52 protein-coding genes are annotated in these 57,137 nt (G+C 52.6%); 28 read left to right on the top strand and 24 right to left on the bottom strand.

The window, feature by feature from the left end; all coding sequences use genetic code 11:
• A partial coding sequence (gene kdgT / locus KQJ19_RS08600) for a 2-keto-3-deoxygluconate transporter (RefSeq protein WP_216403547.1) occupies nt 1-850 on the top strand: 850 nt, incomplete at its 5' end.
• Nucleotides 851-891: 41 nt separating this feature from the next.
• On the opposite strand, the gene KQJ19_RS08595 is transcribed toward kdgT, so the two are convergent.
• Nucleotides 892-1,788, bottom strand: coding sequence for a dihydrodipicolinate synthase family protein (locus KQJ19_RS08595; protein ID WP_016155205.1), 897 nt, complete (start codon nt 1,786-1,788; stop codon nt 892-894).
• A 152-nt stretch (nt 1,789-1,940) separates the two neighbouring features.
• On the opposite strand from KQJ19_RS08595, the gene yiiM reads away from it, so the two are divergent.
• The 4 genes from yiiM to KQJ19_RS08575 all read left to right on the top strand — a co-directional run bounded on the left by yiiM (nt 1,941) and on the right by KQJ19_RS08575 (nt 5,896).
• Complete coding sequence (gene yiiM, locus KQJ19_RS08590) at nt 1,941-2,615, top strand: 6-hydroxyaminopurine reductase (RefSeq protein ID WP_047497551.1); 675 nt, start codon at nt 1,941-1,943, stop codon at nt 2,613-2,615.
• A 242-nt stretch (nt 2,616-2,857) separates the two neighbouring features.
• A complete protein-coding gene (locus tag KQJ19_RS08585) occupies nt 2,858-3,562 on the top strand; it encodes a GntR family transcriptional regulator (protein WP_019077919.1) in 705 nt (234 codons plus the stop codon).
• 8 nt (nt 3,563-3,570) lie between these two features.
• Nucleotides 3,571-4,527 carry a TIM barrel protein gene (locus KQJ19_RS08580; RefSeq protein WP_153689841.1) on the top strand — a complete coding sequence of 319 codons (957 nt, stop codon included), beginning with the start codon at nt 3,571-3,573 and terminating at the stop codon, nt 4,525-4,527.
• Between the two features lie 118 nt (nt 4,528-4,645).
• Nucleotides 4,646-5,896, top strand: coding sequence for an MFS transporter (locus KQJ19_RS08575; protein WP_029139693.1), 1,251 nt, complete (start codon nt 4,646-4,648; stop codon nt 5,894-5,896).
• Between the two features lie 40 nt (nt 5,897-5,936).
• Here KQJ19_RS08575 and cpxA read toward each other — a convergent pair whose 3' ends face one another.
• Both cpxA and cpxR read right to left on the bottom strand, forming a co-directional pair.
• Entirely contained in the window at nt 5,937-7,310 is a 1,374-nt protein-coding gene (cpxA, locus tag KQJ19_RS08570) for an envelope stress sensor histidine kinase CpxA (RefSeq protein WP_016155210.1), read from the bottom strand.
• The gene (gene cpxR / locus KQJ19_RS08565) at nt 7,307-8,005 is read right to left on the bottom strand and encodes an envelope stress response regulator transcription factor CpxR (RefSeq protein WP_006686193.1); all 699 of its coding nucleotides are present in this window, start codon (nt 8,003-8,005) and stop codon (nt 7,307-7,309) included. The genes cpxA and cpxR overlap by 4 nt, the downstream gene beginning before the upstream one ends.
• A 150-nt stretch (nt 8,006-8,155) precedes the next feature.
• On the opposite strand from cpxR, the gene cpxP reads away from it, so the two are divergent.
• The 6 genes from cpxP to KQJ19_RS08535 all read left to right on the top strand — a co-directional run bounded on the left by cpxP (nt 8,156) and on the right by KQJ19_RS08535 (nt 14,282).
• The gene (gene cpxP / locus KQJ19_RS08560) at nt 8,156-8,656 is read left to right on the top strand and encodes a cell-envelope stress modulator CpxP (protein ID WP_016155211.1); all 501 of its coding nucleotides are present in this window, start codon (nt 8,156-8,158) and stop codon (nt 8,654-8,656) included.
• A gap of 147 nt (nt 8,657-8,803) precedes the next feature.
• Nucleotides 8,804-9,706, top strand: coding sequence for a CDF family cation-efflux transporter FieF (fieF, locus tag KQJ19_RS08555; protein ID WP_016155246.1), 903 nt, complete (start codon nt 8,804-8,806; stop codon nt 9,704-9,706).
• Between the two features lie 185 nt (nt 9,707-9,891).
• Nucleotides 9,892-10,854, top strand: coding sequence for a 6-phosphofructokinase (pfkA, locus tag KQJ19_RS08550; RefSeq protein WP_003028778.1), 963 nt, complete (start codon nt 9,892-9,894; stop codon nt 10,852-10,854).
• A 206-nt stretch (nt 10,855-11,060) separates the two neighbouring features.
• Nucleotides 11,061-12,050, top strand: a complete 990-nt coding sequence (gene sbp, locus KQJ19_RS08545) for a sulfate/thiosulfate ABC transporter substrate-binding protein Sbp (RefSeq protein ID WP_047497565.1) — start codon at nt 11,061-11,063, stop codon at nt 12,048-12,050.
• A 104-nt stretch (nt 12,051-12,154) separates the two neighbouring features.
• Entirely contained in the window at nt 12,155-12,904 is a 750-nt protein-coding gene (locus KQJ19_RS08540) for a CDP-diacylglycerol diphosphatase (RefSeq protein WP_019077918.1), read from the top strand.
• 73 nt (nt 12,905-12,977) lie between these two features.
• Nucleotides 12,978-14,282 carry an SLC13 family permease gene (locus KQJ19_RS08535; protein WP_216403546.1) on the top strand — a complete coding sequence of 435 codons (1,305 nt, stop codon included), beginning with the start codon at nt 12,978-12,980 and terminating at the stop codon, nt 14,280-14,282.
• An 81-nt stretch (nt 14,283-14,363) separates the two neighbouring features.
• Here KQJ19_RS08535 and tpiA read toward each other — a convergent pair whose 3' ends face one another.
• Together tpiA and KQJ19_RS08525 are read right to left on the bottom strand one after the other, a co-directional pair.
• On the bottom strand, nt 14,364-15,131 hold the full coding sequence (gene tpiA / locus KQJ19_RS08530; RefSeq protein ID WP_003028783.1) for a triose-phosphate isomerase: 768 nt from the start codon (nt 15,129-15,131) through the stop codon (nt 14,364-14,366).
• Between the two features lie 111 nt (nt 15,132-15,242).
• Nucleotides 15,243-15,839, bottom strand: a complete 597-nt coding sequence (locus KQJ19_RS08525; RefSeq protein ID WP_049282363.1) for a YiiQ family protein — start codon at nt 15,837-15,839, stop codon at nt 15,243-15,245.
• A 100-nt stretch (nt 15,840-15,939) separates the two neighbouring features.
• On the opposite strand from KQJ19_RS08525, the gene KQJ19_RS08520 reads away from it, so the two are divergent.
• Nucleotides 15,940-16,371 (top strand): DUF805 domain-containing protein, encoded by a 432-nt coding sequence (locus tag KQJ19_RS08520; protein WP_016155251.1) that lies wholly within the window; start codon nt 15,940-15,942, stop codon nt 16,369-16,371.
• A gap of 38 nt (nt 16,372-16,409) precedes the next feature.
• On the opposite strand, the gene fpr is transcribed toward KQJ19_RS08520, so the two are convergent.
• The 4 genes from fpr to KQJ19_RS08500 form a co-directional block, all read right to left on the bottom strand.
• Complete coding sequence (fpr, locus tag KQJ19_RS08515; protein WP_016157907.1) at nt 16,410-17,156, bottom strand: ferredoxin--NADP(+) reductase; 747 nt, start codon at nt 17,154-17,156, stop codon at nt 16,410-16,412.
• A gap of 95 nt (nt 17,157-17,251) precedes the next feature.
• On the bottom strand, nt 17,252-18,262 hold the full coding sequence (glpX, locus tag KQJ19_RS08510) for a class II fructose-bisphosphatase (protein WP_216403545.1): 1,011 nt from the start codon (nt 18,260-18,262) through the stop codon (nt 17,252-17,254).
• 135 nt (nt 18,263-18,397) lie between these two features.
• Entirely contained in the window at nt 18,398-19,906 is a 1,509-nt protein-coding gene (glpK, locus tag KQJ19_RS08505) for a glycerol kinase GlpK (protein WP_016155254.1), read from the bottom strand.
• A 22-nt stretch (nt 19,907-19,928) separates the two neighbouring features.
• Nucleotides 19,929-20,774, bottom strand: a complete 846-nt coding sequence (locus KQJ19_RS08500; protein ID WP_016155255.1) for an MIP/aquaporin family protein — start codon at nt 20,772-20,774, stop codon at nt 19,929-19,931.
• A gap of 428 nt (nt 20,775-21,202) precedes the next feature.
• Here KQJ19_RS08500 and zapB point away from each other — a divergent pair, with 428 nt between their 5' ends.
• The 3 genes from zapB (at nt 21,203) to KQJ19_RS08485 (ending at nt 22,351) form a co-directional block, all read left to right on the top strand.
• The gene (zapB, locus tag KQJ19_RS08495) at nt 21,203-21,448 is read left to right on the top strand and encodes a septal ring assembly protein ZapB (protein WP_019077914.1); all 246 of its coding nucleotides are present in this window, start codon (nt 21,203-21,205) and stop codon (nt 21,446-21,448) included.
• A gap of 92 nt (nt 21,449-21,540) precedes the next feature.
• Nucleotides 21,541-21,918, top strand: coding sequence for a hypothetical protein (locus tag KQJ19_RS08490; RefSeq protein WP_253296332.1), 378 nt, complete (start codon nt 21,541-21,543; stop codon nt 21,916-21,918).
• Nucleotides 21,919-21,961: 43 nt separating this feature from the next.
• Nucleotides 21,962-22,351, top strand: a complete 390-nt coding sequence (locus KQJ19_RS08485) for a hypothetical protein (protein WP_103767175.1) — start codon at nt 21,962-21,964, stop codon at nt 22,349-22,351.
• 42 nt (nt 22,352-22,393) lie between these two features.
• On the opposite strand, the gene rraA is transcribed toward KQJ19_RS08485, so the two are convergent.
• From rraA to priA, 7 genes are all read right to left on the bottom strand, one after another.
• Nucleotides 22,394-22,879: a ribonuclease E activity regulator RraA gene (rraA, locus tag KQJ19_RS08480; protein ID WP_008787034.1), complete on the bottom strand. Its 486-nt coding sequence runs from the start codon at nt 22,877-22,879 to the stop codon at nt 22,394-22,396.
• A gap of 92 nt (nt 22,880-22,971) precedes the next feature.
• On the bottom strand, nt 22,972-23,901 hold the full coding sequence (gene menA, locus KQJ19_RS08475; RefSeq protein WP_016157915.1) for a 1,4-dihydroxy-2-naphthoate polyprenyltransferase: 930 nt from the start codon (nt 23,899-23,901) through the stop codon (nt 22,972-22,974).
• 67 nt (nt 23,902-23,968) lie between these two features.
• Nucleotides 23,969-25,300, bottom strand: coding sequence for an HslU--HslV peptidase ATPase subunit (hslU, locus tag KQJ19_RS08470; RefSeq protein WP_003028803.1), 1,332 nt, complete (start codon nt 25,298-25,300; stop codon nt 23,969-23,971).
• A 9-nt stretch (nt 25,301-25,309) separates the two neighbouring features.
• Nucleotides 25,310-25,840 carry an ATP-dependent protease subunit HslV gene (gene hslV, locus KQJ19_RS08465; protein WP_003028805.1) on the bottom strand — a complete coding sequence of 177 codons (531 nt, stop codon included), beginning with the start codon at nt 25,838-25,840 and terminating at the stop codon, nt 25,310-25,312.
• A gap of 91 nt (nt 25,841-25,931) precedes the next feature.
• Nucleotides 25,932-26,906: a cell division protein FtsN gene (gene ftsN, locus KQJ19_RS08460; RefSeq protein WP_072034024.1), complete on the bottom strand. Its 975-nt coding sequence runs from the start codon at nt 26,904-26,906 to the stop codon at nt 25,932-25,934.
• A gap of 93 nt (nt 26,907-26,999) precedes the next feature.
• Entirely contained in the window at nt 27,000-28,025 is a 1,026-nt protein-coding gene (cytR, locus tag KQJ19_RS08455; RefSeq protein ID WP_016157916.1) for a DNA-binding transcriptional regulator CytR, read from the bottom strand.
• A 156-nt stretch (nt 28,026-28,181) separates the two neighbouring features.
• Nucleotides 28,182-30,380 (bottom strand): primosomal protein N', encoded by a 2,199-nt coding sequence (gene priA / locus KQJ19_RS08450; RefSeq protein ID WP_216403544.1) that lies wholly within the window; start codon nt 30,378-30,380, stop codon nt 28,182-28,184.
• Nucleotides 30,381-30,637: 257 nt separating this feature from the next.
• Here priA and rpmE point away from each other — a divergent pair, with 257 nt between their 5' ends.
• The 3 genes from rpmE to KQJ19_RS08435 all read left to right on the top strand — a co-directional run bounded on the left by rpmE (nt 30,638) and on the right by KQJ19_RS08435 (nt 33,382).
• Nucleotides 30,638-30,850 carry a 50S ribosomal protein L31 gene (gene rpmE / locus KQJ19_RS08445; RefSeq protein ID WP_008787040.1) on the top strand — a complete coding sequence of 71 codons (213 nt, stop codon included), beginning with the start codon at nt 30,638-30,640 and terminating at the stop codon, nt 30,848-30,850.
• Nucleotides 30,851-31,189: 339 nt separating this feature from the next.
• Nucleotides 31,190-31,870 (top strand): oligogalacturonate-specific porin KdgM family protein, encoded by a 681-nt coding sequence (locus tag KQJ19_RS08440; RefSeq protein WP_047497584.1) that lies wholly within the window; start codon nt 31,190-31,192, stop codon nt 31,868-31,870.
• Between the two features lie 87 nt (nt 31,871-31,957).
• Nucleotides 31,958-33,382, top strand: coding sequence for a glycoside-pentoside-hexuronide (GPH):cation symporter (locus KQJ19_RS08435; RefSeq protein ID WP_047497587.1), 1,425 nt, complete (start codon nt 31,958-31,960; stop codon nt 33,380-33,382).
• Between the two features lie 53 nt (nt 33,383-33,435).
• Here KQJ19_RS08435 and metJ read toward each other — a convergent pair whose 3' ends face one another.
• Nucleotides 33,436-33,753: a met regulon transcriptional regulator MetJ gene (metJ, locus tag KQJ19_RS08430; RefSeq protein ID WP_003825168.1), complete on the bottom strand. Its 318-nt coding sequence runs from the start codon at nt 33,751-33,753 to the stop codon at nt 33,436-33,438.
• Between the two features lie 265 nt (nt 33,754-34,018).
• Between metJ and metB the strand changes: the two genes are divergently transcribed.
• Nucleotides 34,019-35,179, top strand: a complete 1,161-nt coding sequence (gene metB / locus KQJ19_RS08425; protein ID WP_003028818.1) for a cystathionine gamma-synthase — start codon at nt 34,019-34,021, stop codon at nt 35,177-35,179.
• 2 nt (nt 35,180-35,181) lie between these two features.
• Entirely contained in the window at nt 35,182-37,614 is a 2,433-nt protein-coding gene (gene metL / locus KQJ19_RS08420) for a bifunctional aspartate kinase/homoserine dehydrogenase II (protein WP_016155268.1), read from the top strand.
• On the opposite strand, the gene KQJ19_RS08415 is transcribed toward metL, so the two are convergent.
• Nucleotides 37,615-37,995, bottom strand: coding sequence for a carboxymuconolactone decarboxylase family protein (locus KQJ19_RS08415; protein ID WP_047497591.1), 381 nt, complete (start codon nt 37,993-37,995; stop codon nt 37,615-37,617).
• An 88-nt stretch (nt 37,996-38,083) separates the two neighbouring features.
• Here KQJ19_RS08415 and KQJ19_RS08410 point away from each other — a divergent pair, with 88 nt between their 5' ends.
• The 3 genes from KQJ19_RS08410 (at nt 38,084) to katG (ending at nt 42,386) form a co-directional block, all read left to right on the top strand.
• Nucleotides 38,084-38,992: a LysR family transcriptional regulator gene (locus KQJ19_RS08410; RefSeq protein WP_216403543.1), complete on the top strand. Its 909-nt coding sequence runs from the start codon at nt 38,084-38,086 to the stop codon at nt 38,990-38,992.
• Between the two features lie 157 nt (nt 38,993-39,149).
• On the top strand, nt 39,150-40,037 hold the full coding sequence (gene metF / locus KQJ19_RS08405; protein ID WP_016155273.1) for a methylenetetrahydrofolate reductase: 888 nt from the start codon (nt 39,150-39,152) through the stop codon (nt 40,035-40,037).
• Nucleotides 40,038-40,205: 168 nt separating this feature from the next.
• Nucleotides 40,206-42,386, top strand: coding sequence for a catalase/peroxidase HPI (gene katG, locus KQJ19_RS08400; RefSeq protein WP_016155274.1), 2,181 nt, complete (start codon nt 40,206-40,208; stop codon nt 42,384-42,386).
• 85 nt (nt 42,387-42,471) lie between these two features.
• Here the strand turns inward: katG and KQJ19_RS08395 are convergent, their stop codons facing one another.
• From KQJ19_RS08395 to ptsP, 3 genes are read right to left on the bottom strand one after another with little or no spacing between them, the layout of a single operon-like run.
• A complete protein-coding gene (locus KQJ19_RS08395) occupies nt 42,472-43,575 on the bottom strand; it encodes a glycerol dehydrogenase (RefSeq protein WP_216403542.1) in 1,104 nt (367 codons plus the stop codon).
• Nucleotides 43,576-43,587: 12 nt separating this feature from the next.
• Nucleotides 43,588-44,250 carry a fructose-6-phosphate aldolase gene (gene fsa / locus KQJ19_RS08390; RefSeq protein WP_016155276.1) on the bottom strand — a complete coding sequence of 221 codons (663 nt, stop codon included), beginning with the start codon at nt 44,248-44,250 and terminating at the stop codon, nt 43,588-43,590.
• A 15-nt stretch (nt 44,251-44,265) separates the two neighbouring features.
• Nucleotides 44,266-46,767: a phosphoenolpyruvate--protein phosphotransferase gene (gene ptsP, locus KQJ19_RS08385; protein WP_216403548.1), complete on the bottom strand. Its 2,502-nt coding sequence runs from the start codon at nt 46,765-46,767 to the stop codon at nt 44,266-44,268.
• Nucleotides 46,768-47,074: 307 nt separating this feature from the next.
• On the opposite strand from ptsP, the gene KQJ19_RS08380 reads away from it, so the two are divergent.
• The 5 genes from KQJ19_RS08380 to KQJ19_RS08360 all read left to right on the top strand — a co-directional run bounded on the left by KQJ19_RS08380 (nt 47,075) and on the right by KQJ19_RS08360 (nt 52,092).
• Nucleotides 47,075-48,154, top strand: coding sequence for a PTS fructose transporter subunit EIIC (locus tag KQJ19_RS08380; RefSeq protein ID WP_216403541.1), 1,080 nt, complete (start codon nt 47,075-47,077; stop codon nt 48,152-48,154).
• A 14-nt stretch (nt 48,155-48,168) separates the two neighbouring features.
• Nucleotides 48,169-48,489, top strand: coding sequence for a PTS fructose-like transporter subunit IIB (locus KQJ19_RS08375; protein WP_216403540.1), 321 nt, complete (start codon nt 48,169-48,171; stop codon nt 48,487-48,489).
• 103 nt (nt 48,490-48,592) lie between these two features.
• Nucleotides 48,593-50,890, top strand: a complete 2,298-nt coding sequence (locus KQJ19_RS08370) for a formate C-acetyltransferase (RefSeq protein ID WP_216403539.1) — start codon at nt 48,593-48,595, stop codon at nt 50,888-50,890.
• Nucleotides 50,856-51,734 carry a [formate-C-acetyltransferase]-activating enzyme gene (locus KQJ19_RS08365; RefSeq protein ID WP_200108521.1) on the top strand — a complete coding sequence of 293 codons (879 nt, stop codon included), beginning with the start codon at nt 50,856-50,858 and terminating at the stop codon, nt 51,732-51,734. The genes KQJ19_RS08370 and KQJ19_RS08365 overlap by 35 nt, the downstream gene beginning before the upstream one ends.
• 1 nt (nt 51,735) lies before the next feature.
• Nucleotides 51,736-52,092, top strand: a complete 357-nt coding sequence (locus tag KQJ19_RS08360; protein WP_016155282.1) for a PTS fructose-like transporter subunit IIB — start codon at nt 51,736-51,738, stop codon at nt 52,090-52,092.
• On the opposite strand, the gene KQJ19_RS08355 is transcribed toward KQJ19_RS08360, so the two are convergent.
• From KQJ19_RS08355 to ppc, 3 genes are all read right to left on the bottom strand, one after another.
• A complete protein-coding gene (locus tag KQJ19_RS08355) occupies nt 52,079-52,939 on the bottom strand; it encodes an AraC family transcriptional regulator (protein WP_032947284.1) in 861 nt (286 codons plus the stop codon). The two genes, KQJ19_RS08360 and KQJ19_RS08355, sit on opposite strands and share 14 nt — an antisense overlap.
• A gap of 86 nt (nt 52,940-53,025) precedes the next feature.
• A complete protein-coding gene (locus KQJ19_RS08350; protein ID WP_047497602.1) occupies nt 53,026-54,759 on the bottom strand; it encodes a phosphoethanolamine transferase CptA in 1,734 nt (577 codons plus the stop codon).
• 209 nt (nt 54,760-54,968) lie between these two features.
• A partial coding sequence (gene ppc / locus KQJ19_RS08345; RefSeq protein ID WP_216403538.1) for a phosphoenolpyruvate carboxylase occupies nt 54,969-57,137 on the bottom strand: 2,169 nt, incomplete at its 5' end.

Raw genomic sequence — 57,137 nt, 5'->3', positions numbered from 1 at the left:
CGGTACGGTGCCTATTCTGGCGGTCTGGTTCTTTTGTATGGGGGCGTCGATCAAGCTAAGCGCTACCGGTACCGTACTGCGTAAATCAGGCACGCTGGTCATAACCAAGATCCTGGTAGCGTGGGTGGTCGCGGCGATTGCTTCACGTATTCTGCCGGAACATGGTGTAGAAGTTGGTTTCTTCGCCGGGTTGTCTACGCTGGCGCTGGTGGCCGCCATGGATATGACCAACGGCGGGCTGTATGCCTCGATTATGCAGCAGTACGGCACCAAAGAAGAGGCCGGGGCGTTTGTCCTGATGTCGCTGGAGTCTGGCCCGCTGATGACTATGGTGATTCTGGGAACCGCCGGGATCGCTTCGTTTGAACCACACGTGTTTGTGGGGGCCGTATTACCGTTCCTGATTGGCTTTGCGCTGGGGAATCTGGACCCTGAGCTGCGGGAGTTCTTCAGCAAAGCGGTGCAGACATTGATTCCTTTCTTTGCCTTCGCGCTTGGTAACACCATTGATTTGAGCGTGATTGCGCAGACCGGTGTACTGGGTATTTTGCTGGGCGTGGCGGTAATTATCATTACCGGTATTCCATTGATTATCGCCGATAAACTGATTGGTGGCGGCGATGGCACAGCGGGGATTGCGGCCTCCAGCTCAGCCGGTGCGGCGGTCGCTACGCCAGTGCTGATTGCTGAAATGGTTCCGGCATTTAAACCGATGGCGCCGGCAGCAACTTCCCTTGTCGCCACGTCGGTGATTGTGACCTCCATTCTGGTGCCGATTATCACTTCCATCTGGTCGAAAAGAGTTAAAGCCAGGGCGGCGGAAATTGATATTCGTAGCGCCGTGAAGTAAGTCTCTTTTGCCGGATGGTCTGTTCCATCCGGCTTAACGATTTAGGCTTTGACGACAAATACCTCATCGATGGTCCGACACTCACCCTCGTTCAACTCTCCGCCGGCATTTCGTGACACGCCGGTGCAATAGCCAAACTTACGCGATACCACGGTTTTGATGGTGGTGACGAAATCTTCGCCGATGGCGTAGATGGACATGTAGGTGCCAATCTGGTCCTGAATGTCGCGAAGTGCTGTCAGGTCGCCCTGTTTAAATGCTTCCCGTGCGCTGACAAACAGTTCAGGCATGACGTTGTTTAATCCTGAAATCACCCCCGCGCCGCCTGCCAGCAGGTTAGGAATGTAGTATTCGTCATAGCCGGACAACACGGCAAAATCCTCCCGTACGGCGCGGGTGGTCTGGATCATACTGCGAGTATGGGACTGGCAGTCGACGGTATCTTTAATGCCTGCGAAGTTGGGGAACTCGGCGGCGAGGGTGGCAACCAGTTCGGGCGTTAAATCGCAACCAGTGCGCGCCGGAAAGTTATAGGCAAACCATTTACCGCTGAGCTTCTGCCCCAACTGACGGAAGTAGCTCAGCAGCTGTTTTGCCGTTTGCCCATAGTAGTAAGGCGGCAGGATCATCACGGCGTCGTAATCGGCGCGATACGCTTCCTGCGCCATCAACAGCACATCATTCTGGCAGGTGGATGAGACGTTGGCGACCATCTTCAGCGAGCTCATAGCGCGGGCCTCGCGGATCAGTAACAGCTTTTCTTCGAGCGTAAAGGAGGCAAATTCCCCGATGCTACCCATCAGCAAAATCACGTCGATTTTGGCCTCGGTAAGGCGTTTGAGATGCTGGCTCAGACCGTTAAGATCGATCTTGCCGTCATTATCCATTGGCGTAATGGAAGGACACCAGACGCCAGCAAATTGCGATTGACCAGTCACGTTGTTGACTCCTTATTTGAAATGATGTTTCAAAACCAGATTACATTGATAGCATGTGTCCCTAAGTTTCATGTGAACCGTGCTCTCATTTTGAGCGACTGGGGTAAAATAAATGTGGTGTAATGGGGGAAATTTATCGGGAGAGGGAACAGATGCGATATCCGGTCGATGTTTTTACAGGCAAGGTTCGGGACTACACGGGAAGCCGTCCCAGCGCGATTGCTAAGGTCCAGGTTGACGGCGAGCTGATGCTGACCGAACTGGGGCTGACGGGTGATGAACAGGCGGAAACGAAAATTCACGGTGGGCCGGATCGCGCGCTGTGCCACTATCCGCGTGAACACTATCAGCACTGGAGACAAGAGTTTCCGGAGCAGGCAGAGCGCTTTGTCGCGCCCGCGTTTGGCGAGAATCTCTCTACTGAGGGGCTAACGGAAGAGAATGTATTTATTGGCGACATTTTCCAGTGGGGAGATGCGCTGATTCAGGTCACGCAGCCGCGCTCGCCGTGCTTTAAGTTGAATTTCCATTTTGGCATCAGCGATATGGCCAGCCAGATGCAGGAGGCAGGCAAGACGGGCTGGTTGTGTAGCGTCATCGCTCCAGGCCAGGTGTCGGCGGACGCGCCTTTGATCCTGGCTTCACGCGTCAGCGACGTCAGCGTGCGGGAGGCGATTGCCATTGCCTGGCATATGCCGTTTGATGACTCACAATATCACCGTTTACTCTCGGCTGCCGGGTTATCGAAAAGCTGGACCAGAACGATGCAAAAGCGTCGTTTAAGCTGCAAGATCGAAGACAATTCCCGCCGTTTGTGGGGAAAATAAAGCCATTCTGGCCATGCAATTAAATCAGGTGGTAACACCTGATTTGCCTCTCTCGTGGTTCTTATCTCTGCATACTAATCTCTGCATACTAAAGCGGGTAAAAAAACCTGCCTGTCACGCCATGTTTTCAGTCCATTCTTGATACCTGGCCCACAAAAAGAAACTCTGTGTTGAAAAAAAACTTGAGTATTTCCTGCACTCAAATATCTTAGCTTTAAATTGGTTTAAACCAGATGAGCAAGATGAAAAAGAAAAACAATGTTGATGTGCTTAGAGAGCGCTTTGAAAGCTGGTTAAACGAGAATAATTTGCCAGCGGGCTCTAAATTGCCTTCGGAGAGAGAGTTATGTGAGTTGCTGGATGCGAAGCGCATGACTTTACGTCAGGTTCTGATTGAGCTTGAGATCGATGCGCGTATCTTCCGAAAGAACCGCAGTGGTTGGTTTATTTCATCGAAGCGATTTATTTATAATCCCAAATCACTTTCCAGCTTTAATGCTGAAGCCTGTGCTCAGGGGCGCAAGCCTTTTTGGGGTTATTTAACCAAAGAAACGATTGCGACGGTTCCGCACCATGTTGATGATGTTTTTCTCTCCTCCGGTGATCGCTATTTAGTTACCGGTTGGTGTGGTCTTGATTCGCATAAAGTGTTTTACCATGAGTCCTATATTGATGCTGATGTTGCGCCAGGATTCATTAACAAATTGGGCAATCAGTCTTTTGCCAGCGTCTGGGAAGATGCGTTTGGTCATGCTTTAAATATCAAAGAAATGATTTTTAAACCGGTCAATATGCCAGAAGTGGCCTGCAAAGAGTTGGGCGTTGCGCCTAATACTTATGGAATTTTAGTAGAAAAACATCGGGCTACCCGAGATAAAAAAGTGGTTCAGGTTGATTTTGAATACTGGCGACTTGAATCTGTGGAACTTGTTATTCGTGATGAATGAGAAAAATAATGGGAAAATGCAACCAAGAACTTCTCGCTGAACGTGCGAGAAATATACCACTGTACCTACATGCTTATGCCTTTCATCTGAATATGCGCTATGAGAGAGTCCTTCCGGGCGATCTTCTGGATATTGCGCATCAGCAACAATTAAAGGGAGTGAAAATACATGTTGAGGATGGTGAGTCCCAATCACTGCAGAAACTAAACGATCGGCAGTTGCACGATTTTAAAGAAAAGGCAAAAAAATATAACCTCGATGTACATATTGAAACGAGCGCATCGGACAAGGCGACATTGACGGATGCGATCCGTATTGCTGTGGCAACTGGCGCAACTTCAGTACGTTTCTACCCGCGCTATGAAGGACATCTCAACGATGTCATGGCAAAGATTGCCAATGATATTGCGTGGCTGTCTCAGTATGACGATTGCGGACTAAGCTTTACTATCGAACAGCATGAAGATCTGCAAGGCCATGAACTGGTGACGCTGGTTAATAATAGTGGAATGAAGAATCTCTCTATTCTGTTTGATTTTGGCAACATGATTAACGCCAATGAGCAGCCGCTTTCTGCGTTAGAAGTCATGTCCCCTCTAATCACTCAGGTGCATATCAAAGACGCAAAAATTATTAAAGAAGGTAAAGGCTGGGGGCATGAGGCTTGTCGTTCAGGATACGGTGATTTACCAATGGAAGAGATGCTTAAGGCATTATTACTTTTAGGTGAGGATAAACCGCAAGTAAATGCTTTTGGTCTGGAAGAGGAAGTTGAATATTATGCTCCGGCATTTCGTTTTGATGATGAAGGTGAGAATCCCTGGATCCCATGGCGCGATGCAAGCTATACGCCGCTGCCCGACAGTAACATGATTGATGCGCGACTGGCGCAGGAAAAAGAACATGCTCTTGCTCAAATAAAGTATATCCGTGATTTATGCGACAAGTTTACAAGTAATAAATAAACTTCTTTAAATATTATTAAATGCGAAAAGGGTTATGAAAATAACTCTCTTAATTTATTAACTGCATGATTTAATTTAAATATTTCTCTCAACAAGCAATGAGGGTTTAATTATGTTCATGAATAAATGGGCAAGGCTCTGTTTTTTAATTTTAGGCGGCGGCACAATATTCAAACTTTCAAGTATGAAAGACGTTTTCTATGTGCCAATGCAAAGTGACTGGGGTTTAACCAATACGCAAATTGGTTTAAGTTTTACCGTTTATACGATTGTTCAGACAACCGGGCTTTTTCTGTCGCTCTATATCGCAGACCGTTATTCCAAGAAAATATTATTACCATTTGGTCTGATCGGCGTTGGACTATGCGGTTTATATTTGGCGACGCTACCGTCATTTACCGGTTATCTTATTTGCTTTGCCGCAATGGCGTTCTTTGCCGATGTGGTTTATTGGCCGGTGTTATTGAAAGCTGTGCGTCTGCTAGGTACGCAAGAAGAACAAGGGCGCATGTTTGGCTTTTTAGAAGCCGGACGTGGCGTGGTGGATGTTATCGTCGCTTCTGGCGCTCTGTTTGTTTTCGTCCAGTTTGGTGAAGGTAAAGCGGGGATGCAGGCGGGTCTGTTGTTTTATACGCTAATTACGCTGGCTGCGGGCGTTCTCACTTACTTTATTGTCGATGATGACAAAGTGAAAGGCGGCGAGAAAACCAGTGCCAACATGGAAGTCTTAAAGGGTATCAAACATGTGTTGTCCTGCCCTAACGTTTGGCTGGCTTCTTTAGGGATTTTCTTTGTTTACGCCGCGTACTGTGGCCTGACTTACTTCATCCCATTCTTAAAAGATATCTACATGCTGCCGGTAGCGCTCGTCGGCGCGTACGGCATCATCAACCAGTATGCATTGAAAATGGTGGGAGGGCCGATTGGTGGGCTGCTGGCGGATAAGGTTGCTAAATCACCTACGGTTTACCTGAAGTGGACGTTTCTGATCTCTGCTGCTGCTATGGTTGTTTTTATGCTGTTGCCACATCAAACGATGAATGTGTATATCGGTATGGCGGCGACGCTAGGATTTGGGGCGATTATTTTCTCACAGCGCGCCATTTTCTTTGCACCAATGGATGAGATTGGTACCCCGCGTGAATATGCCGGTTCGGCGATGGCATTTGGCTGTATCATCGGTTATATGCCCGCCATGTTTGCGTATACGTTATACGGCTATTTACTGGATACCAATAGCGGCATCACGGGCTATAACTATGTTTTTAGCGTGATGATTGCGTTCAGCTTAATGGGCTTTATCTGTTCAACCATTCTGGTGAAGCGGATTAAAAAGCAAAAGCTAGCGGCTGCGACTGTGGCAGCATAATGTGAGAACTTCCCCGGTACGATGTTACCGGGGAAGCCTGTTAAGCGCGTTTATACAGCGGCAACCAAATTACCAGCCGCAAACCACCCAGCGGGCTGTCTTCGGCCTTCACCCAGCCACGATGCTGTTGGATTGCGGTTTCAACAATCGCCAGACCCAGACCTGTTCCGCCAGACTCGCGATCGCGCGCCTCATCGGTACGATAGAACGGACGGAAAATCTGTTCTCGGTCTTCAGGGCTAACGCCCGGGCCATCGTCGTCGACAGTGATGGTAATCCCATCGATATCCACCGCGAAGCCAACTTCAATCTGAGTGTGTGAATAACGCAGGGCGTTGCGCACAATGTTTTCCAGCGCGCTTTCCAGCGCATTTGGGTTGCCGTACAGCGGCCACGGGCCCGGCGGGAAATTCACCGTGAGTGATTTACCCATCTGCTCGGCTTCAAAGGCGGCGTTATCCAGCACTTCACCCCACAGCTGATTGGCTTTCACCGTTTCACTGACCAGCGCGTTTTTCTGCTGATTGCGTGACATCACCAGCAGGTCGTTGATCATGCTGTCCAGTCGATGCGCTTCTGTTTCAATACGCTCCAGCTCTTTGCTTTCACCGCTACGACGGCGCAGCAGCGCGGTGCCCAACTGCAGACGCGTCAACGGCGTTCTCAACTCGTGAGAGATGTCCGACAGCAGGCGTTGCTGCGAGGTCATCATTCGCTCCAACGCCGTCACCATCTGGTTAAAGCTGGCGCCTGCCGCCAGAAATTCCTGCGGACCGGCTTCCAGTTCCGGATGCTGACGCAGGTTGCCCTGGGCCACTTCATCTGCCGCGTTTTTCAACTTACGCGCCGGTTTCGCCAGGCTCCAGGCAAGCCAGAGCAGTAGCGGAGAGCTGACTAACATGGTGACAATCAGCAACAACAGCGGTCGGTCGAACAACAGATTGATAAAGTCAGATTGTGAGCTGCTGGCAGGTCGAATGAGATACAGCTGGTAGTTATCTTCGCCGTCTCTGACGGAGAAAGGCCCGACCATCTCAACGCGACCGTATTTTTTCTTTTGCGGATGGTCGGCGTTATCGGCCTGACCAATAAAGTTACGAATGATCTGCATTTCGTTGCGTTCTGCGCCGATCACGCGTCCTTCCGTCGTAACAAGCAATAACCGCTGTCCTGGCGGTGCCCACTTGTCTATCGCCCGAAACAAGCGACGCCACCACATCAAATCGTTGGGTGGATCGTTCGCCAGTTCAGCTTCAACGTGTTGCTCAATCATCAACCCCTGGCGCTGCTCGCTGTCCAGTAGCTCGGTCATCTGGCGTGAATCAAGCTTGGGTAACATCAGTACCAACATCAACACCAGTGCCAGCGTCAACCAGAAGATGGCAAAGATGCGTGCGGTTAAGCTCCCTATCATGAAGCGGAGACCATCAGGTAGCCGCGACCGCGCAGGGTTTTAAACCACGGGTGTCCGTCTTTACGTTCTGGCAGCTTACGACGCAGGTTCGAGATATGCATGTCGATCGCGCGATCGAAAGGCGTCAGGCGTTTGCCCAGCACTTCCTGGCTCAGGTGTTCACGCGAAACCACCTGACCGAGATGCTGTGCCAGCAAATAGAGCAGGGTGAATTCGGTGCCGGTTAACTCCAGGGTTTGCCCGTCAAAGCTGGCTTCCTGGCGACCCGGATTAAGGCTTAACGCATCCACTTCCAGAGTCGGCGAACCGTTGTCGCTGTTCTGCTGCTGTTCGCTCCAGTGTGAGCGACGCAAAATAGCGCGGATGCGCGCGACCAGTTCACGGTCGTTAAACGGTTTGGGTAAATAGTCGTCCGCGCCCAGCTCAAGGCCAAGTACGCGATCCAATTCGCTGCCGCGAGCGGTCAGCATGATTACGGGTGTCTGGTGTGTCTGACGAAGTGCTTTCAGCGTATCAATGCCATTTTTCTTCGGCATCATGACGTCGAGCAAAAGTAAATCGATGCTGTCATCCAGAAGCTCAAGCGCCTGTTCCCCATCATAGGCAACCAGCACATCGAAACCTTCCATTTCGAGCAACTCCTTTAACAGGGAAGTCAGCTCTCGGTCATCATCAACTAACAGGATTTTATTCATTGTTTACGTACCTCCGAGGCAGAAATTACGTCATCAGGCGTCGCTAATCTATGACTTTACGTTGTTTTACACCCCCTGACGCATGTTTGCAGCCCGAATCGTAAACTGTCTCTCGTTGAATCGCGACAGAAAAGATTTTGGGAGCAAGTGATGGGCAAAGTTACCGCTGCCGTCATGGCCTCAACGCTGGCACTGAGTACTTTAAGCCATGCAGCTGAAGTCGTCACAGGCGATCACTGGCACCTGGGTGAAGGCTCCGCGCAACGCAGCGTTCAGAGCCACATGTTCGACGGTATCAGTTTAACCGAACATCAACGTCAACAGATGCGAGATTTAATGCAGCAGGCAAGACACGAACAGCCTCCTGTTAATGTTAGCGAAATGGAGACAATGCATCGCCTTGTCACCGCAGAGAAATTTGATGAACGCGCTGTGCGCGCTCAGGCAGAAAGAATGGCGCAAGAACAGGTTGCCCGCCAGGTTGAAATAGCCAAGGTTCGCAACCAGATGTATCGCCTGTTAACGCCCGAGCAGCAAGCGGTTTTAAATGAGAGACATGAACAACGAATGGAGCAACTGCGCGACGTAGCGCACTGGAAAAAAAGCTCATCGTTGAATTTATTGAGTAGTAGCAACTCACGTTCCCAGTAGTAACCCTGTTTTCCTTGCCATAGACACCATCCCTGTCTTCCCCCACATGATGTGGGGGTTTTTTTTGCCCAAAATTTGTCACTCGGTTATTGCCTGACTGTTTTACTTCATCCGTTATACTAGCGGCATATCATGGCAGGAGTGTTTATGAATCAAACCTATGGGCGGCTGGTTAGCCGGGCGGCTATCGCGGCGACCGTGATGGCATCGCTGTTACTTTTGATCAAGATTTTTGCGTGGTGGTACACCGGATCGGTCAGTATTCTGGCAGCGCTGGTGGATTCTTTGGTGGACATCGCCGCGTCGTTAACCAACCTGTTGGTGGTGCGCTATTCTTTGCAACCGGCCGATGATGAACATACGTTCGGACACGGAAAAGCGGAATCGCTGGCGGCGCTGGCGCAAAGCATGTTTATTTCCGGTTCGGCGCTGTTTTTATTCCTGACCGGGATTCAGCATCTCATCCAACCCACGCCAATGAAAGATCCTGGCGTCGGGGTGGTTGTCACCATCATTGCGTTAGTGTGTACAATCATTCTGGTCTCGTTTCAGCGCTGGGTGGTGAAGCGCACGCAAAGTCAGGCCGTTAGGGCGGATATGCTTCATTATCAGTCTGATGTTATGATGAACGGTGCGATTCTCGTGGCGCTTGGGCTGGCATGGTACGGCTGGCATCGCGCAGATGCCTTGTTTGCGCTCGGGATTGGCATCTATATTTTATATAGTGCATTACGCATGGGTTATGAGGCGGTACAGTCTTTGCTGGATCGCGCTTTACCCGATGAAGAACGTCAGGAAATTATTGATATTGTGACGTCATGGCCTGGAGTCAGCGGCGCTCACGATCTTCGCACGCGGCAGTCAGGGCCGACCCGCTTTATTCAGATTCATTTGGAAATGGAAGATAATCTGCCGCTCGTTCAGGCGCATTTAGTGGCTGAACAGGTAGAGCAGGCAATTTTACGGCGTTTCCCGGGATCGGATGTCATCATTCATCAGGATCCCTGTTCGGTCGTACCCAAGGAAGGCAAGATGTTTGAGCTTTTATAATTCGTTGTAAAAAAAGTGAACCGGGCCAGCATTTTGTGTATAAATTACCACCATTTGGCCTGACCTGAATCAATTCAGCAGGAAGTGATTGTTATACTATCTGCATATTCGTTGGATCGTTTCGATATGCGGAATCGACTTCCGGCAGCAGATTTCATTTTGCATTCCAAAGTTCAGAGGTAGTCATGATTAAGAAAATCGGTGTGTTGACAAGCGGCGGTGATGCGCCGGGCATGAACGCAGCAATCCGTGGTGTTGTACGTGCAGCGTTGACGGAAGGGCTGGAAGTCATGGGGATCCATGATGGCTACCTGGGTTTGTATGAAGACCGTATGGTTCAACTTGACCGCTACAGCGTGTCCGACATGATCAACCGTGGCGGTACATTCCTCGGTTCTGCCCGCTTCCCGGAATTCCGCGACGAAAACGTGCGTGCCGTGGCTATCGAAAACCTGAAAAAGCGTGGCATTGACGCGCTGGTTGTTATCGGTGGTGACGGTTCATACATGGGGGCAAAACGCCTAACTGAAATGGGCTTCCCATGCATCGGTCTGCCAGGCACTATCGACAACGATATCAAAGGCACCGACTACACCATCGGTTATTTCACCGCTCTGGGTACCGTAGTCGAAGCGATTGACCGTCTGCGTGATACCTCTTCTTCTCACCAGCGTATTTCCATCGTTGAAGTGATGGGCCGCTACTGTGGCGATCTGACCCTGGCGGCTGCCATTGCTGGTGGCTGTGAGTTTGTGGTGGTTCCGGAAGTGGAATTCAGCCGTGACGATCTGGTTGCTGAAATCAAAGCAGGCATCGCGAAAGGTAAAAAACACGCGATTGTGGCGATCACTGAGCACATGTGTGACGTTGACGAACTGGCGCATTACATCGAGAAAGAAACGGGTCGTGAAACGCGCTCAACCGTACTGGGTCACATCCAGCGTGGTGGTTCTCCGGTGCCTTACGACCGTATCCTGGCGTCCCGTATGGGCGCATATGCCATTGAACTGCTGTTGGCCGGTCACGGCGGTCGCTGTGTAGGTATTCAGAACGAGCAACTGGTTCACCACGACATCATCGACGCGATTGAAAACATGAAGCGTCCGTTCAAAGGTGACTGGCTGGACTGCGCGAAAAAACTGTACTGATTGTTTTTTCCGCGCCTGATGGCGCTAAGCGCATCAGGCCTACAGGTTGTAAAGACTTGTAGGCCTGATGAGCCGCTAACCATCATTCGGCACAATTCCCCGCATTTATTCCCCCAAGTTATAGCAAATCTTTTTTTATTCTTTAATGTTTGGATACCTTTCTGGCACGCTTTGCTCATCACAACACCACATAAGAGAGCTGGGCGATGAACAAATGGGGCGTAGGGTTAACATTATTGCTGGCATCGACCAGCGTTCTGGCAAAGGATATTCAGTTACTTAACGTATCGTACGATCCAACGCGTGAATTGTACGAGCAGTACAATAAGGCCTTTAGCGCGCACTGGAAGCAGGAAAAGGGCGACAACGTCGTGATCCGCCAGTCGCATGGCGGTTCGGGTAAACAAGCGACCTCCGTCATTAACGGCATTGAAGCCGATGTCGTGACGCTGGCGCTGGCTTACGATGTGGATGCCATTGCTGAACGTGGTCGTATCGATAAAAACTGGATTAAGCGTCTGCCGGATAACTCCGCGCCATACACCTCCACCATCGTTTTCCTGGTCCGCAAAGGCAACCCCAAACAAATTCATGACTGGAACGATTTGATCAAACCAGGCGTGTCGGTCATTACGCCAAACCCGAAAAGCTCAGGCGGCGCACGCTGGAACTATCTGGCGGCATGGGGCTACGCCTTGCACCACAACAACAACGATCAGGCCAAGGCACAAGACTTCGTGAAGGCCCTGTATAAGAATGTTGAAGTGCTGGACTCCGGTGCGCGTGGCTCAACCAATACCTTCGTTGAGCGCGGTATCGGTGATGTGCTGATCGCCTGGGAAAACGAAGCCCTGCTGGCGACAAACGAGCTGGGCAAAGACAAATTCGAGATAGTGACGCCGAGTGAATCTATCCTCGCGGAACCGACCGTTTCCGTGGTCGATAAAGTAGTGGAAAAGAAAGACACCAAAACGGTGGCGGAAGCCTACCTGAAATATCTCTATTCTCCGGAAGGTCAGGAAATTGCAGCGAAAAACTACTATCGTCCGCGTGATGCAGACGTTGCGAAGAAATACGAAAATGCATTTCCGAAGCTGAAACTGTTCACCATCGACGAAGAGTTTGGCGGCTGGACGAAAGCGCAGAAAGAGCACTTCTCTAACGGTGGTACGTTTGACCAGATCAGCAAGCGCTAAATAAGTCTGTGATTTACCGACCCGGTGGCATAACGCGACCGGGTTTTTTATTTGTCATGGTTTTGCGTTACTCTTGCCCTTCAATGAGATACAGGGAACGCGTAATGAAAAAAGCAGGCTATCTTTTACTGGCGGTGATTGTAGTCGCCGCTGCTGCAGGTATCGGGTACTGGAAATTCACCGGTAACCCGGACGCATTACGCCAGATTGTTCTTCAGCAATGCCTGCCGCACCAGTTGCAGCAGCAGGATCCCACGCCGTGCGCCGAAGTGAAGCCGGATGCCGGATATGTGGTGTTCAAGGATCGTAACGGCCCACTGCAATACCTGTTGATGCCGACCTGGCGCATCAACGGAACGGAAAGCCCGCTGCTGCTGAAATCAGGGACGCCGAACTTTTTCTGGCTGGCCTGGCAGGCGCGCAGCTTTATGAGCCAAAAATACGGTCAGGAAATCCCTGACAAAGCGGTATCGCTGACCATTAACTCGCGTAGCGGGCGTACGCAAAATCATCTGCATATTCATATTTCCTGCCTGCGAACCGATGTCAGAAAACAGCTGGATGACAATCTGGCGAAAATCAGCACTCGTTGGCTGCCATTACCGGGTGGGCTGCGCGGTCATGAATATCTGGCGCGTCGCGTCACGGAAAATGAACTGGCGCAACGCAGCCCGTTTATGATGCTGGCAGAAGAGGTGCCGGATGCGCGTGAGCACATGGGCAGCTATGCGCTGGCGATGGTGCGTCAGAGCGATGAGTCTTTTGTCCTGCTGGCGACCCAGCGCAATCTGTTGTCGCTCAATCTCGCCTCCGCTGAGGAAATTCAGGATCATCAATGTGATATTCTGCGTTAACCCCACCTAATCTGGCATTTACTCCGCATGTCTGTCCCCGTATTCTTGTTGAAAAAAACAACAGGAGACAGGCATGTCGCTCTGGCTTACACACCCTCTGTTTATCCCCTCTCTGGTGATTGGCATTACCATCCTGCTCTGGGCGACGTCGCTACTGCCGGAGTTTATAACGGCGCTGCTGTTCTTTGCCGTAGCAATGGTCGCCAAAATCGCACCTGCGGATGTGATCTTTGGCGGATTTGCGTCTTCGGCATTCTGGCTGGTCTTTAGTGGTTTTGTGCTGGGTATCGCGATTCGCAAAACGGGGCTGGCGGACAGGGCGGCGAGAGCGCTGTCATCGCGATTGACCGATTCCTGGCCGTTAATGGTGGCGAGCGTGGTGCTGCTCAGTTACGCGCTGGCGTTTGTGATGCCGTCCAATATGGGGCGTATTGCGCTGCTGATGCCGATTGTTGCCGCAATGGCGAAGCGTGCCGGAATTAACGAGGGTACGCGCGCCTGGTATGGTCTGGCGCTGGCCGTCGGGTTTGGGACGTTCCAGCTTTCCGCGACGATTTTACCCGCTAACGTGCCAAATCTGGTAATGAGCGGCGCGGCGGAAGGCTCTTACGGCATCCACCTCAATTATCTTCCCTATTTGCTGCTGCATACGCCGGTTCTGGGCTGGCTTAAAGGCGCGGTGCTCATCATGCTTATCTGCTGGCTGTTCCCTGGCAAGCCCCACGCACCACGCGATCTCACGCCAGCGGAACCAATGAGCTGGGATGAAAAACGTCTGGCCTGGATGCTAGCAGTGGTGCTGCTGCTGTGGGTAAGTGAAAGCTGGCACGGTATAGGGCCTGCGTGGACCGGGCTGGCGGCGGCGGTTATCACGCTGCTACCACGGATTGGTTTTATCAATGGCGACGAGTTTTCCTCCGGGGTAAATATCAGGACCTGCATTTACGTGGCGGGGATTCTGGGGTTGGCAATCACCGTTACCCAGACCGGCATTGGCAGTGCAGTGGGCGAGGCGCTGTTACAGGTGATGCCGCTGGATGCGGAAAAACCATTTACCAGCTTTCTCGCGCTGACCGGCATTACCACCGCACTCAATTTTATTATGACGGCGAACGGCGTTCCGGCGCTGTATACCACTCTGGCGCAAAGTTTTGCCGATGCGACTGGGTTCCCGCTGCTGTCGGTGATTATGATTCAGGTATTGGGGTATTCCACACCGCTACTGCCGTATCAGGCTTCGCCGATTGTGGTGGCGATGGCGCTTGGGAAAGTGCCTGCGAGGGCGGGGATGCTGCTGTGTATCGCGCTGGCGACGGCAACATATCTGCTTCTTCTGCCGCTGGATTATCTGTGGTTTAGCGTGTTGGGTAAGTTGTAAAAAAAGCCCGGTAGCGCTAACGCTTACCGGGCCTACAGTCTTGAAGGACGGGTCAGCGAAGCGCTACCCGCCTCAACAGCATTACGCCTGTTTAGCGGCTTCTGCTGCTTTAACGATGACCGCGAAGGCATCTGCTTTCAGAGAAGCACCGCCAACCAGCGCGCCATCAATATCCGGCTGAGCGAACAGTTCTGCTGCGTTAGCTGCGTTTACGGAACCGCCGTACTGGATGATAACTTGTTCAGCGATTTTCGCGTCAGCTTTAGCAATGTGGTCACGAATGAATTTGTGAACAGCCTGAGCCTGAGCAGGAGTTGCAGATTTACCGGTACCGATAGCCCATACTGGTTCGTAAGCGATAACGACGCCTTCGAATGCTGCCGCGCCCTGAGTTTTCAGAACGGCGTCGATCTGACGTGCACAGACTTCTTCAGTTTTGCCCGCTTCGTTTTCTGCTTCGGTTTCACCGATGCACAGAACCGGAGTCAGACCTTGTTCTTTCAGCACGGCGAATTTTTTAGCGATCAGCTCGTCAGACTCTTTGTGGTAAGTACGACGCTCAGAGTGACCGATAATGATGTACTGCGCGCCGATATCTTTCAGCATTTCAGCACTTGTTTCACCGGTAAATGCGCCAGACAGGTTCAGGTCAACGTTCTGCGCGCCCAGGATAATGTGGCTACCGGCAGCGGCGTGTTTCGCCAGGTCGATATACATTTCCGGCGGAGCAATTGCTACTGCACAGCCAGCAACGCCAGCCAGTTCTTTACGCAGGTTAGCAACCAGCTCGTTCACCATGTGGCGGCTGCCGTTCAGTTTCCAGTTACCCATCACTAAAGGATGTCGCATTTCATTTCTCCACGCTTGTCAGCGAATTAAGGAATATGGCCGCCCGTCAGGGCAGCATGGTCTGTGAAACAGTATAGAGATTCGTCTGCGGAAAGGCTTTGCTTTTTGTCATCAATTCGCCTTCTCAAGACTATCTGATAGTGCCAGCTTAATCGGTTCAACAGCGAAGGTCAGCCCTTTTTCACCGTTATCTGCCACAACATAGCGAATTGCGCCTTCTGTTTCGGCGTAATAGTGTTTACCTTTGCCGGCAGCGAGCAGTTTTTGCAGCTTTTTCTGGCTCTGCTCTTTCGTCAGTAGCGGCGCGACGGTACGAATGACGGCGGTCATGTATTCCAGCGCTTTCGCTTTGGCCGCCTTTTGTTCTGGTCCCTGAATCGGCAACCAGGTTATCTGCATACTTTTGATTTTTAGCGTGCCGCGCTCAAGGGCGGAGGACGCATACAGGTTTTCATTGATTTTACTGGCCGCGCGGGTGAGGTTTGCCCGATCGCGGCTGCTGTCGATGGCGCGGAACTCATTCAGGATAAGCTTCGGATTCTGCGTATTAAAGTTTTCGCGAAACTGGCTAATCGACAGGTCAAAGGTCGGCGCACCCGCCAGTAAATAGGGGGCCGTGGTTGCCGTCGATGGCTCTTCCGCCCGTGCCGCAACGCTCGCGGTGAAGGCTGAAAACAATAATAAAAACAGTGTAAATCCTTGCTTCATCAATCGTACCTTTCGTTATGACTGCTCACGATTAAAACGGTAACTGTCGGGCTTGTCAAAAGGGTAAACTGTTCTGGAAGGTAATAATAAAGGAACTTACATGACCATACAGCAGTGGTTATTCTCATTTAAAGGGCGCATCGGGCGCCGTGATTTCTGGATTTGGATAGGTCTGTGGATCGTCGGAATGCTGGTTTTGTTCTCGCTGGCGAGCAAGCAATTACTCGATATTCAGACTGCGGCATTTTGTCTGGTTTGTCTGCTATGGCCGACGGCGGCAGTGACGGTAAAACGCCTGCACGATCGGGGACGTTCTGGAGCGTGGGCGCTGCTGATGATTTTGGCGTGGATGCTGCTGGCCGGAAATTGGACGATGTTACCCGGCGTCTGGCAATGGGCGGTTGGTCGCTTTGTTCCGACGCTCATTCTGGTCGGCATGCTCATCGATCTGGGCGCGTTCGTTGGCACCCAGGACGAAAATAAATATGGTAAGGATACGCAGGACGTAAAGTACAAAGCCGAGCGCCAGTAGTTGTCGACCGGAGAAGCGCAAGCGCCTCCCGGCAACCCTCACCAGTAGTGTTCAGCAGTCATATGGCCCGGTCGACGGCGCAGGTGTTTGGTCATCTGCCGGGTCTCTTTCAGCAGTTGCTGCGTGTCGCGTACCATTTGTGGATTTCCGCACAACATCACATGGCTGGTTTCTTTATCCATTGGCAGCCCTACCGCCTTTTCCAGTTCACCGCTTTCAATCAGCGCCGGTACACGCCCGGTCAGCGAATCTACGGCTGTCTCACGGCTAACAACCGTCTGGATGCGTAATTTACCTTCGTAGCGCTTTTCCAGCGCCTGCATCAATGGCAGGTAGCTCAAATCGGCGGCATAGCGTGCGGCGTGGACCAGCACCAGATTTTTAAAGCGACCCAGATCTTTGCCTAGTTGCAGAATCGACAAATACGGGCCGATAGCCGTGCCGGTTGCCAGCATCCATAGCGTTTCGCAATCAGGGACTTCATCCAGCACGAAGAATCCAGCGGCCTCGCTCACCACCTGAACTTCATCGCCAGGCTTTAGCGCCGCCAGTTGAGGGCTGAGTTTGCCGTCGGGAACCGTCACCAGATAAAATTCTAAGTCGGGGTTATCGGGCGCATTCACGTAGGAATAGGCGCGCTGGACGCGCTCACCGTCGATCTCAAGGCCAAGCTTGGTGAACTGACCTGCAGTGAAAGGAAGAACCGGAGCTCGCACGGTCAAACTAAACAGGGCATCGGTCCAGTTCTGCACCTTTGTGACTTTACCTGTTACCCAATCTGCCATGGTTTTCTCCTGTCTGCTTTGATTGCCTTATCTTCGTTCGTTGGACGAAAGATTTCCAGCCCGGATGGGCTGGAAGGCTCTATTGATCAAATCAATTACAGGATGTGCGCCTGCACATCGGGATCCTTGCGATCGAGGTAGTGAATCGACTGAATGCGGCGGATCGTGCGCGATTTGCCGCGGATCAACAGCGTTTCGGTGGTTGCGATATTGCCTTTACGGCTAATCCCTTCCAGCAGATCGCCTTTGGTGATGCCGGTAGCGGAGAAAATGACGTTGTCGCTGCGCGCCATTTCATCCAGACGCAGCGCTTTGCCCGCTTCAATGCCCATCGCGGTGCAGCGGGCCAGTTCCTGTTCGCCAATACGACGGTTCTCTTCGCTATCGCCTTTGACGTCATGGCGCGCCAGCAGGCGGCCCTGCATGTCGCCGTCCAGCGCGCGGATGACGGCCGCGGAAACCACGCCTTCCGGTGCGCCACCAATACCGTACAGCACGTCCACTTCGCTGTCTGGCATACAGGTCAAAATCGAGGCCGCAACGTCGCCGTCAGGAATGGCGAAGACGCGCACGCCCAGTTTCGCCATCTCTGCAATAACCTCGTCATGGCGTGGTTTTGCCAGGATGGTGACGGTCAGGTCACTCAGTGGTTTGTTCAGCGCGGCTGCAATGTTTCGCAGGTTGGTTTCCAGCGACAGGTTCAGGTCGATGGACCCTTTTGCGTCAGGACCGACAATCAGCTTTTCCATGTACATGTCTGGCGCGTTCAGGAAACAGCCTTTATCGCCTACAGCCAGCACCGCCAGCGCATTCGCCTGGCCCATTGCCGTCATACGCGTGCCTTCGATAGGATCGACGGCGATGTCGACCGCATCACCGTGGCCGGTTCCGACTTTCTCGCCGATAAACAGCATCGGTGCTTCATCAATCTCACCCTCGCCAATCACGATGGTGCCGTCGATGTTGACCTGGTTGAGCATAATACGCATGGCGTTCACCGCCGCGCCATCAGCGGTATTTTTATCGCCGCGGCCCAGCCATTTATAGCCAGCCAGCGCGGCCGCTTCGGTCACGCGTGAAAATTCAATGGCAAGTTCTCGTCTCATTGCAAACTCGTAGCTGAAAGGAATGGCGCGAAGTGTAGCACAGGGGAGGGGACTAGATTATTGATGTGTGTGCGGGGTTGCCCCCGCACGAAGATATTGCCGGACAAGGTAAAGTCGCCATCCGGCAATGACGAATTACTCGTCGTGATCTTCCCACGCCATGGCGCGTTTGACCGCTTTTTTCCAGCCGCTGTAACGGAAATTACGCTCGGTGGTTTCGATGCCAGGGCGGAATTCACGCTCGATGACCGCTTTCTCCTGCAGTTCATCCAGATTCTGCCAGAAACCTACTGCCAGACCGGCAAGGTACGCCGCACCCAATGCGGTGACTTCGCGGACTTCCGGGCGCTCAACGCGCGTGCCGAGAATATCGGACTGGAACTGCATCAGGAAGTTGTTGGCGACCGCACCGCCATCAACGCGCAGGGCGTGCAGGCGAATACCGGAGTCAGCCTGCATCGCTTCCAGTACGTCACGGGTCTGGTAAGCGATAGACTCAAGCGTTGCGCGGATGATGTGGTTGGAGTTTACGCCACGGGTCAGGCCGAAGATGGCTCCGCGTGCATACGGGTCCCAGTACGGTGCGCCAAGGCCTGTAAATGCCGGAACGACGTACACGCCGTTGGTATCTTTCACTTTGGTGGCGAAATATTCAGAGTCGAATGCATCGCTGATGAGTTTCATTTCATCGCGCAGCCACTGGATGGATGCGCCAGCCATAAATACCGCACCTTCCAGCGCGTAGTTCACTTCCCCGGTCGGTCCGCAGGCGATGGTGGTCAGTAGTCCATTTTCGGACTTAACGGCTTTCTCGCCAGTGTTCATCAGCATGAAGCAGCCGGTACCGTAGGTGTTTTTCGCCATCCCTTCCTTCACGCACAGCTGGCCAAACAGAGCAGCCTGCTGGTCACCGGCAATACCGGAGATAGGAATACGAATGCCGCCTTTACCACCGATGTTGGTCTGGCCGTACACTTCAGAAGAACGACGCACTTCTGGCAGCATTGCACGCGGAATATCCAGCGCATCCAGCATCGTGTCATCCCAGTCCAGGGAGTGGATGTTGAACAGCATGGTACGAGAGGCGTTGGTGTAATCCGTTACGTGTACGCGCCCCTGCGTCATTTTCCAGATAAGCCAGGTGTCTACCGTACCGAACAGCAGTTCGCCGCGACGAGCGCGCTCACGTGAGCCTTCTACGTGGTCGAGGATCCACTTCACTTTAGTGCCGGAAAAGTACGGGTCAATTACCAGACCCGTGTTATTACGGATGTACTCTTCCATTCCGTCGCGCTTGAGCTTTTCGCAGATATCCGCGGTACGACGACACTGCCACACAATTGCGTTATAGATAGGCTTACCGGTCTCACGCTCCCAGACGATGGTGGTTTCACGCTGGTTGGTAATACCGATCGCTGCAATTTCATCGGAACTGATATCGGCTTTCGCCAGAACTTCTACCAGCGTGGAGCTTTGGGTCGCCCAAATTTCCATTGGGTCATGTTCTACCCAACCTGCTTTCGGGTAGATTTGCTCGAATTCGCGCTGTGAAACGCTAACGATATTCGCATCGTGGTCCATTACGACCGCGCGGGAGCTGGTGGTGCCCTGGTCGAGCGCAACGATATATTTTTTTTCAGTCATGATTATTTGTCCCGTAGTCACATTACTGCGAAGCTTTTTGTTGAGTGTTGGTCGCAACGTCTTTCTCTTCAATCGCGCAGACATCGCACGGTAAATGGCGACCAATCAGTTTGCGATATGCCCATGCGCCTAAAATCGCGCCGGTAATCGGGCCAAACACCGGGACCAGGAAGTAAGGGATATCACGACCACCCGTGAAGGCAATCTCACCCCATCCGGCCATCCAGGCGAAGAGTTTCGGTCCGAAGTCACGTGCCGGGTTCATCGCAAAACCTGTTAGCGGACCCATGGAAGCACCAATAACGGCGATCAACAAGCCGATCAGCAGTGGTGCCAGCGGACCACGAGGTACACCGTTACCATCGTCGGTCAGAGCCAGAATCAGCCCCATTAGAATAGCGGTAATGACCATTTCAACCGCGAAGGCCTGCACAAAATTGATATGCGGGTTCGGATAGGTCGAGAAAGTACCTGCCAGACCCAGGCTCTCGGTACTGCCGCGCACGATATGGTTAGTTTGTTCGAAATCGATGAAAAGATTGTAATAAAGCCCGTAAACCAGTGCCGCTGCGCAAAAGGCGCCGGCAATTTGCGAAATAATAAAAGGAGCAACTTTGCGTTTATCAAAACAGGCGAACAGCCAGAGTGCGATGGTTACCGCTGGATTCAGGTGTGCACCAGAAACGCCTGCAGTCAGATAGATAGCCATCGCTACCCCCAGACCCCAGATGATACTGATTTCCCACTGACCAAAAGTAGCCCCAGCAACTTTGAGTGCAGCGACACATCCCACACCGAAGAAAATCAACAACCCGGTACCGAGGAATTCAGCAATGCACTGGCCTTTTAAGGTTGATGTTTGACTCATAATCGGATCCTGAAGAGAGTTTAATGTTTATTGTATGCGAGAAGGTCACTGACATCCCCGGAGCCGGTAGGCACACTGTTAATTTATCGTTAACGCTCAAAAACGAGAAATATCGAAATTAAAATGTGTGTACTCCATCAACAAAATGAGCGTTATCGCGCCATTTCGCGGTATTTGTTATACAAAAATAGTGTGAGCTGAATCATTTCAATGATCAATTCGTTAACACTTAAGAGTTATGATAGTAATGTCACCAGGAGAAAGACGAAAAGTGTTGCAAACCGCAATCTGCGCGGGATGCCGCTGGACAGGGATGACGCGGCTTCATACAATCGGTGTTAAGTAGAGTGCGCTCGTTTTTATTAAGGCGTCGCCGGTTATCGGGACGAGGATTTTTATCCATCAACGCCTTGCAATTCAGGAGAGGTATGACGATGTCATTAGAAGTGTTTGAGAAACTGGAAGCAAAAGTACAGCAGGCGATTGATACCATCACGCTGTTACAGATGGAAATCGAAGAGCTGAAAGAAAAGAACAACTCACTGTCGCAGGAAGTTCAGTCTGCACAGCAGCAGCGTGAAGAGCTGGAGCGTGAGAACAACAACCTGAAAGAACAGCAGAATGGCTGGCAGGATCGTCTGCATGCCCTGTTGGGGCGTATGGAAGAAGTCTAATTCTGATTTCTTTAAAAAGGCATCCATAATGGATGCCTTTTTACTATGTAGACTTTAGGATATCGTAATTCTCAAATTTCAAAGAATACGATATGACAAAAAGAAACGATATTATTGATAATTCGGATCGATTTATCACCAGAGATATTAGATATGGTCTTATCTATACAGATAATCTAGGGTGGATTGATTTAGGCCACGCTAATCCGGCAGGCGCTGAAAATTTATGGTTTGAAATGACAAGACCTCGTGGTGGTGATAGTGAATTTTATGAAGTAAATTACCATCAAAGTATGTCTAAAAGCATTCACGGTCTAAATATCAATGCTGGTATATATCGTAGATTCATGGTGCGACGAGGATTGCAGGAGCGAATTCTGCAAGGTATTGCTTTGTCTATATTCTTGAGTACGTCACATCGTTTCGAATCCTTACAGGATTTTTGGCCTTACACTTATTTATGGATGTAATAAAACCTGTTGCGAATCCAAATTATGTTCGGGAACTCCGTATATGACGCTTCGACGATTAGGTATTATTATTGCATTTATGCTTTTCTTTGCGCTGCTTTATTGTTATTTCATGGTGAGTGTCTTTACAAAAAAATGCTATACGCAGCATGATTTATTAATTTATCAGCTATTAACGCCGAAATTGATTAAACAGGTTCCAAGGGTATCCAGCGACTGGTTTTTTGTAAGCCATACAGATGAGGGAAGCCATCTTCAACGCAGTGAAATAGTTTTTACGGGGATACCTAAGAATGATATTCACAGAGCAGAAGAAAAATTAAACGCATATGTTGAATCTTATCCTGCAAGTCGTGAGATGATGAGTGTCGTTGTTGAAGCAAGAGCTGGGAATTATGATGTTAAGGTCATTCACTACAAATCGGATGAATGAAGAAAATAAAAGGCCATCAAACTTGCTGATGGCCTTTTTCACTTACTCGATATCGAGCGGGTCTTCGGAGAGGATTATCCCGGTGTTGTCGGCGTACAGGTGGTCGCCGGAGAAGAATGTCACGCCGCCAAAGTTGACGCGCACATCGCTTTCCCCGATACCTTCTCCTGAAGCACCTACCGGAATTGCGGCAATCGCCTGAATGCCGATATCCAGTTCTTCCAGATCGTCTACCTGGCGGACTGAGCCGTAGATGACCAGACCTTCCCATTCATTCTGTACGGCCAGTCGTGCCAGTTCGGCATCGACCAGCGCACGACGGACAGAACCGCCGCCATCGACCAGCAGAATGCGACCACGGCCATTTTGTTCGAGCAGATCGTACAGCAACCCGTTGTCCTCGAAACATTTTACCGTGATGATTTGTCCGCCAAACGACGACCGTCCTCCAAAGTTAGAGAACAGCGGTTCCACGACGTTGACATCTTCCTGATAGATGTCACAAAGCTCGGATGTATCGTATTTCATAGGCTTAACGTTCAGTTGCTGCGAGAATTTTTAGTATATCGCGCTATGTGTACTGTTGGCAAAATCATCAATTGTTAATTGATATTTGTCAGTTAAAGAGACCACTGACTTAAGAAAATTCCAACGACAAACAGCAAGTTAGTTAATAGCGCCGCTTTTACGGTGCGTTCCAGCATCGGACGCATTGCCGCAGGATCCATTTCGCGCATCACGTAACGCGCCTGTTTGAAAAGCAGCGGAGCGGCAAGGATAAACAGCCATCCCCACAGACTTTGTAGCGAAAACAGGTTAAACAGCGCCAGGCAGACCAGCGTACCCATCAGCAGGCAGGCATGGTAGCGGCGGGCATTGACGGCACCTAAACGTACTACCAGCGTGTTCTTGCCGTTCTCTCTGTCGCTGTTGATATCGCGCAGGTTGTTGACGTTGAGCACGGCAGTTGCCAGCAGACCACAGGCGGTGGCAGGCAGGATCAGCGCCGGAATCAGCGTATGCGCCTGCAGATACCAGCTTCCCATCACGCTCAGCCAGCCAAAGAATACCAGCACGGAAATATCGCCCAGACCGATATATCCGTATGGGCGATTACCCACGGTGTAGGTGATCGCCGCAATAATCGACAGGCCCCCAAGCACCAGGAAACCGACAAAATCCGCCAGCGTGTGACAGGCCACAGCAACCAGGGCCAGGCCCGACAAACAGATCAACACCACGGTGACGATCAGCGCACGCTTCATCTGCTGTTGGGTGATAACCCCTTTTTGCATACCACGCAGCGGTCCAATGCGATCGGGCTTGTCGCTGCCTTTGACGGCATCGCCATAGTCGTTAGCGAGGTTGGACAGAATTTGCAGCAGTCCTGCTGTAATCAATGCCAACAGAGCAACCAGCGGATCGAAGTATCCTTGCCACCATGCTAATGCCGTACCGACGATGATCGCCGCGAAGGCGAGCGGTAAGGTCTTAGGTCGTAAACTTTCCAGCCAGGCTTGTGAGCGGCTAATTTTTTGTTGTTCAGTCATATTTAGCGCCAATAAAAATGGGGCTTTATCAGCCCCATCAACAGTGATGAAAATGCATTGAACGCGATTATAGGATAAAACGGCTCAGATCTTCATCTGCGACCAGCGCATCCAGATGTTTGCTCACATATTCGGCATCAATTGTGATGCTTTGGCCGTTTAAATCGCTCGCATCATAGGAAATATCTTCCATCAGACGCTCGAGAACGGTATGCAGACGACGTGCACCGATGTTTTCGGTGGTTTCATTGACCTGCCAGGCCGCTTCGGCAATGCGTTTAATGCCCGATTCGGTGAAGTTGATGTCCACACCTTCGGTCGCCATCAGCGCTTTGTACTGGACGGTGATGGAGGCATTCGGTTCGGTAAGGATACGCTCAAAATCGCTGGTGGTCAGCGCCTGCAGCTCGACACGAATCGGCAGACGACCCTGCAGTTCCGGGATCAGGTCAGACGGTTTCGCTACCTGGAATGCGCCAGAGGCGATAAACAGAATGTGGTCTGTTTTCACCATACCGTGTTTAGTGGAGACCGTGCAGCCTTCAACCAGCGGCAGCAGGTCGCGCTGTACGCCTTCACGGGACACGTCCGGGCCGGAGGATTCGCCGCGCTTACAGATTTTGTCGATTTCGTCGATAAACACGATTCCGTGTTGCTCAACGGCGTCGATAGCTTCCTGTTTCAGCTCTTCCGGATTCACCAGTTTGGCCGCTTCTTCTTCAATCAGCAGCTTCATCGCGTCTTTGATTTTCAGCTTACGCGGTTTTTGCTTCTGACCGCCCAGGTTCTGGAACATGGACTGTAGCTGGCTGGTCATCTCTTCCATTCCCGGAGGCGCCATGATTTCAACGCCCATCGGTGCGGCCGCGAGATCGATTTCGATCTCTTTATCATCCAGCTGGCCTTCACGCAGTTTTTTACGGAACGCCTGACGCGCTGCAGAAGGTTCCTGCGGCTGCTCTGACTGTCCCCAGTTATTTTTAGCCGGTGGGATCAGCACGTCGAGAATGCGCTCTTCCGCCATCTCTTCGGCACGGAAGCGGTTTTTCTCGATGGCCTGAACGCGGACCATTTTGATGGCAGCATCGGTCAGATCGCGGATGATAGAGTCAACTTCTTTACCAACATAGCCGACTTCGGTGAATTTCGTTGCTTCAACTTTGATGAACGGCGCGTTGGCCAGTTTTGCCAGACGACGGGCGATTTCGGTTTTACCGACGCCGGTTGGGCCAATCATCAGAATGTTTTTCGGCGTAACTTCATGGCGCAGCTCTTCGTTGAGCTGCATGCGGCGCCAGCGGTTACGCAGGGCAATCGCCACGGAACGCTTAGCGTTATCCTGGCCGATGATGTGTTTGTTCAGTTCGCTGACAATTTCGCGTGGGGTCATTTCAGACATGGGGGATCCTTACGCTTTGGAGTTCAATTCTTCGATGGTATGGAAGTGGTTGGTATAAATGCAGATATCCCCTGCAATATCCAACGCTTTCTCAGCAATCTCGCGTGCGCCAAGCTCGGTGTTTTCCAGCAGAGCGCGTGCAGCAGCCTGGGCGTAGGGACCGCCGGAGCCGATGGCAATCAGATCGTTTTCTGGCTGGATGACGTCGCCGTTACCGGTGATGATGAGTGATGCAGTTTCATCCGCAACGGCCAGCAGCGCTTCGAGTTTGCGCAGCATACGGTCAGTACGCCAGTCTTTTGCCAGTTCAACGGCAGCTTTCACCAGGTGACCCTGGTGCATTTCCAGCTTGCGTTCAAACAGTTCAAACAGCGTGAATGCATCCGCAGTACCGCCCGCAAAGCCCGCGATGACTTTGTCGTTGTACAGACGGCGGACTTTCTTCACGTTGCCTTTCATTACGGTGTTACCCAGTGTGGCCTGACCATCACCGGCGATTACCACATGGCCGTTACGGCGTACGCTTACTATTGTTGTCACGAGCAGACCCCTTGGTTACAAATGCAAAACACAGGCCCCGCGCAGTATGCGGGGCGTAATGCAAGTATAGATGGGGGGGATTTTGGGGGTTTCAACCCCCAGTGGCGAGTCGAATGCAGTTTGTGTGACCAGCAACTTTCAGGCGGCTGATGGTGTTGTCGGCATTCTCTTTGCCTTTGACCGGACCAATGACCACGCGATTCCAGCCGTTATTGGTGGTAATACGTGAGTTGAAGCCTTCAAAAGCCAACTGCGCGCGCACGGTTTCTGCCTGCTCAGCGCCTTTAAATGAGCCGCACTGTACCATCCAGCGGCGTTCATCTTTTTTCTCCGCCGTCTGTTTTGGCGGCTGCGTTTCATTCGTTATCGGCGCGGCCGGCTGCGTTTTCGGCTGAGCGGCGGTGGTATGCGCAGGTGTTTGCAGTAGATCCTGATACGGCTGTTGGGCCGCCGGTTTTGGCTGCGCCTTCGGCTGCTGTACCGGTGCGGCTTGCGCAGTACGCGTTTGCTGCTGCTGGTTCGGCTGTTCCGTTACCCGTTGGCGCGGCTGTTGAGCCTGCTGTTGGGTGTTATTCCACTGCTGCTGTTGCACCTGACGCTGACGCTGCAGCGTTTGCTGGCGTTGTTCAGCAGTTTGTTCGTTCCACGGTACTTCGTTGAGCTGCGTTGGCTGTTGGCGCATATCGGCCTGCATTTGCGCCAACAACTGGCGCTGCTCATTGGTAAGCTGATCGGCGTTCAGTACCTCGCCGCCTGCAGACGGTTCGGTAGGCGCACGTACGCCAGGCTGACGGCTTTCCAGCTCTTTGATGTATCGCCAGCGCTCTTCCGGTTTTGGCGGGATGCCATTACCGGTGACTTTCTGGTTTTGCAGCGTTTCGGACTCTTCTTTCTTGTGATGCGTAATGAAGTACAGACCACCGATAAAGGTCACGAGTACGGCTGCAGCAATAGCAACCATAGCGGGCGATACCGCAGGCGTATTGCGTTGTTTTTTCCGTGATGTGCTCTTCTTGCGCCGCGAAGGTGCCGGTTGGCCGCGACGTACATAATCTCGTTGTGCCACTATCGTTTCGCTGTATTTATTCGTTCGTCAGCCCGCCATGTTACTTAAGCGGCGGGCCTTTGACCAGACAGGGGAGTCCGAAAGCACTTTACTTTACGTCAGTGCCCGGGTAGTGCCCCGAATAATAAGCTCGCAGTCCAGTAAACGTGAGCCACTGCTGACGTTCTGACCTTGTAGTTGATCGAGCAGTAACAGCATAGCTTCACGTCCGATATCGAAACGCGGCTGTGCGACGGTTGTCAGGGGTGGATCACAAAATTCCGTGAGCGAAATATTATCAAAGCCAATGATGGATAAATCGTCAGGTACCTTCAGACCCTGACGTTTGGCGTAAGAGAGTGCTCCCAGCGCCATGACATCGCTGTGGCAAAAGACCGCAGTAGGTGGCTGTGGAAGCTCAAGGAGCTGCTTAAGCGCATTGGCTCCCGCTTCATAGGTAAAGTCACCGCGCGCGATGAAATGCGGATCGACCGTAATTCCGCTGCGGCGCAATGCCTGAACGTAACCTTGCAGACGGTAATGGCACAGCGGCATATCCTCTGGTCCGGCGATACAGCCAATGCGTTTATGCCCCAGTTCCAGCAGATAGTTCATCGCGTTGAAGGCGGCGGTGAGATTATCAATGTGCACGGTGGGGAGTTCCAGCTCTGGCGCGAACTCGTTGGACATGACCATCGGCGGCAAGTTGCGCTGCTCTTCCACGCTGGCATCAAACGGCAGGCGCGAGCTGAGCAGCACCATGCCATCGATCTGCTTGGTGATAATGAGGTTGAGGAAGGTCTTTTCCTGCTGATTCTGGTGGGCGCAGTCGCCGATAAGCACCAGATATCCCTGCTCAGCGGCGGTCACTTCTATGCCGCGAATCACTTCGCTAAAAAACGGATCGCAGATATCCGGCACAATCACCAGAATGGTACGTGATTCATTACGCTTAACGTTGCGTCCCATTGATTGGGGTAAATATCCCACTTCCAGCGCAGCCTGTTCAACCTTGTTACGGGTTGACTGCGAGACTTTGTCCGGGTTCATTAACGCGCGGGATACGGTTGCCGTTGAGACTTTCGCCTTCAGAGCAACATCTTTCATCGTAGCGGCGGCAACCTGCTTATTCGGTTTCACTCTTTCTCCTCGCCAGAGAGCTGCTGGCACAGACTCGTCCTTGAATAGCCTTCATCTGAAACATTTTTATCAGATAGTTAATGGAAGCGGTTACAGAATTTTCATAAAAAGTGTGATGGATCTTTAATTTTACGATCCGCCTCGCATCGTGAAGGATTATCCCTCGATGGGATCGACATCCAGCACCCATTTTACTTTACGTGCATCGGGTAGCGTATTGATCAGCGCCAGCGTACCGCTGATGATATGCTGCAGGCGAATTCGCGACGGATGTTGCAACAAAATTTGCCAGCGATAGCGACCGCCGCGCTTGGGGGCCAGGGCGGGAACCGGGCCGAGCACCCACAGTTTGTCATCGGCAAGCGGACTGGCCTGGATCAGATTTCGCAACTGTTGTAAGAACATTGGCGCATGCTGGTTGTTATGATCTTCTGCCCGCACAATCACATGGCTGGTCCACGGTGGAAGCTGGAGCGTTTGTCGCTCGGCCAGCGCCTGCTCGGCAAACGCGTCATAACCTTTGTACAGCAAAGTTTGCAGCAGCGGATGTTCAGGATGGTGCGTTTGTAGCACCACTTCGCCCTGTTTCCCGGCGCGTCCTGCTCGCCCGGAGACCTGCGTGTAAAGCTGGGCGAAGCGTTCTGCCGACCGGAAATCTGCAGAGAATAGTGCGCCGTCAACGTCCAGAAGCGCCACCAGGGTGACGTCCGGGAAGTGGTGGCCTTTGGCCAGCATTTGCGTGCCGATCAGAATTCGTGCGCCGCCGCGATGTACTTCCGCCAGATGCTGCTCCAGCGACCCTTTACGGCTGGTAGTGTCGCGATCGATGCGTGAGATTGGCACGCCGGGGAAAAAAGGGGCCAGAGCCTGCTCAAGCTGTTCGGTGCCGAGTCCAACCGGAACCATATGCGTTGAGCCGCAGGATGGGCACTGACGTGGTATTGGGCGCTGGCTGTCGCAGTGGTGGCAGCGTAAATGGTGCTGTGCCTGATGCAGCGTGTAGTAGTGATCGCAGCGCGGACATTCGGCAATCCAGCCGCAGTCATGGCACAGCAGCGCAGGAGCAAAGCCCCGGCGGTTCAAAAACAGGATCACCTGGTTATCCGCCTGCAGGTGCTGACGCATACGGGTGATAAGCGCAGGGGCAAGTCCGGCCTGCACCTGCTGACCTTTGAGATCCAGCACGTGCTGAGTGGCGGGGCGCGCATTTCCGGCACGACGCGTCAGGCGCAGCATGCGATATTTTTTCTGTCGCACGTTGCACAGCGTTTCCAGAGCCGGAGTGGCTGAGCCGAGAATAATCGGGATCTGCTCGCTGTGGGCGCGATAAACCGCGAGATCGCGCGCATGATAGCGCCAGCCTTCCTGCTGTTTATAAGAGCTGTCGTGCTCTTCGTCGATGACAATCACGCCGAGATTTTTAAACGGTGTAAACAGCGATGAGCGTGTGCCGATAACAATCGCCGCTTCGCCATTTTTTGCTTTCAGCCAGGCCGAAAGACGTTCGCTGTCGTTCAAACCGGAGTGCAGGACTTCGACTGGCGCATTGAAGCGTTCGCGAAAACGGGCAATAGTTTGCGGCGTCAGGCCAATCTCCGGCACCATCACCAGCGCCTGCTTGCCCTGGGCCAGGACATTTTCCAGTACGCTTAGATAGACCTCTGTTTTGCCTGAGCCCGTCACGCCCGCTAATAGCCAGGCGCTAAAACTGTCCGCGGCGCTGTGAATCGCCCCGACGGCGGTGGCTTGCTCGGTGTTCAGTCGAAGACGCTCACCGGAAACCGCGTAATGGGTACGCCAGTCGCTAAAACCAGGCGTTTCGCTCGCCAGATCGCACAGCCCTTTTTTCCGCAGCGCCTGTAATGCGGCGTCATTAAATTCGAGCTCAGCCACCTGGTCGCGCCAGATTTTTCCCTGGCGTAGCGCAGCCAGCGCCTGCTGTTGCTTGGGAGAGCGCTTGAGGCTGTTGAGATCAATAACCTGACCTTCTTCAGTGGCAAACCAGTACCATATGGGCGCGTTTGTCGCCGGGCGTCCCTGGCGCAGCAGAATCGGCAGGGCATGAAACAGTACGTCGCCGATAGGATGGTGATAATAGTCAGCCGCCCACAGCAGTAGACGCCAGACGGAGGTCGAATAAACCGGCTCGCTGTCCAGCACTTCGAGAACGGCTTTCAATTCGCTCAGCGGCAGTTCGCTGTGCTCGCTAACGGATAGAACGATGCCCACGCGCTCCTGTTGCTTGCCAAAGGGCACGCGTACACGACACCCAGCTTTGGCGCTCATGCCTTCCGGCAGCAGGTAGTCAAAGGTGCGAGGTAGCGGAACGGGTAAGGCAACGTGCGCAACGGGCATTGAATCATCCTGACTTGAAATCTGGCGGGTTAGTATACACATTAGTGAAGGGTAGAATGCGGATCAGTTTGCATGAGCAGGTTAATTTCTGTATGATTCGCCGCCTTTGATGCAAATTGATTGCGTCAAACAATGACCATTACCCGAGAGTTTCAGGCTGTTGATGCAGCGTGAAAGGTGACGGGGAATAATTAACATCGCGTGGTGTCTGGCGTTAGGGCTGGAAGAGCGACGCGGCCTTAAACCGAGGTTTTCCCATGAAAAAAGATATTCACCCGAAATACGAAGAAATTACTGCAAACTGCTCTTGCGGTAACGTCATGAAAATCCGCTCTACCGTCGGTCACGATCTGAACCTGGACGTGTGCGGTCAGTGCCACCCGTTCTATACTGGCAAGCAGCGTGATGTTGCTACCGGTGGCCGTGTTGATCGCTTCAACAAGCGTTTCAGCATCCCAGGCAGCAAGTAAGTTTCAGCTGTCAGAAAAAAGCGCCTTATGGCGCTTTTTTTGTATCTGCGCCTGCAGACTGAAATTCGTATTGATGTATTGAATGATGTCTTTTATTTAATAAATAAAACAGTGTTTTTATTTTTACGATAAAATGTTTCAACTGGTGATCTGCGTCCTTTTTATCTTCTTGTTTTTGCCACTTATGCCAATCTTTGGCAAAATACCAAAGGTTTCTTCCTTCTTTCTAAAATACACTTTCGTGGAAATATAAAATTATTCTTATTCCTTCATCGTTTCTTCATTTATGGACGGAGCGAGATGGGCAATTTCCTAGATTTAGTGTGAAGAGGGATGGTCATGAAATTTAAATCCGCGTTATTACTGATTTCATTATTCTCTGCGGCCGCGCAAGCGGGTTATGTTGATTATCGACATGAATATTATGATGATGGTCGTAATTACGACCGTGTTTATATGTCGCATCGTTTTGCTACTGGTTTTGGTGTCGCAGTCGAGGCCATTTCACGTTCCGAAAATACGCAATCTAATGATGCGTGGAATAATATGGAAAGTAATGGCAACGAGTATACGGCAAGCTACCAGTTCACCTGGAATGACCTTGTCTGGCAGACGGGTATTGCGCTCGAAACGGGCGATAACATCGCGATTTATAAGCCTTATATTCGCGTGCAGTATAACATCAATGACCATTGGTGGACCGCGTTCCGCTATCGTCAGGAGTACATGCGCAGAAACACTGACGGCAAGGATGACCGCATGGTCTATCGTCCGGAAGCATGGCTCGGTTATAACATCAATGACTGGATGTTTGAGCTAAATGGCATTTATAAAATTGCCGATAGCGAAGATTTATATAACAACCGAAAAGACGATTACGAATATAACTTCCGTGTGGCGTATAAAATAGGCTCATGGGTTCCATTTGTTGAGGTGGGTAACGTTTCCTCGGGGTATAACACCACAACCACAGACGATCGTCAGACCCGCTATCGCGTTGGTCTCGGTTATAACTTCTGACCGTTAATACACTTCGTATCGATTTATTACGCTGAGCATCGGTATACGCATAGTTTGCGTGAATAATGTGTCTAAGGAGTTAACATCATGTCTAATGATGGAACAATGATCGGAAGCAATCAAAATATTGCCGTCAGGCCTTTCGGATTAAGAGATAAATTCGGTTATTTATGTGGTGACCTCGGAACCTGTTTTATTCTTGGACTGGTAAATAGTTTTTTAATGATTTATTACACCAACGTACTCGGTATTTCCGGTGTTATTGTTGGTTCACTCTATTTTGTGACCAAACTCTTTGATGCGTTTGTCGACGTTGGTGTAGGGCGCTTATGTGATACCTCTAAACTGACGGTACATGGGCGATTTAACCCCTGGGTGCGCCGCATGAAGTACCCGTTTTGCATCATTGCGGTCGTTCTGTTCCTGCCGTTTGTGCATGATTTTTCTTATACGGCGAAAATTATCTACATCTGCTGTTCCTATTTTATTTACGGTTCGCTGTTATCGACAGTGAGTATTCCGTATGGCGCCATGTCTGCGGCGATTAGCTCGAACCCGGAAGATCGCGTATCGCTGTCAACCTGGCGCAGCGTTGGGTCCGCCATCGGCGGCGGGACAACCGGCTTTTTTATTCCGATCCTGATGTACACCACTCTGGTGGACGGAAGCCAGGTGATCTCTGGGCAGCATTTCTTCTGGATTGCCATTGGTTGTTCTGTGCTGGGGTTTATCTTTTTAACGTTGACCTGTCAGTTAACGACAGAACGCGTGCGGGTTGAAAGAAAAGAGAGCATGCCGGTTTCTGTGCTGCTGAAGGGGTTGCTACGCAATAAAGCGCTGATTGTTTTAGTGGTTGTGGATCTGCTGATTGTGATTAATCAGGGGTTGTCTGGTACCAACATGACTTACCTGTTTAATGACTATTTCCATAACAAAGAGGCCATGTCCGTTGCATTGCTCTTCACCTTTGGCTCTCTGGTTTTGCTGGCACCCTCGGCATCCTGGCTCACGAAGCGCTTCGGTAAGAAAGAAGCCAGCGTAGGCGCGCTGCTCTTTGCGGTAGCCATGTATGTGATTATGTACTTCACCCACATTACCGACGCGAAGGTTTATTTGGTTTTCCTGTTCCTGGCGACGCTGGGGGCTGGGTTATTCAACCTGATGATTTGGGCGTTTATGACCGATGTGTGTGATTATCACCAGTATGTCACCGGCGATCGTGAAGATGGGACCGTCTATGGCGTGAACTTCTTCGCCCGCAAGGTTGGCCAGGCGTGCGCAGGGGCTATTGGCGGCTTTATGCTGGCCATCATTGGTTATCAATCTTCGTCAACGGGTGGCGCTGTGCAAACCAGCATTGTGCAGGAAAACATCTATACGATGGCGAATCTGTTACCGGCTTTATGCCTGTTTTTGGCCGCGGTCATTCTGATTTATTTCTATCCATTGAACCGTAAAGAGACGCTCAAAATGGAAGAAACATTGAATAAGCTTAATGGTATCAGTAAGTAACGTAGTGAGAAGCGGCGGGAGTAATCCCGCCTTTTCTCATCTGTCTTGAAAAATCAGTATTCCCACGTTTCCGGGTTGATACCCAGTTCACGCATGATTACCTTTGCTTCTTCCGGGATTTCATCGCTGCGCTCTTTACGCAGGTCGTCATCGTTGGGTAATGGTTGCCCGGTAAAAGCATGCAGAAACGCTTCACACAGCAGTTCGCTGTTGGTGGCGTGACGCAGGTTGTTAACCTGACGACGCGTGCGTTCATCGGTAAGGATTTTTAACACCTTCAGAGGAATGGAAACCGTAATTTTTTTGACTTGCTCACTCTTCTTACCGTGCTCAGCGTATGGGCTGATATATTCGCCGCTCCATTCAGCCATGAGATACCTAATCCTCTTTGTCATTAATATTGAGGCCAGAACCTGAGCCCGGACCATAATTGCGCGTAGTTTATCGTAGTGGCGTGGCCCTGACACGAAGTAAGCCGACGCAGATGTACGCTAATGCATATAATTTTAACGGCTATTTCCGGTTTGCTCAATCTATACGCAAAGAAGTTTAGATGTCCAGATGTATTGACGGCTATCGTAACTATGATTACTCTGGTGTCTGACTTTTCACCGACTCAGCCAGGATCTCCTCAATATGACGCGTAAACAGGCCACCATCGCAGTGCGTAGCGGGTTAAATGACGACGAACAGTACGGTTGCGTTGTCCCGCCGATCCACCTCTCCAGCACCTATAACTTTACCGGTTTTAATGAGCCTCGCGCCCATGACTATTCGCGCCGCGGTAACCCAACGCGTGATGTCGTTCAGCGTGCGCTGGCGGAACTGGAAGGTGGGGCGGGGGCAGTACTGACCAATACCGGCATGTCGGCGATTCATCTGGTGACTACGGTATTCCTCAAGCCTGGCGATCTGCTGGTCGCACCGCACGACTGCTACGGCGGAAGCTATCGTCTGTTTGACAGCCTGGCAAAGCGTGGCTGTTATCGCGTACTGTTTGTCGATCAAGGAGATGAGCAGGCGTTGCAGGCGGCACTGGCGGAAAAACCGAAGCTGGTGCTGGTAGAAAGCCCAAGCAACCCGTTGCTGCGCGTGGTGGATATCGCGAAAATCTGCCAGCTGGCGCGCGAAGCTGGAGCGGTCAGCGTGGTGGACAACACTTTTTTAAGCCCGGCACTGCAAAATCCACTGGCATTAGGCGCCGATCTGGTGTTGCATTCATGCACGAAATATTTAAACGGTCACTCCGACGTAGTGGCTGGTGTGGTGATAGCAAAAGATCCGGAAACGGTCACTGAACTGGCATGGTGGGCGAATAATATTGGTGTGACCGGCGGCGCGTTTGATAGTTATCTGCTGTTGCGCGGCCTGCGTACTCTGTCACCTCGTATGGAGGTGGCGCAACGTAATGCTCAGGCGATTGTGGATTATCTGCAAACTCAGCCGCTGGTGAAAAAATTGTATCACCCGTCATTGCCGGATAATCAGGGCCATGAGATTGCCGCGCGTCAGCAAAAAGGGTTTGGCGCGATGTTGAGTTTTGAGCTGGATGGCGATGAGCAAACGCTGCGTCGCTTCCTCGGCGGGTTGTCATTGTTTACGCTGGCGGAATCGTTAGGGGGCGTTGAAAGTCTGATCTCTCATGCCGCAACCATGACACACGCGGGAATGGCGCCAGAAGCGCGTGCTGCTGCCGGAATTTCGGAAACGCTGTTGCGTATCTCCACCGGTATTGAAGATGGCGAAGATTTAATTGCCGACCTGGAAAATGGCTTCCGGGCTGCAAACAAGGGGTAAACATGAGTGTGATTGCGCAGGCAGGGACGAAGGGTCGTCAACTGCACAAATTTGGTGGTAGTAGTCTGGCTGATGTGAAATGTTATCTGCGTGTCGCAGGCATTATGGCGGAGTACTCGCAGCCTGATGACATGATGGTTGTTTCAGCCGCAGGCAGTACCACTAACCAGTTGATTAGCTGGCTAAAATTAAGCCAGACCGATCGTCTGTCTGCGCATCAGGTTCAACAGGCGTTACGTCGCTATCAGAGTGAGCTTATCAGCGGTTTGTTACCTCCTGAGGTGGCGGATGGGCTGATCGGCGCGTTTATTCACGATCTGGAGCGCCTGGCCGGATTACTCGACAGCGGCGTGAATGATGCCGTCTATGCTGAAGTCGTCGGGCATGGCGAGGTGTGGTCGGCGCGTTTGATGTCTGCCGTCCTTAACCAACAGGGGCTGGAGTCGGCCTGGCTGGATGCGCGCGATTTTTTACGTGCCGAGCGCGGCGCTCAGCCGCAGGTGGATGAAGGTCTTTCTTACCCATTGCTGCAGCAACTGCTGGCGCAGCATCCGGGCAAACGCCTGGTCGTTACCGGTTTCATTAGCCGCAGCAACGCCGGTGAGACGGTACTGCTGGGGCGTAACGGCTCCGACTACTCGGCGACGCAGGTTGGCGCGTTGGCGGGGGTTTCCCGCGTAACCATCTGGAGCGATGTGGCCGGGGTTTACAGCGCGGATCCGCGTAAAGTAAAAGATGCCTGTCTGCTGCCGCTGCTGCGTCTGGATGAAGCCAGCGAGCTGGCGCGTCTGGCGGCTCCGGTTCTCCATGCCCGCACCCTCCAGCCGGTTTCCGGCAGCGATATCGATCTCCAGTTGCGTTGTAGCTATACGCCGGAGCAGGGATCGACGCGTATTGAACGCGTGCTGGCTTCCGGTACCGGGGCACGTATTGTGACCAGCCATGACGACGTTTGCCTGATTGAGTTTCAGGTTCCCACTGGCCAGGACTTTAAACTGGCCTATAAAGAAATCGATCAGATTTTAAAACGCACCCAGGTGCGTCCGCTGGCAGTGGGTGTGCATCCTGACCGCCAGTTGCTGCAATTTTGCTATACCTCCGAAGTCGCTGATGGCGCATTGAAAATTCTGGATGAAGCTGGCCTGCCGGGCGAACTGCGTCTGCGCCAGGGGCTGGCGCTGGTGGCGATGGTTGGGGCGGGCGTCACCCGTAACCCGCTGCACTGCCATCGCTTTTGGCAACAGCTGAAAGGTCAGCCGGTCGAATTCACCTGGCAGTCGGAAGAGGGCATTAGCCTGGTCGCCGTCTTGCGTACCGGGCCAACGGAGAGCCTGATTCAGGGTCTGCACCAGTCAATCTTCCGCGCGGAAAAACGCATTGGTCTGGTGCTGTTCGGCAAAGGTAACATTGGGTCGCGCTGGCTGGAGCTGTTTGCCCGCGAGCAGAGCACGCTCTCGGCGCGTACCGGATTAGAGTTCGTGCTGGCAGGAGTGGTTGATAGTCGCCGTAGCCTGCTGAATTACGAAGGGCTGGATGCCAGTCGCGCGTTGGCCTTCTTCGATGACGAGGCGGTAGAACAGGATGAAGAGTCATTGTTCCTGTGGATGCGTGCCCACCCGTATGATGATTTAGTGGTGCTGGACGTCACTGCCAGCGAGCAGTTGGCGGAGCAGTATCTGGATTTCGCCAGTCATGGCTTCCATGTTATCAGCGCCAACAAGCTGGCGGGGGCGAGCAGCAGTAATAATTACCGCCAGATTCATGACGCCTTTGAAAAAACCGGTCGCCACTGGCTGTATAACGCCACCGTCGGCGCAGGTTTGCCGATCAACCATACCGTGCGCGATCTGATTGATAGCGGAGATACTATTCTGTCGATCAGCGGGATCTTCTCCGGCACGTTGTCGTGGTTGTTCCTGCAATTTGATGGCACGGTCCCGTTCACCGATCTGGTGGATCAGGCGTGGCAGCAGGGTCTGACTGAACCTGATCCGCGCGTGGATCTTTCCGGCAAAGATGTGATGCGCAAGCTGGTGATTCTGGCGCGTGAAGCGGGTTACGACATCGAACCGGACCAGGTACGCGTAGAATCGCTGGTGCCTGCACACTGTGAAGCAGGTTCTATTGACCATTTCTTTGAAAATGGCGATGAGCTGAACGAGCAGATGGTGCAACGCCTGGAAGCGGCACGTGAAATGGGACTGGTGCTACGCTATGTGGCGCGTTTTGACGCTAACGGTAAGGCACGCGTTGGCGTTGAAGCGGTACGCCCTGAGCACCCGCTGGCGGCACTGCTGCCGTGCGATAACGTCTTCGCCATTGAAAGCCGTTGGTATCGTGATAACCCACTGGTCATTCGCGGACCGGGGGCGGGCCGCGATGTGACCGCCGGGGCGATTCAGTCTGATATCAACCGCCTGGCGCAACTGCTGTAGTTAGCGCTTACTGTTCGCCGCAAACACCTCTTTTGCGGCGAACAGGCCGTTTAGTGCTGCCGGGAATCCCGCATAAACAGCCATCTGCATCATCACTTCAATAATCTCTTCCTGCGTTAAGCCAACGTGCAGCGCGGCGGCGATGTGTACCTTAAGCTGCGGTGCGGCGTTACCCATGGCGGTGAGCGCGGCGACGGTGGCAATTTCTCTACTGCGTAAATCCAGCCCCGGCCTTGAATAGATGTCGCCAAAAGGAAATTCAATCAGGTATTGGGCGAAGTCTGGCGCAATATCCTGCAGACTTTCGACTACCGCATCTCCGCCTTTTCCATCAACCTGTTGCAGCATTCTCTGACCGGTTAAATAGCGTTCTGAATCCATGATAATCACCTCGTGAGTTAGTGTATGGCATGAGGATAGAGCGTGCGGAATGATTGGGGTAATACCGTTTCCGTGATACCTTTTCGGTATGACAACATCGCCTTTGCACTCTCTGGATATCCGCCTTCTACGCTATTTTTCCGTGGTGGCGGAAGAGAACAACATGAGTCGAGCGGCGCTGCGTTTATTTATGTCGCAGCCGCCGCTGAGTCGCCACATTCGCCAGCTTGAAGAGCGCCTGGGGGTGACGCTTTTTGTCCGTCATACCCGTGGACTTACGCTGACGGAGGACGGCCAACGCGTACTTGAAATCGTGCGCCCGCTATTGGCGTTACAGGATAAAACCTGGACGGCGTTGAGTCAGATAGCGAAAACGGGAGAGCAATTTCTGCGCTTAGGGCTAAGTACAGCGTTTGAGCAGGGCGTTTTTGCGGCGCTTGAGTCGCAGCTTGCTACGCGTGTACAGAAGCTACATATTGTCCGTCATGGTTCGCCTGAACTGGCGCGTCAGGTGCGTCGGGGAAAACTGGATGCAGCGCTGGTGGCGCTACCGCTTGAGAATTCGGGTCTTAGCGTCACGCCGCTCGGCTGGCAAGAATCGATGATCGCCGCCTTACCCACGCTCTGGCCCGAGGCGGCTCTGCCTTCGCTCTCGTTAACGTCGCTGAACCACCGACCGCTGTTCTGGTTCAAACGTGAACGTAACCCTGCTTTTTTTGATTACACTCGACACATTTTTCGTCGTGCTGGTTACTCTCCTGCACTTATTGAGGAGCCAATGGAACATGACGTATTGCTGGCACGGATCGCGCAGGGTGACGGTCTGAGCCTGGTTCCGGCCTCCTTTTCCGCTATCCAGCGTCAGGGCGTGATCTTCCTTCCGCTTACTGATACAGAATTGCGGCTTAGCATGGGGTTAGCGACACTGCCTGAGAACGTAACCAAAGTAGAGTGGCTACAGACGGTCGTGACGCAATCCCTCACCATTTCAAGCTGATGTGAATTTTTTTCACGTTGGCTGAGTATTCCTCACCTTTAACGATGATTTTTGTGTTGACGCCAGCATGCTTTTCCGTCATTTTTACATCTAGACGTCTAAACGTATAGCAGTTCACAACACAACATATAACGACAAAAGATTGATGAGGTAAGGTATGAGCTTTTTTCACGCCAACCAGCGGGAAGCCCTGAATCAGAGCCTGGCAGAAGTGCAGGGTCAGATTAACGTTTCGTTTGAGTTTTTCCCGCCGCGCACCAGTGAAATGGAGCAAACCCTGTGGAACTCCATCGATCGTCTGAGCAGCCTGAAGCCGAAGTTTGTTTCAGTTACTTACGGTGCAAACTCTGGAGAGCGCGACCGTACGCATAGCATTATTAAAGGCATTAAGGATCGCACAGGTCTTGAAGCGGTCCCGCACCTGACATGCATTGATGCGACCCGTGATGAGCTGCGTACCATTGCTCAGGACTACTGGCATAACGGTATTCGTCATATTGTTGCCCTGCGCGGCGACCTGCCGCCGGGAAGCGGTAAACCGGATATGTATGCTTCCGACCTGGTGACTCTGCTGAAAGACGTTGCAGACTTCGATATCTCCGTTGCGGCTTACCCGGAAGTGCACCCGGAAGCGAAAAGCGCTCAGGCCGATTTGCTGAACCTGAAGCGTAAGGTTGATGCCGGTGCAAACCGCGCGATCACTCAGTTTTTCTTCGATGTAGAAAGCTATCTGCGCTTTCGCGATCGCTGCGTGTCTGCGGGAATCGATGTGGAAATTATTCCGGGCATCCTGCCGGTATCTAACTTTAAGCAGGCGAAAAAATTTGCTGACATGACCAACGTCCGCATTCCTGCGTGGATGTCGACCATGTTTGATGGTCTTGATGATGACGCGGAAACCCGCAAGCTGGTAGGCGCGAATATCGCCATGGATATGGTGAAAATTCTCAGTCGCGAAGGGGTGAAGGATTTTCACTTCTATACCCTCAATCGTGCCGAGATGAGCTACGCTATTTGTCACACACTGGGTGTAAGACCTAACTAAACAGATGCCCCAGCCCTCTACGGAGGGCTTTTTGTTGATCATTTTGATCTACATCTCTGCAACTTAAAATATAAAAGGAATTAGCTATCGAATCTGTGGGTTATTTCGACTATATCTTATCTCTGGTGGTGTATATCGTAGTCAGAACACTGTAAAGGGAGCATATAGATGAGCATGTCCGACGATAGCCAAAACGCATCAACTGCCGGTAAGTGTCCTTTTCATCAAGGCGGTCACGATCAGAGCGCGGGAGCAGGAACGAACAACCGCGACTGGTGGCCAAATCAACTCCGCGTTGATCTTTTAAACCAACATTCCAACCGTTCGAACCCGCTGGGTGAGGACTTCGACTACCGCAAAGAGTTTAGTAAACTCGACTATTCTGCCCTGAAAGGGGATCTCAGAGCCCTTCTGTCCGAATCTCAACCGTGGTGGCCCGCTGACTGGGGAACCTATGCCGGATTGTTTATCCGCATGGCATGGCACGGCGCGGGAACCTATCGCTCTATCGATGGACGCGGTGGAGCGGGTCGCGGACAGCAGCGTTTTGCACCACTGAACTCCTGGCCGGACAACGTCAGCCTGGATAAAGCGCGTCGTCTGCTGTGGCCAATCAAGCAGAAATATGGTCAGAAAATTTCCTGGGCCGACCTGTTTATCCTCGCGGGTAACGTGGCGCTGGAAAACTCAGGTTTCCGTACCTTTGGCTTTGGTGCCGGTCGTGAAGATGTCTGGGAACCGGATCTCGACGTAAACTGGGGTGATGAAAAAGCCTGGCTGACTCACCGTCACCCGGAAGAGCTGGCAAAAGCGCCGCTGGGCGCCACCGAAATGGGCCTTATTTATGTGAACCCGGAAGGGCCGGACCATAGCGGCGAACCGCTTTCTGCGGCAGCGGCTATTCGCGCGACCTTCGGTAACATGGGGATGAACGACGAAGAAACCGTGGCGCTGATTGGCGGCGGTCATACGTTGGGCAAAACCCACGGCGCAGCAGCGGCATCGCACGTTGGCGCCGATCCAGAATCTGCACCGATTGAAGCGCAGGGCCTGGGCTGGGCCAGCAGCTACGGTAGTGGCGCGGGCGCGGATGCAATTACTTCTGGTCTGGAAGTGGTGTGGACGCAGACGCCTACCCAATGGAGCAACTATTTCTTCGAGAACCTGTTCAAATATGAGTGGGTGCAGACTCGCAGTCCGGCAGGCGCGATTCAGTTTGAAGCGGTTGACGCGCCAGAAATTATTCCCGATCCGTTTGATCCGTCGAAAAAACGCAAGCCGACGATGCTGGTTACTGACCTGACGCTGCGTTTCGATCCTGAGTTCGAAAAGATCTCTCGCCGTTTCCTGAACGATCCGCAAGCGTTCAACGAAGCGTTTGCCCGTGCGTGGTTTAAACTGACGCACCGCGATATGGGGCCAAAATCGCGTTACATTGGCCCGGAAGTGCCAAAAGAAGATCTGATCTGGCAAGACCCGCTGCCGCATGCGTTCTTCAACCCAAGCGAAGAAGATATCCTGAAGCTGAAGGCGACCATCGCTGCTTCCGGACTGTCCGTGGGCGAACTGGTATCGGTAGCGTGGGCTTCGGCATCGACTTTCCGTGGCGGGGATAAACGTGGCGGCGCTAACGGTGCGCGTCTGGCGCTGGACCCACAACGCGGCTGGGATGTGAATGCCACCGCAGCACGCGTTCTGCCTGTGCTGGAAGGTATTTATAAGTCTGCCCATACTGCCTCGTTGGCCGATATTATCGTGCTGGCCGGTGTTGTCGGTATCGAGCAGGCGGCTAGCGCTGCGGGTGTCAGCATCAAGGTACCTTTTGCGCCGGGTCGCGTGGATGCGCGTCAGGATCAAACGGATATTGAGATGTTTGAACTGCTTGAGCCGATTGCCGATGGTTTCCGTAACTACCGCGCTCGTCCTGACGTGTCGACCACCGAGTCGCTGCTGATCGACAAAGCGCAGCAGTTGACGCTAACCGCACCGGAAATGACCGTGCTGGTGGGCGGTATGCGCGTACTGGGCACCAACTTTGATGGTAGCCAGCACGGCGTCTTTACCGATCGCCCTGGCGTACTCAGCACTGACTTCTTCGTCAATCTGCTGGATATGCGTCATGAGTGGAAGGCGGTTGATGAGTCACAAGAGCTGTTTGAAGGTCGTGACCGTTCGAGCGGCGAGGTAAAATACACCGCAACTCGCGCCGATCTGGTGTTTGGTTCTAACTCTGTACTGCGCGCAGTGGCTGAAGTTTATGCCTGCAGCGATGCTCACGAGAAGTTCGTGAGAGATTTCGTTGCCGCATGGGTGAAAGTGATGAACCTGGATCGTTTCGATCTGCTGTAACAGACCATGCCGGATGTCGCTTGCGCGGGTCCGGCATAGTATGAACAAAAAAATCCCCGCAATTGCGGGGATTTTTATTGGTCGGTTATTCCCACTCTTGCAGGTAACGTTGACCGTACTGGTCAGCCACCAGCAGGGCGGCATACACCTGGTCCGGCGTTGCGCCGCCAGGCATGTTGTGGATGGTTTCGCCTTCGGCACAGGCAGCTTCAGCCACAATGCGCATTTTCGCCGGAATATCCTGTTTGATGTCCAGTTGCGCCAGGGTAATCGGCAGGCCAACGGAATGACACAGCGCCGCAACGGTTTCAATTTCATCGATCGGCGCGTTTTCCAGTACCAGTTGCGTCAGCGTACCGAAAGCCACTTTCTCGCCGTGGTAATAGTGATGCGCATCCGGGATTGCCGTCAGGCCGTTATGGATGGCGTGCGCCGCTGCCAGACCGCCGCTTTCAAAACCGACGCCGCTCAGATAGGTGTTGGCTTCAATAACGCGCTCCAGCGCAGGCGTTACCACGTGCTGCTCGGCGGCCAGCATCGCTTTTTCACCTTCTTCTATCAGCGTATTAAAGCACAGCTCAGCCAGCGCCAGCGCCGCCTGAGTGCACTGACCGCCCGCCATGGTGGTTGCGCCGCTGCGTGAACAGGCGCGCGCTTCAAACCAGGTCGCCAAGGCATCGCCGATGCCCGCGGCTAACAGACGCGCCGGTGCGCCCGCGACAATTTTGGTATCAACAATGACCCTGTCCGGGTTATTGGGCAGCAGCAAATAGCGATCGAATTCACCGGCATCGGTGTAAATAACGGACAGCGCGCTGCACGGTGCATCGGTAGAGGCGATGGTTGGCGCAATGGCGACAGGCACGCCCATAAAGTGCGCCAGCGCTTTGGCAGTATCCAGCGTTTTACCACCGCCAATACCAAGTACTGCGCCACATTGCGCTTTTTCTGCCACGCCACGCAGACGGTCGATTTCGTTTTGTGAACACTCGCCGCCAAACGGTGCAATCTCCAGCGCCAGTCCGGCACCCTGGAAGCTTTTTTCCAGTGCGCCCTGGGCAAAGCCTAAGACAAACTTGTCCCCAACGACCAGCCAGCGCTCTGCCAGTGGTTTGAGGTAGTTGCCAAGACGGGTAATAACATCGGCACCCTGGATGTACTTACCAGGTGATTGAATAATGCGATCCATACTTTATTTCCCTCACAGGTTGATGTGACCAAATGTATTGTTCCAGTCATGTTCAAACTTCTCTATTGCTGACTCTACCGCAGGGGTATTGAGCATTTGTTGCGCTACGTCTAATGGCAGGGTGATTGCTTCACATCCTGCCAGTAAGCAATCCAGCGCCTGACGAGGGGTTTTAAAGCTGGCTGCCAGTACCATGCTGTTTGGCGCATGCAGTTCCAGTAACGTTTGCAGTTCTTGTACCGTGCGAATTCCGTCGCCGCCCTGCGCGTCAATACGGTTAACGTAAGGCGCGATATATTTCGCCCCCGCCAGCGCTGCCAGCAGCCCCTGAGAGGCACTGTACACGGCGGTTCCCAGCGTGGTGATACCCTCTTTTTTCAGCATCTTGATCGCGGCCAGACCTTCGGATGTCACCGGGATTTTTACCACCAGACCGGGGACCGCGTTGCTCAGACGTTTGGCTTCCTCCACCATGCCTTGTGCGTCTCGGCTCATGGTTTGGGCAAACAGAATGCCCTCTTCGCCAATGGCGTTTTGCAGGCGCGGCAGCACATCCCAGATGGATTCTTTGCTTGCTGCCACAATGCTTGGGTTGGTGGTGACACCCGCGATAGGGAAGATGCGTGCCAGACGTTCGACTTCCGCGACGTTGGCGGTATCAAGGTAAAGTTCCATACAAAAACACCCTCTTTAAAGTTCAAGTTCATGTTGCAGCAGGCTGGCGATAGCGTCGGCAGAGGCGGCGTTAACCAGCGCGTTACGGAATTCTTCATGCATAATGCGCCGTGCCAGACGCGAGAAAATACGCATATGCTGGTCGCCAGCGGCGTGTTTGTTCAGCGTCAGCATAATAATGAACTGCGCATCATCATCACCCCAACGTACCGGCGCTTGCAGGCGCGCTACGCTGATAGTGGACTGCTCAATATGTTCTGATTTGCTGTGCGGAATGGCGAAGCTAAAACCTAATCCGGTAGAGAAGACCGCTTCGCGCGCCCACAGATCGGCTTCCAGTTTACGCGGATAGCGGCAACGACCTGCCAGCAGGAGGTTGTCGGTCATCCCTTTGATGACCTCCTCTTTACTACGCCAGTCGCTATCCAGCGTGATGCACTCGGCGGTAACCAGAGGGGTATCCTGTTGGGTCATGCGGAACTGGGCCAGCAGATGTTCGACCTCCAGCGACGTTCGACACGCCATTGCTTGATTCAGCAACTGACGGCAGGCGCGGCTGTCAAGTTGCGCCATCCGCGCTTTGGCGGCGGGAATGGAGGGAACGCTCATGCTGATCTCGTCCAGACCCAGTCCCACAAGCAGCGGTAGCACTGAACCTTTAGCGCCAAGTTCGCCGCACAGGCCAATCCATTTCCCCTGACGATGTACCGCCTGTACGGCGTAATCCAGTGCGCGCAAGAAGGCTGGATTCAGGCTGTTGTAATGGCGGGTAACTTTGGCGTTGTCGCGGTCGACCGCCAGCAGGTATTGCGTCAGGTCATTACTGCCAATACTAAAGAAATCAATTTCTTCGCAGCATTGATCGATGATGAACATCACCGACGGAACCTCCAGCATGATACCGAGCGGGATCTTCTCATCAAACGGGATGTGTTCAGTACGCAGTTGCTGTTTAGCTTCGGCCAGCTTCTCTTTGACCCACAGGATCTCTTCCATAGAGGAGATCATTGGGATCATGATTTTCAGGCTACCGTGCGCTGATGCGCGCAGGATCGATCGCAGTTGTGTGGAAAACAAAGCGGCGTATTCTTCATAGATACGCACCGCGCGATAACCGAGGAACGGGTTGGCTTCGGCAGGAATATTCAGGTAATCAACGGGTTTATCACCGCCGATATCCATGGTGCGCACAATGATGCTGCGTCCCTGCGCGGGCTCCAGCGCCTGGCAGAAAATGTTGTATAGCTCGTTCTCATCCGGGGCGCAGGTACGGTCCATATACAGCATTTCCGTGCGGAACAGGCCAACCGCTTCCGCACCGTTGCCAAAGGCTGCTTGCGCTTCCACGGAATGGGCGATGTTGGCGGCGACTTCCATGCGGATGCCATCACCCGTGCGCGCCTCTTGGGTCAGCCAGATACGTTGTTGTTCTCGAATGGCATCCTGGAGACGGGCTTCCTGCTGGTAGTAACGTACGACGGATTCATCAGGGGCAACAATAACCGCTCCTGCGTTACCATCGATATAAACCGTTTGCTGCAGCCATGGCATCAAGGATTCAATATCCACGCCAACCAGCGTAGGAATGTTGAATGACCGGGCGAGAATCACCGTGTGTGAAGTGGTACCGCCGCTTTTTAACAGCAAGCCTTTCAGCAATGTTTTGTCCAGTTCGAGGAACTGGCTCGGTGTGAGCTCGTCCGCCATACAGACCGTAGGCTGGGTTAGTTTTCCCGGCGCAGGGAAACGCTGCTCTCCATAAATTTGCTGCAGAAGCTGGAAGCAGACATCGCGCACATCCAGCGCACGTTCCTGTAAATAACTGCTGCTGGAGCGGGCGAATTCATCACAAAAATGTCCGGCACTTTCGACAATCGCCTGGGCGCAGCTTAACCCGCGAGATACTCCAGCGAGCAGGTGCTGACGCAGTGAGAGGTCGCTTGCCAGCGAGCGGTGTGCTTCCAGAATCGCACTGGTTGCACCGTCGCTGTCGAGTAACCGAAACGCAATATTCTTCATCAGCAGCGTTAAGCCGTTACCCAGTGTCGCCTGCTCGGTTTCAATATCTTTAGCGGACGGGAGATTGTTAAGGGCGTTGAGATCCAGCGAAGAGAGCAGACTCAGAACGCCTCCCGCACTGCCGCTACAGACGGTGCGAGCGCGAAAAAGCTGTGGGTTTAGATTGGTGAGGGATGCAGGAAGTGGCTCCAGCTCGTTGCTTTTGGCTTCCGCTAGCGGTGCATCGCAGTGTGGAAATTCATTACGTAACCATTGGGTTAAATGCTGGTGGGCTGCCTGTTCATCAGCACCGGAAATCAGCAACTGGCAGCTATCACCCGCCAGAGTATCGGTGCCAATCAGCGCCAATGCGCTCTTGGCGTTACCCCTACGTTCGGTACGCAGGTTGTGCCACTCAATGTTTGAAGTAAAGGTGTTGCACTGCGTTTCTATGTGACTTGCCGGGCGCGCATGTACGCCATTGGGCAGCTCACAGGTAAATTCCACAATCAGGGCCATAGCCTCATCTCCCATAACGATTTCTCGCTACAGGATAAAAGGGCAACGCCTGAGCCTGCCATCTGACAAATCTGCCAAAAACTGGATAAATGTAATGTAACCATCAAAGTGAGATATCCCTCACAAGTCAGTTTGTCCTCTATAAATTCCGAGAAACTACAAGTTATGAGGCGGATCGCATTTTTGCGCTGACATTACAAAAGTCCAGCAAATGGCCTTTTTATCCACTGTTTGCGCCGCATCGGATTGCCTATTGTTTTCCGCAACAAGTTTATGGATATGGGCTTTAGCAGCCTGGGAGCGACTTATGAAAGAGTTGGTACAAATCCTGAAAAATACCCGTCAGCATCTGATGACGGGTGTTTCGCATATGATCCCCTTCGTAGTCGCGGGTGGAATTTTGCTGGCGGTCTCCGTCATGTTGTATGGCAAGGGCGCGGTACCGGATGCGGCGACCGATCCTAATCTCAAGAAACTTTTTGATATTGGCGTCGCAGGGCTGACGTTGATGGTGCCATTCCTTGCCGCTTACATTGGTTATTCCATTGCTGAACGTTCTGCTCTCGCCCCTTGTGCGATTGGCGCATGGGTGGGAAACAGCTTCGGCGCAGGTTTTTTCGGCGCGCTAATTGCCGGGATTATTGGCGGTATCGTCGTCCATTATCTGAAGAAGATCCCCGTACATAAGGTGTTGCGATCGGTGATGCCTATCTTCGTTATTCCTATTGTCGGCACCTTTATCACCGCAGGCATCATGATGTGGGGCCTGGGAGAACCCGTTGGCGCGTTAACCACTAGCCTGACCGAGTGGCTGCAGGGTATGCAGCAGGGCAGCATCGTGCTGCTGGCGGTAATTATGGGACTGATGTTGGCCTTCGATATGGGTGGGCCGATTAACAAAGTTGCCTACGCCTTCATGCTGATTTGCGTGGCGCAGGGTGTTTATACCGTGGTGGCAATCGCCGCGGTAGGGATCTGCGTGCCGCCGCTGGGCTTAGGTTTGGCGACGCTGATTGGTCGTAAGAATTTCTCTTCTGAAGAACGTGAAGCCGGTAAAGCCGCGCTGGTGATGGGCTGCGTTGGCGTAACGGAAGGCGCAATTCCTTTTGCTGCCGCCGATCCGCTGCGCGTTATCCCATCCATTATGGTGGGTTCGGCCTGCGGCACGGTAACCGCCGCGCTGTTTGGTGCGCAGTGTTATGCCGGCTGGGGCGGGCTGATTGTTCTGCCGGTCGTTGAAGGAAAATTGGGTTATATCGCGGCGGTTGCCGTGGGGGCTGTAGTGACCGCTGTGTGCGTTAACGTACTGAAAAGTCTGGCGCGGAAAAAAGTGTCTCAGGTCGACCGGAAAGAAGACGACCTGGATTTAGATTTTGAAATGAATTAAGCGAGGAATGAGTCATGACCAAGATTATCGCAGTAACTGCATGTCCTTCTGGCGTTGCCCACACCTATATGGCCGCCGAAGCGCTGGAAAGCGCCGCTAAAGCCAAGGGGTGGGAAGTAAAGGTTGAGACTCAGGGGTCGATCGGTCTGGAAAACGAACTGACCGTGGCGGATGTGGCAGAAGCCGACATGGTGATTCTGACCAAAGACATTGGTATTAAGTTTGAAGAGCGTTTTGCGGGCAAAACTATCGTTCGTGTCAACATCAGCGATGCAGTGAAACGTGCCGACGCCATCATGAACAAGATTGGCGCACACCTTGCGCAAACCGCATAACGGTTTGTTTGCCGGAGGGTGGTTTCGACTTATCCGGCCTACTGATACGTAGGCCAGATAAGCACAGCACCATCTGGCATCAGTTTTTCTACAGGAGTTCCTCATGACTAACCGTATCCAACGTTTAAAAAACGCTCTGTTTCAGAATAACCGCGAAATTTCGCTTGAGCGTGCGCTGCTATATACCGCCAGCCACCAGCAGACGGAGGGTGAGCCGGTTATTCTGCGGCGGGCGAAAGCCACCGCATATATTCTTGAGCACGTTGAAATATCGATTCGTGATGAGGAACTGATAGCCGGGAACCGTACCGTTAAACCGCGGGCGGGCATAATGTCACCGGAAATGGATCCTTACTGGCTGCTCAAAGAGCTGGAGCAGTTTCCAACCCGTCCGCAGGACCGTTTTGACATCAGCGAAGAGGATAAACATCTCTATCGCGATGTGCTGTATCCGTACTGGGAAAAGCGGTCGATGAAAGATTTCATCAACGGTCAGATGACCGATGAGGTAAAAGCCGCTGTCCGTACGCAGATTTTTAGCGTTAACCAGACGGATAAAGGTCAGGGGCATATCATTATTGATTATCCACGCCTGTTGAATCTCGGACTTGGCGAACTGGTAGCGCAGATGCGGGCGCATTGTCTGCAGCAGCCGGATAACCACTTTTATCAGGCTGCTCTGTTGCTGCTTGAGGCTTCGCAAAGCCACATTCTGCGTTACGCCCTGCTGGCAGAACAAATGGCGGAAAACTGCCCGGATGCGCAGCGACGTCAGGAATTGCTGACGATTGCGGAAAACTCCCGGCATAACGCCCAGCATAAGCCGCAAACCTTCTGGCAAGCATGTCAGCTGTTCTGGTACATGAACATTATTTTGCAATATGAGTCCAACGCCAGTTCGCTCTCACTCGGACGCTTCGACCAGTATATGTTGCCGTTTTATCAGACCTCGCTGACGCAGGGGGAAGATCCTGCATTCTTAAAAGAAATCCTCGAATCGCTATGGGTGAAATGCAATGACATTGTACTGCTGCGATCCACCAGCAGCGCGCGCTATTTCGCTGGCTTCCCAACGGGTTACACCGCACTGCTTGGGGGATTAACGGAGAATGGTCGTAGTGCGGTAAACGTACTGTCGTTTCTCTGTCTTGATGCTTATCAGAGCGTACAACTGCCGCAACCAAACCTCGGTGTGCGCACGAACGCGTTGATCGATACGCCGTTCCTGATGAAAACGGCACAGACCATTCGCCTCGGGACCGGCATCCCGCAAATCTTTAATGATGAAGTGGTGGTGCCCGCATTTCTTAACCGTGGCGTCTCGCTGGAAGATGCGCGAGATTACGCGGTAGTCGGCTGTGTCGAGCTGTCTATTCCAGGCAGAACATACGGTTTGCACGACATCGCCATGTTTAATCTGCTGAAAGTAATGGAAATCTGCCTGCATGAGAATGAAGGCAATCGCGCGCTGACGTACGAAGACCTGTTGAAGCATATTCATGCCAAAATCAGCCACTACATTACGTTGATGGTCGAAGGCAGTAATATCTGCGATATCGGTCATCGCGACTGGGCGCCGGTGCCGCTGCTCTCCTCGTTTATTAGCGATTGCCTGGATAAAGGGTGTGATATTACCGACGGCGGCGCGCGTTATAACTTCTCCGGCGTACAGGGGATCGGCATTGCGAACCTGAGCGATTCGCTGCATGCGCTCAATGGACTGGTATTTGAACAACAGCGCTTAACTTTTGACGAACTTTTGTCGGTGCTAAAAGACAACTTTGCTACCCCGGAAGGCGAGAAAATTCGCGCCAGGCTGATTAACCGCTTCGAAAAATACGGCAACGATATTGATGATGTAGATAACATCAGCGCCGAACTGCTGCGTCATTACTGCAAAGAGGTAGAGAAATACCAGAATCCACGCGGCGGGCAATTTACGCCGGGTTCATATACTGTCTCTGCGCACGTGCCGCTGGGTTCGGTCGTTGGAGCGACACCGGATGGTCGCTTCGCCGGGGAACAGTTGGCGGACGGGGGGCTATCGCCGATGCTGGGTCAGGATATGCAAGGGCCGACGGCGGTATTGAAATCGGTCAGCAAGCTGGATAACACGTTGCTTTCCAATGGGACTTTGCTGAACGTGAAGTTTACGCCAGCCACACTGGAAGGTGAGGCTGGTTTACGCAAGCTGGCGGATTTTCTGCGGGCATTTACCCAGCTCAAGCTCCAGCACATCCAGTTTAACGTGGTGAATGCCGACACATTGCGAGAAGCGCAGCAGCGCCCACAAGATTTCGCCGGGCTGGTGGTGCGCGTGGCGGGTTACAGCGCCTTCTTTGTCGAGCTGTCGAAGGAGATCCAGGATGACATCATTCGCCGCACCGCGCATCATCTGTGAGGTTATTGACCCACGTGGCGAGGACGTCGCGCGTATATTCAATATTCAGCGTTACTCACTGAATGATGGACAAGGTATTCGTACGGTAGTCTTTTTTAAAGGTTGTCCGCATACCTGCCCGTGGTGCGCCAACCCTGAATCTCTCTCCCCACGTATTGAAACAGTACGGCGGGAGAGTAAATGCCTGCACTGTACACCCTGTCTACGTGATGCTGATGAGTGTCCCTCCGGTGCGTTTGAACGTATCGGTCGTGATATCTCGCTGGACGAGCTGGAACGTGAAGTGATGAAAGATGATATTTTCTTTCGCACCTCTGGCGGGGGGGTGACGCTTTCCGGTGGTGAAGTGCTGATGCAAGCGCCCTTTGCCGTACGATTCCTGCAACGTCTGCGGCGCTGGGATGTTCGCTGCGCGATTGAAACGGCTGGCGATGCGCCAGCCAGTCGTTTGTTATCGCTGGCAAGAGAGTGCGATGAGGTGCTGTTTGACCTCAAAATTATGGATGTCCATTTGGCGCGTGAGACCATTAATATGAACCTGCCGCGCGTGCTGGCGAATTTACGACTAATGGTCGCTGAAGGAATTAATGTCATACCTCGCCTGCCGCTGATTCCGGGCTTTACGATGAATGTAGAGAACACGCAGCAGGCGTTGACGCTGTTGTCATCATTGGGCATAAAGCAGGTGCACCTGCTACCGTTTCATCAATATGGCGAACCGAAATACAAGCTGCTCGGATTACCCTGGTCGATGAAAGAAGTGCCCGTCCCGTCGGCGCAAGAGATAGATTTTATACGTAAGATGGCAGAATGCGCCGGATTTCAGGTAACAGTAGGAGGATAGTATGGCCATCGCACCTGTACGATATCTGGTTGCAGTCACCGCGTGCGTAAGCGGCGTGGCCCATACTTATATGGCTGCTGAACGGCTGGAGAAACTCTGCCAGCAGGAGAAATGGAGCATCAAGATTGAAACTCAGGGCGCGTTGGGTACCGAAAATCGCCTGACGGAAGAAGATATTAACCGCGCTGATGCGGTGTTGCTCATTACCGATATTGAACTGGCAGGAGCCGAGCGATTTACGCAGAGCCGATACGTCCAGTCGGGCATTAGCGCATTTCTGCGAGAGCCGCAGCGGGTGATGAGCGCCGTGCGAAAGCTGCTTTCTGCACCACAGCACACACATCTTACTTTGGATTAGCTTTTATCTCCGTCAGTTGGCTGTGGTATTGCCGACGATATTCTGACGGCGAACGTTCGGTATTTTTGCGAAACAGGCGGCAGAAATAGTTGCTGTCAACAAACCCACAGGTGTGCGCCACTTCTTTGATCTTCAGCTCATAACCCTTCAGCAGCGTTTTCGCGTGTTCCAGTCGCGTGTGATTCAGGTATTCGTTAAACCCGATAGCGCCCGTTTTTTGAAACAGGTGGGAGAGGTAATTGGGTGAGATGTAAAACGCCTGCGCGACGGATTCCCGGGTGAGCGGCGAAGCGTAGCGTTCATCAATATAGTCGCGAATGGCTTCGAAAAGCGCCTGACTGCGTGATGCGGTCTGGATCTGGCTGCCCAGCAGATCGCGGCAGTGGCTCAGTAAGCTCGCAACGATTAGCCTGGCGGTTTGTTGCTCCTGCGGTTGCATCTGCATTTCATTGAGCGTTTGCAGCAAGAAAGAGCCAATTCGTGGCCCACGCCGCGCGACGTGCTGGCGGGTAAGATTTTGATATTGCTTGCCGTCCCACTGGACGATGCTGAAACCCAGTTGCTGTTTGCCGAACAGAATGCTGAGCGTGGTGACCGGTGTGAGCCACTGCGGAAAGTTCCAGCCGCCAGCCGGAACGAATAGCACATCGCAAGGCAGTAACGTCGCGGATGCGCCAGCAACTCCGTTATCGGTGAACTCACCTTCCAGCACAATTTCCAGCCGGGGAAAATCGACCTGATACGCCAGCTCCGGCGTTGAGCTACTGGTGCTGGCAAAATAAACCTGGCGCAGCGGCGTGGGGCCGTTAATCAGGCGGGAGAGAAGATGGCTGACGTCGTGATACATGTTAATCCCTTGCAGGCAGCAGACAGGGGAAACAGTAACCGCCATCATAAAAAAAGGCCACTCTTTAAGAGTGGCCGATACGAGTATTACTGATTACCGATTTGATCGCCGTACGGCAGGCTATCGTAATCAATCAGGGCATTCTTTTTGTACGGATTGCCAATCCAGCGGGTCGTCTCTTTGAACTGCGGGCTGGTAATGGATCGGGTCGGATCGAAACCGTCGTAGGTGAATCCCGCTAAATCAGACCAGGTGTGGATAAGCTCTGAGCTGCTGTATTTACGATTCACATCCTGTGAGAAGTCACGCGGGTGTGCAGCCTGCCATTTTTCAGAGGTCCACAGCAGGAACGGTACCGTATACATATGGCGCGTCGGGTTGTCTTCATTACGACCCTGCGTTTTATGCGGTGGCGTATCGTATACCTCCTCCCCGTGATCGGAGAAGTAGAGCAGGAAGCCGTTCGGATCGGTCGCTTTATAGTCTTTGATCAGACTGGCAATGATATGGTCATTGTAGACATTCGCGCTGTCGTAATCGTTGTATGCTTCCAGCTCATCATCATCCAGGCCGGGGGGAACATGGTCGACATTGTTATCGAATTTACCCTGACCATCCGGATAGCGGAATTTGTACTTAATATGCGTACCCAGCAGGTGCACGATGATGAACTTTTTCGGTGCCGGGTCGGCCAGTACTTCTTTAAATGGCGCCAGCACATTGCTGTCATATTCGCGCGCACTTTGCGTACGCTGCTGATTCATATAGAACTGCTTATCCGTCTGCTTAGAGAACACGGTCAGCATGGTGTTGCGAGCCGTCATCGTCTGCTGATTGGTGATCCAGAAGGTTTTATAACCTGCCTGTTTCATCATATTCATCAGAGACGGTTGAGTCAGGTACAGGTCCGGATTCTTCTCGTTGGCGAAGGTCAGCGCCTGCTGCAGGATTTCAATGGTGTACGGACGTGAGGTCACGACATTATTGAATACGGTGAAGTTAGGATCGGATTTATGCAATGCATCCAGTTCTGGCGTCGTTTCGCGCGGGTAACCATACAGGCTCATGCGACCACGCTGCGTTGACTCGCCAATGACCAGCACCAGCGTACGTGGGGCATCGCCGGAGTTATCTTTGAAGTTAGCCAGCGGCGGCAGGGCATTGTTCTCATTCAGCAGGCTATTGAGTGAGGTCAACTGCTGACGGTACTGATAATACCCGGAGATGAATTGCCACGGTGCGGCGGGCTCCATACGTGAGGCGAGACCATTTACCGTTTTTTCAAACGGCTTGTGTTTGATGAAAGTGTTAACGGCTATCGGATGCAGAATCAAACCGTATAACAACGCAAACGACACCAGATAGCGCCAGGGCGATGGAATATGAACAGGGCGCAGACGCGTCCACAGCAGAATAGCGATAGCCGTATAGGCCAGGGCGATAAGAACAATTTTTAGGCTGAAATACTGGCTGAGATATTCGCTGGCTTCGTTCGCATTGGTTTCAAACATCACATACAGAACGCTTTGCGAGAACTCTTGTCCGTAGATGACGTAATAGCTCAGAGCAGCCAGCGAGGCCGCCCATAGCACCATGCCAATGACGGCAGCAATAATACGGATACGGTTTGGAAATAAAAATACCGGGATTAACCACAGCGAACTGAATAGCAAGGAGTCGCGTAATCCATTAGTTCCGCTATATCCGGTTAAACAAATAACGACCTGGAGTAAAGTGGAAAAAAACCAAAAATAGAGGAGCGCCCAACCCAGGGCTTTCCAGCTAAATTTAGGTTTAGACTGGAGTTGTAAGGATTGCATAATGTGAGCCTGTCTTTAATCGTAGCGCCAAGAGTAGCGACTTAATATTAAGAGGAACTTAAGCATCACGATCTTAGGATCGTGTTTTGCTGTTGATATATTCACAATGTGAATATATTCAGGCGGGAATATATTGAAAAAGAAGCGGTTATGACAGCAGTTTTTGTTGTCGCCTTCGTACAATAGCACGAAGGCGACGAGGGGGGACGTTAGCCTGTATTACGCATGCCGGCTGCGACACCAGCGATTGTCACCATCAGCGCTTGTTCAACGCGCGGATCCGGTGCATTGCCTTGCTCTTCCGCCAGGCGTGAGCGGTGTAACAGCTCAGCCTGTAAGACATTCAGCGGGTCAGTATAAATATTTCTTAACTGAATGGACTCGGCAATCCACGGCAGGTCGGCCATCAAATGTGAGTCGTTGGCAATCGCCAGCACGACATCGATATCGGCTTCCAGGCGCTGACGCAGCTCTTCACCCAGCGGCCACAGCTCTTTTTTGACCAGGCGCTGATCGTAGTATTCTGCCAGCCACAGGTCTGCTTTGGCGAAAACCATTTCCAGCATGCCAAGACGTGTGGAGAAGAATGGCCAGTCGCGGCACATTGCTTCGAGTTCGCTTTGCTTACCGTCTTCAACCACTTTTTGCAGTGCGGTGCCTGCACCCAGCCATGCCGGGAGCATCAGGCGGTTCTGCGTCCAGGCAAAAATCCACGGAATGGCGCGCAGAGACTCTACCCCGCCGGTTGGGCGACGTTTTGCCGGACGTGAACCGAGCGGTAATTTACCCAGTTCCTGCTCTGGCGTTGCGGAGCGGAAGTAAGGGACGAAGTCTTTGTTTTCACGTACATATCCACGATATAGCTCACAGGAAATATCGGAAAGCTCATCCATGATATGACGCCAGTTATCTTTCGGCTCTGGCGGCGGTAACAGGTTGGCTTCCAGAATTGCTGCGGTATACAGCGACAGGCTGCTGATGGTCACTTCCGGCAGGCCGTACTTAAAGCGGATCATCTCCCCTTGTTCTGTCACGCGCAGACCGCCTTTCAGGCTGCCTGGTGGTTGAGAAAGCAGCGCCGCATGCGCAGGCGCGCCACCGCGACCAATGGAGCCACCGCGACCGTGGAACAGCGTCAGTTCGATACCGGCTTTTTCGCAGGTTTTGATCAACGCGTCCTGCGCCTGATATTGCGCCCAGGAGGCCGCCATCACGCCCGCATCTTTTGCGGAGTCAGAGTAGCCAATCATGACCATCTGTTTGCCCTGAATAAAGCCACGGTACCAGTCAATGTTCAGGAGCTGGGACATGACGTCATCGGCGTTGTTGAGGTCGTCCAGCGTTTCAAACAGCGGGGCAACCGGCATAGCAAAACCGATACCGGCTTCTTTCAGTAGCAGATGTACGGCCAGTACATCCGATGGTGTTTTCGCCATTGAGATAACATAGGCGGCAATAGAGCCATATGGGGCTTCGGCAATGACCCGGCAGGTGTCGAGCACTTCGCGGGTGTCGTTGCTCGGCTCCCAGTTACGCGGGAGCAGCGGACGCTTGGAGTTCAGCTCGCGGATCAGGAAAGCCTGTTTATCCGCTTCCGACCAGTTTTCGTAGTCGCCAATGCCCAGATAACGGGTCAGTTCGCCAAGGGCTTCAGTGTGACGGGTGCTTTCCTGACGAATATCAATACGTACCAGCGGTACGCCGAAACATTTCACGCGGCGTAGGGTGTCGAGCAATTCGCCATTGGCGATAATGCCCATGCCACAGGCCTGCAGAGACTGATAGCACGCATATAGCGGGTCCCAGAGCTGTTCGTTTTGGGTGAGAAGTCCCGCAGGTTTCGGTAATTTCTCGCCTTTCAGACGGGCTTCCAGCCAGGCCTGGGTTGCCATCAGACGTGAACGCAGGGTTTTCATCAGATAACGGTAAGGTTCTGCTGCGCCTTCTTCGCCCACCAGCGCCAACAGTTCCGGTGTGGCATCCACCATCGACAGCTCAGAAATCAGAAACTGAATGTCTTTCAGGAACAGATCGGTCGCTTTCCAGCGGCTGAGTAGCAGCACGTGACGGGTGATATCCGCCGTTACGTTCGGGTTGCCATCGCGGTCGCCGCCCATCCAGGAGGTAAAGCGAACCGGGACAAAATCAACGGGCAGCTTATAGCCCAGATGCTCTTCCAGTTGTTCGTTCAGCTCGCGCAGATAATTTGGTACGCCTTCCCACAGGCTATTTTCAACCACCGCGAAGCCCCATTTGGCTTCATCAACCGGGCTTGGGCGCAGCTTGCGGATTTCATCCGTATGCCAGGACTGGGCAATCAACTGGCGCAGACGGCGCATCAACTGATGGCGCTCGTAATCGACGAGGTCTTTGTTATC

The sequence above is a fragment of the Citrobacter sp. S46_ASV_140 genome (assembly GCF_018919545.1).
GTDB lineage: Bacteria > Pseudomonadota > Gammaproteobacteria > Enterobacterales > Enterobacteriaceae > Citrobacter > Citrobacter braakii.
The sequence above is the reverse complement of the archived record's forward strand: the minus strand, read 5'-3'. Positions and strand labels throughout refer to the sequence as shown.

Excerpts from the sequence above, each read along its gene's own strand:
- hslU (WP_003028803.1), bottom strand. The coding sequence starts at position 25,300 with ATGTCTGAAATGACCCCACGCGAAATTGTCAGCGAACTGAACAAACAC.
- KQJ19_RS08500 (WP_016155255.1), bottom strand. The coding sequence starts at position 20,774 with ATGAGTCAAACATCAACCTTAAAAGGCCAGTGCATTGCTGAATTCCTC.
- KQJ19_RS08395 (WP_216403542.1), bottom strand. The coding sequence starts at position 43,575 with ATGGATCGCATTATTCAATCACCTGGTAAGTACATCCAGGGTGCCGAT.
- KQJ19_RS08375 (WP_216403540.1), top strand. The coding sequence starts at position 48,169 with ATGACCAAGATTATCGCAGTAACTGCATGTCCTTCTGGCGTTGCCCAC.
- KQJ19_RS08580 (WP_153689841.1), top strand. The coding sequence starts at position 3,571 with ATGGGAAAATGCAACCAAGAACTTCTCGCTGAACGTGCGAGAAATATA.
- rraA (WP_008787034.1), bottom strand. The coding sequence starts at position 22,879 with ATGAAATACGATACATCCGAGCTTTGTGACATCTATCAGGAAGATGTC.
- KQJ19_RS08485 (WP_103767175.1), top strand. The coding sequence starts at position 21,962 with ATGACGCTTCGACGATTAGGTATTATTATTGCATTTATGCTTTTCTTT.
- KQJ19_RS08410 (WP_216403543.1), top strand. The coding sequence starts at position 38,084 with ATGACAACATCGCCTTTGCACTCTCTGGATATCCGCCTTCTACGCTAT.
- KQJ19_RS08525 (WP_049282363.1), bottom strand. The coding sequence starts at position 15,839 with ATGAAGCAAGGATTTACACTGTTTTTATTATTGTTTTCAGCCTTCACC.
- KQJ19_RS08370 (WP_216403539.1), top strand. The coding sequence starts at position 48,593 with ATGACTAACCGTATCCAACGTTTAAAAAACGCTCTGTTTCAGAATAAC.
- KQJ19_RS08575 (WP_029139693.1), top strand. The coding sequence starts at position 4,646 with ATGAATAAATGGGCAAGGCTCTGTTTTTTAATTTTAGGCGGCGGCACA.
- metB (WP_003028818.1), top strand. The coding sequence starts at position 34,019 with ATGACGCGTAAACAGGCCACCATCGCAGTGCGTAGCGGGTTAAATGAC.
- glpX (WP_216403545.1), bottom strand. The coding sequence starts at position 18,262 with ATGAGACGAGAACTTGCCATTGAATTTTCACGCGTGACCGAAGCGGCC.
- KQJ19_RS08365 (WP_200108521.1), top strand. The coding sequence starts at position 50,856 with ATGACATCATTCGCCGCACCGCGCATCATCTGTGAGGTTATTGACCCA.
- KQJ19_RS08490 (WP_253296332.1), top strand. The coding sequence starts at position 21,541 with ATGACAAAAAGAAACGATATTATTGATAATTCGGATCGATTTATCACC.
- KQJ19_RS08380 (WP_216403541.1), top strand. The coding sequence starts at position 47,075 with ATGAAAGAGTTGGTACAAATCCTGAAAAATACCCGTCAGCATCTGATG.
- KQJ19_RS08520 (WP_016155251.1), top strand. The coding sequence starts at position 15,940 with ATGACCATACAGCAGTGGTTATTCTCATTTAAAGGGCGCATCGGGCGC.
- KQJ19_RS08535 (WP_216403546.1), top strand. The coding sequence starts at position 12,978 with ATGTCGCTCTGGCTTACACACCCTCTGTTTATCCCCTCTCTGGTGATT.
- pfkA (WP_003028778.1), top strand. The coding sequence starts at position 9,892 with ATGATTAAGAAAATCGGTGTGTTGACAAGCGGCGGTGATGCGCCGGGC.
- KQJ19_RS08585 (WP_019077919.1), top strand. The coding sequence starts at position 2,858 with ATGAAAAAGAAAAACAATGTTGATGTGCTTAGAGAGCGCTTTGAAAGC.
- KQJ19_RS08355 (WP_032947284.1), bottom strand. The coding sequence starts at position 52,939 with ATGTATCACGACGTCAGCCATCTTCTCTCCCGCCTGATTAACGGCCCC.
- metF (WP_016155273.1), top strand. The coding sequence starts at position 39,150 with ATGAGCTTTTTTCACGCCAACCAGCGGGAAGCCCTGAATCAGAGCCTG.
- rpmE (WP_008787040.1), top strand. The coding sequence starts at position 30,638 with ATGAAAAAAGATATTCACCCGAAATACGAAGAAATTACTGCAAACTGC.
- zapB (WP_019077914.1), top strand. The coding sequence starts at position 21,203 with ATGACGATGTCATTAGAAGTGTTTGAGAAACTGGAAGCAAAAGTACAG.
- KQJ19_RS08415 (WP_047497591.1), bottom strand. The coding sequence starts at position 37,995 with ATGGATTCAGAACGCTATTTAACCGGTCAGAGAATGCTGCAACAGGTT.
- cpxP (WP_016155211.1), top strand. The coding sequence starts at position 8,156 with ATGGGCAAAGTTACCGCTGCCGTCATGGCCTCAACGCTGGCACTGAGT.
- fsa (WP_016155276.1), bottom strand. The coding sequence starts at position 44,250 with ATGGAACTTTACCTTGATACCGCCAACGTCGCGGAAGTCGAACGTCTG.
- katG (WP_016155274.1), top strand. The coding sequence starts at position 40,206 with ATGAGCATGTCCGACGATAGCCAAAACGCATCAACTGCCGGTAAGTGT.
- fieF (WP_016155246.1), top strand. The coding sequence starts at position 8,804 with ATGAATCAAACCTATGGGCGGCTGGTTAGCCGGGCGGCTATCGCGGCG.
- ptsP (WP_216403548.1), bottom strand. The coding sequence starts at position 46,767 with ATGGCCCTGATTGTGGAATTTACCTGTGAGCTGCCCAATGGCGTACAT.
- KQJ19_RS08360 (WP_016155282.1), top strand. The coding sequence starts at position 51,736 with ATGGCCATCGCACCTGTACGATATCTGGTTGCAGTCACCGCGTGCGTA.
- yiiM (WP_047497551.1), top strand. The coding sequence starts at position 1,941 with ATGCGATATCCGGTCGATGTTTTTACAGGCAAGGTTCGGGACTACACG.
- glpK (WP_016155254.1), bottom strand. The coding sequence starts at position 19,906 with ATGACTGAAAAAAAATATATCGTTGCGCTCGACCAGGGCACCACCAGC.
- priA (WP_216403544.1), bottom strand. The coding sequence starts at position 30,380 with ATGCCCGTTGCGCACGTTGCCTTACCCGTTCCGCTACCTCGCACCTTT.
- fpr (WP_016157907.1), bottom strand. The coding sequence starts at position 17,156 with ATGGCAGATTGGGTAACAGGTAAAGTCACAAAGGTGCAGAACTGGACC.
- metL (WP_016155268.1), top strand. The coding sequence starts at position 35,182 with ATGAGTGTGATTGCGCAGGCAGGGACGAAGGGTCGTCAACTGCACAAA.
- sbp (WP_047497565.1), top strand. The coding sequence starts at position 11,061 with ATGAACAAATGGGGCGTAGGGTTAACATTATTGCTGGCATCGACCAGC.
- metJ (WP_003825168.1), bottom strand. The coding sequence starts at position 33,753 with ATGGCTGAATGGAGCGGCGAATATATCAGCCCATACGCTGAGCACGGT.
- KQJ19_RS08540 (WP_019077918.1), top strand. The coding sequence starts at position 12,155 with ATGAAAAAAGCAGGCTATCTTTTACTGGCGGTGATTGTAGTCGCCGCT.
- menA (WP_016157915.1), bottom strand. The coding sequence starts at position 23,901 with ATGACTGAACAACAAAAAATTAGCCGCTCACAAGCCTGGCTGGAAAGT.
- cpxA (WP_016155210.1), bottom strand. The coding sequence starts at position 7,310 with ATGATAGGGAGCTTAACCGCACGCATCTTTGCCATCTTCTGGTTGACG.
- tpiA (WP_003028783.1), bottom strand. The coding sequence starts at position 15,131 with ATGCGACATCCTTTAGTGATGGGTAACTGGAAACTGAACGGCAGCCGC.
- KQJ19_RS08440 (WP_047497584.1), top strand. The coding sequence starts at position 31,190 with ATGAAATTTAAATCCGCGTTATTACTGATTTCATTATTCTCTGCGGCC.
- KQJ19_RS08350 (WP_047497602.1), bottom strand. The coding sequence starts at position 54,759 with ATGCAATCCTTACAACTCCAGTCTAAACCTAAATTTAGCTGGAAAGCC.
- cpxR (WP_006686193.1), bottom strand. The coding sequence starts at position 8,005 with ATGAATAAAATCCTGTTAGTTGATGATGACCGAGAGCTGACTTCCCTG.
- KQJ19_RS08435 (WP_047497587.1), top strand. The coding sequence starts at position 31,958 with ATGTCTAATGATGGAACAATGATCGGAAGCAATCAAAATATTGCCGTC.